At 67.8% G+C, this 55374-nt stretch carries 59 protein-coding genes (1 of these 59 only partly in view); 52 read left to right on the top strand and 7 right to left on the bottom strand.

Annotation, left to right across the window (positions count from 1 at the left end; genetic code table 11):
• Positions 1 to 28: 28 nt before the first annotated feature.
• A complete protein-coding gene (locus MEU52_RS00005) occupies positions 29 to 2341 on the bottom strand; it encodes a hypothetical protein (protein WP_238122008.1) in 2313 nt (770 codons plus the stop codon).
• A gap of 1402 nt (positions 2342 to 3743) precedes the next feature.
• On the opposite strand from MEU52_RS00005, the gene MEU52_RS00010 reads away from it, so the two are divergent.
• Complete coding sequence (locus MEU52_RS00010) at positions 3744 to 4424, top strand: acyltransferase (RefSeq protein ID WP_238122007.1); 681 nt, start codon at positions 3744 to 3746, stop codon at positions 4422 to 4424.
• A gap of 226 nt (positions 4425 to 4650) precedes the next feature.
• On the opposite strand, the gene MEU52_RS00015 is transcribed toward MEU52_RS00010, so the two are convergent.
• The 3 genes from MEU52_RS00015 to MEU52_RS00025 form a co-directional block, all read right to left on the bottom strand.
• Positions 4651 to 5520, bottom strand: a complete 870-nt coding sequence (locus MEU52_RS00015) for an ABC transporter permease (RefSeq protein WP_238122006.1) — start codon at positions 5518 to 5520, stop codon at positions 4651 to 4653.
• Entirely contained in the window at positions 5513 to 6205 is a 693-nt protein-coding gene (locus MEU52_RS00020; RefSeq protein WP_337927130.1) for an ABC transporter ATP-binding protein, read from the bottom strand. Before MEU52_RS00020 ends, MEU52_RS00015 begins: the two co-directional genes overlap by 8 nt.
• 157 nt (positions 6206 to 6362) lie before the next feature.
• A complete protein-coding gene (locus tag MEU52_RS00025; RefSeq protein WP_238122004.1) occupies positions 6363 to 7379 on the bottom strand; it encodes an ABC transporter substrate-binding protein in 1017 nt (338 codons plus the stop codon).
• 530 nt (positions 7380 to 7909) lie between these two features.
• On the opposite strand from MEU52_RS00025, the gene ssuD reads away from it, so the two are divergent.
• The 5 genes from ssuD (at position 7910) to MEU52_RS00050 (ending at position 14878) form a co-directional block, all read left to right on the top strand.
• Positions 7910 to 9109 (top strand): FMNH2-dependent alkanesulfonate monooxygenase, encoded by a 1200-nt coding sequence (gene ssuD, locus MEU52_RS00030; protein WP_238122003.1) that lies wholly within the window; start codon positions 7910 to 7912, stop codon positions 9107 to 9109.
• A gap of 213 nt (positions 9110 to 9322) precedes the next feature.
• Positions 9323 to 9820 (top strand): RNA polymerase sigma factor, encoded by a 498-nt coding sequence (locus tag MEU52_RS00035; protein ID WP_238122002.1) that lies wholly within the window; start codon positions 9323 to 9325, stop codon positions 9818 to 9820.
• A gap of 180 nt (positions 9821 to 10000) precedes the next feature.
• On the top strand, positions 10001 to 11011 hold the full coding sequence (locus tag MEU52_RS21890) for a FecR family protein (protein ID WP_238122001.1): 1011 nt from the start codon (positions 10001 to 10003) through the stop codon (positions 11009 to 11011).
• 145 nt (positions 11012 to 11156) lie between these two features.
• Positions 11157 to 13613: a TonB-dependent siderophore receptor gene (locus MEU52_RS00045; RefSeq protein WP_238122000.1), complete on the top strand. Its 2457-nt coding sequence runs from the start codon at positions 11157 to 11159 to the stop codon at positions 13611 to 13613.
• Between the two features lie 11 nt (positions 13614 to 13624).
• Complete coding sequence (locus MEU52_RS00050) at positions 13625 to 14878, top strand: hypothetical protein (RefSeq protein WP_238121999.1); 1254 nt, start codon at positions 13625 to 13627, stop codon at positions 14876 to 14878.
• 550 nt (positions 14879 to 15428) lie between these two features.
• On the opposite strand, the gene MEU52_RS00055 is transcribed toward MEU52_RS00050, so the two are convergent.
• Positions 15429 to 15935, bottom strand: coding sequence for a helix-turn-helix domain-containing protein (locus tag MEU52_RS00055; RefSeq protein WP_238121998.1), 507 nt, complete (start codon positions 15933 to 15935; stop codon positions 15429 to 15431).
• Positions 15936 to 16188: 253 nt separating this feature from the next.
• Between MEU52_RS00055 and MEU52_RS00060 the strand changes: the two genes are divergently transcribed.
• From MEU52_RS00060 to MEU52_RS00070, 3 genes are all read left to right on the top strand, one after another.
• Positions 16189 to 16494, top strand: a complete 306-nt coding sequence (locus tag MEU52_RS00060) for a helix-turn-helix domain-containing protein (RefSeq protein WP_238121997.1) — start codon at positions 16189 to 16191, stop codon at positions 16492 to 16494.
• Positions 16491 to 16667: a hypothetical protein gene (locus MEU52_RS00065; protein ID WP_238121996.1), complete on the top strand. Its 177-nt coding sequence runs from the start codon at positions 16491 to 16493 to the stop codon at positions 16665 to 16667. The genes MEU52_RS00060 and MEU52_RS00065 overlap by 4 nt, the downstream gene beginning before the upstream one ends.
• Before the next feature lie 127 nt (positions 16668 to 16794).
• Positions 16795 to 17775 carry a hypothetical protein gene (locus tag MEU52_RS00070; protein WP_238121995.1) on the top strand — a complete coding sequence of 327 codons (981 nt, stop codon included), beginning with the start codon at positions 16795 to 16797 and terminating at the stop codon, positions 17773 to 17775.
• A 243-nt stretch (positions 17776 to 18018) separates the two neighbouring features.
• On the opposite strand, the gene MEU52_RS00075 is transcribed toward MEU52_RS00070, so the two are convergent.
• Both MEU52_RS00075 and MEU52_RS00080 read right to left on the bottom strand, forming a co-directional pair.
• Positions 18019 to 18594, bottom strand: coding sequence for a hypothetical protein (locus MEU52_RS00075; protein ID WP_238121994.1), 576 nt, complete (start codon positions 18592 to 18594; stop codon positions 18019 to 18021).
• Positions 18595 to 18602: 8 nt separating this feature from the next.
• Positions 18603 to 18824, bottom strand: a complete 222-nt coding sequence (locus MEU52_RS00080; protein ID WP_238121993.1) for a hypothetical protein — start codon at positions 18822 to 18824, stop codon at positions 18603 to 18605.
• Positions 18825 to 18959: 135 nt separating this feature from the next.
• On the opposite strand from MEU52_RS00080, the gene MEU52_RS00085 reads away from it, so the two are divergent.
• The 43 genes from MEU52_RS00085 to MEU52_RS00295 all read left to right on the top strand — a co-directional run.
• Positions 18960 to 19187, top strand: a complete 228-nt coding sequence (locus MEU52_RS00085; protein WP_238121992.1) for a hypothetical protein — start codon at positions 18960 to 18962, stop codon at positions 19185 to 19187.
• Positions 19177 to 19572 (top strand): helix-turn-helix domain-containing protein, encoded by a 396-nt coding sequence (locus tag MEU52_RS00090; RefSeq protein WP_238121991.1) that lies wholly within the window; start codon positions 19177 to 19179, stop codon positions 19570 to 19572. The genes MEU52_RS00085 and MEU52_RS00090 overlap by 11 nt, the downstream gene beginning before the upstream one ends.
• Before the next feature lie 2 nt (positions 19573 to 19574).
• Positions 19575 to 20027 (top strand): hypothetical protein, encoded by a 453-nt coding sequence (locus MEU52_RS00095; protein ID WP_238121990.1) that lies wholly within the window; start codon positions 19575 to 19577, stop codon positions 20025 to 20027.
• Positions 20024 to 22117: a Mu transposase C-terminal domain-containing protein gene (locus tag MEU52_RS00100; RefSeq protein ID WP_238121989.1), complete on the top strand. Its 2094-nt coding sequence runs from the start codon at positions 20024 to 20026 to the stop codon at positions 22115 to 22117. The genes MEU52_RS00095 and MEU52_RS00100 overlap by 4 nt, the downstream gene beginning before the upstream one ends.
• Before the next feature lie 11 nt (positions 22118 to 22128).
• The gene (locus tag MEU52_RS00105; RefSeq protein WP_238121988.1) at positions 22129 to 22869 is read left to right on the top strand and encodes an AAA family ATPase; all 741 of its coding nucleotides are present in this window, start codon (positions 22129 to 22131) and stop codon (positions 22867 to 22869) included.
• A 14-nt stretch (positions 22870 to 22883) separates the two neighbouring features.
• Complete coding sequence (locus tag MEU52_RS00110; protein WP_238121987.1) at positions 22884 to 23423, top strand: MarR family transcriptional regulator; 540 nt, start codon at positions 22884 to 22886, stop codon at positions 23421 to 23423.
• A gap of 29 nt (positions 23424 to 23452) precedes the next feature.
• On the top strand, positions 23453 to 23803 hold the full coding sequence (locus MEU52_RS00115; RefSeq protein ID WP_238121986.1) for a transcriptional regulator: 351 nt from the start codon (positions 23453 to 23455) through the stop codon (positions 23801 to 23803).
• Positions 23800 to 24069: a hypothetical protein gene (locus MEU52_RS00120; protein ID WP_238121985.1), complete on the top strand. Its 270-nt coding sequence runs from the start codon at positions 23800 to 23802 to the stop codon at positions 24067 to 24069. Before MEU52_RS00115 ends, MEU52_RS00120 begins: the two co-directional genes overlap by 4 nt.
• Positions 24066 to 24401, top strand: coding sequence for a hypothetical protein (locus tag MEU52_RS00125; protein WP_238121984.1), 336 nt, complete (start codon positions 24066 to 24068; stop codon positions 24399 to 24401). The genes MEU52_RS00120 and MEU52_RS00125 overlap by 4 nt, the downstream gene beginning before the upstream one ends.
• Positions 24385 to 25056, top strand: a complete 672-nt coding sequence (locus MEU52_RS00130) for a DUF3164 family protein (RefSeq protein WP_238121983.1) — start codon at positions 24385 to 24387, stop codon at positions 25054 to 25056. Before MEU52_RS00125 ends, MEU52_RS00130 begins: the two co-directional genes overlap by 17 nt.
• A 10-nt stretch (positions 25057 to 25066) precedes the next feature.
• A complete protein-coding gene (locus MEU52_RS00135) occupies positions 25067 to 25315 on the top strand; it encodes a hypothetical protein (RefSeq protein WP_238121982.1) in 249 nt (82 codons plus the stop codon).
• Entirely contained in the window at positions 25312 to 25929 is a 618-nt protein-coding gene (locus MEU52_RS00140; protein WP_238121981.1) for an MT-A70 family methyltransferase, read from the top strand. Before MEU52_RS00135 ends, MEU52_RS00140 begins: the two co-directional genes overlap by 4 nt.
• Positions 25926 to 26612, top strand: a complete 687-nt coding sequence (locus MEU52_RS00145; protein ID WP_238121980.1) for a DUF7168 domain-containing protein — start codon at positions 25926 to 25928, stop codon at positions 26610 to 26612. The genes MEU52_RS00140 and MEU52_RS00145 overlap by 4 nt, the downstream gene beginning before the upstream one ends.
• A complete protein-coding gene (locus MEU52_RS00150; protein WP_238121979.1) occupies positions 26609 to 27214 on the top strand; it encodes a regulatory protein GemA in 606 nt (201 codons plus the stop codon). The genes MEU52_RS00145 and MEU52_RS00150 overlap by 4 nt, the downstream gene beginning before the upstream one ends.
• Positions 27215 to 27538, top strand: a complete 324-nt coding sequence (locus tag MEU52_RS00155) for a hypothetical protein (protein WP_238121978.1) — start codon at positions 27215 to 27217, stop codon at positions 27536 to 27538. It abuts the gene before it with no gap.
• Positions 27531 to 27935, top strand: a complete 405-nt coding sequence (locus tag MEU52_RS00160) for a hypothetical protein (RefSeq protein WP_238121977.1) — start codon at positions 27531 to 27533, stop codon at positions 27933 to 27935. The genes MEU52_RS00155 and MEU52_RS00160 overlap by 8 nt, the downstream gene beginning before the upstream one ends.
• Entirely contained in the window at positions 27932 to 28189 is a 258-nt protein-coding gene (locus MEU52_RS00165) for a hypothetical protein (RefSeq protein ID WP_238121976.1), read from the top strand. Before MEU52_RS00160 ends, MEU52_RS00165 begins: the two co-directional genes overlap by 4 nt.
• Complete coding sequence (locus tag MEU52_RS00170) at positions 28182 to 28562, top strand: hypothetical protein (protein WP_238121975.1); 381 nt, start codon at positions 28182 to 28184, stop codon at positions 28560 to 28562. Before MEU52_RS00165 ends, MEU52_RS00170 begins: the two co-directional genes overlap by 8 nt.
• Before the next feature lie 98 nt (positions 28563 to 28660).
• A complete protein-coding gene (locus MEU52_RS00175) occupies positions 28661 to 30040 on the top strand; it encodes a peptidoglycan-binding protein (protein WP_238121974.1) in 1380 nt (459 codons plus the stop codon).
• 58 nt (positions 30041 to 30098) lie between these two features.
• Positions 30099 to 30419, top strand: a complete 321-nt coding sequence (locus MEU52_RS00180; RefSeq protein WP_238121973.1) for a DUF2730 family protein — start codon at positions 30099 to 30101, stop codon at positions 30417 to 30419.
• Complete coding sequence (locus MEU52_RS00185) at positions 30416 to 30724, top strand: hypothetical protein (RefSeq protein WP_238121972.1); 309 nt, start codon at positions 30416 to 30418, stop codon at positions 30722 to 30724. The genes MEU52_RS00180 and MEU52_RS00185 overlap by 4 nt, the downstream gene beginning before the upstream one ends.
• A complete protein-coding gene (locus MEU52_RS00190; RefSeq protein WP_238121971.1) occupies positions 30724 to 31275 on the top strand; it encodes a phage protein Gp27 family protein in 552 nt (183 codons plus the stop codon). Before MEU52_RS00185 ends, MEU52_RS00190 begins: the two co-directional genes overlap by 1 nt.
• Positions 31272 to 32624, top strand: coding sequence for a terminase large subunit domain-containing protein (locus tag MEU52_RS00195; RefSeq protein WP_238121970.1), 1353 nt, complete (start codon positions 31272 to 31274; stop codon positions 32622 to 32624). Before MEU52_RS00190 ends, MEU52_RS00195 begins: the two co-directional genes overlap by 4 nt.
• Positions 32625 to 32626: 2 nt before the next feature.
• Entirely contained in the window at positions 32627 to 34078 is a 1452-nt protein-coding gene (locus MEU52_RS00200; RefSeq protein WP_238121969.1) for a hypothetical protein, read from the top strand.
• Positions 34078 to 35022, top strand: coding sequence for a phage head morphogenesis protein (locus MEU52_RS00205; RefSeq protein WP_238121968.1), 945 nt, complete (start codon positions 34078 to 34080; stop codon positions 35020 to 35022). The genes MEU52_RS00200 and MEU52_RS00205 overlap by 1 nt, the downstream gene beginning before the upstream one ends.
• A gap of 425 nt (positions 35023 to 35447) precedes the next feature.
• Entirely contained in the window at positions 35448 to 36026 is a 579-nt protein-coding gene (locus MEU52_RS00210; RefSeq protein WP_238121967.1) for a hypothetical protein, read from the top strand.
• Positions 36026 to 38098, top strand: a complete 2073-nt coding sequence (locus tag MEU52_RS00215; RefSeq protein ID WP_238121966.1) for a phage major capsid protein — start codon at positions 36026 to 36028, stop codon at positions 38096 to 38098. The genes MEU52_RS00210 and MEU52_RS00215 overlap by 1 nt, the downstream gene beginning before the upstream one ends.
• 2 nt (positions 38099 to 38100) lie before the next feature.
• On the top strand, positions 38101 to 38784 hold the full coding sequence (locus tag MEU52_RS00220) for a hypothetical protein (RefSeq protein WP_238121965.1): 684 nt from the start codon (positions 38101 to 38103) through the stop codon (positions 38782 to 38784).
• Positions 38781 to 39278 carry an HK97 gp10 family phage protein gene (locus tag MEU52_RS00225; RefSeq protein WP_238121964.1) on the top strand — a complete coding sequence of 166 codons (498 nt, stop codon included), beginning with the start codon at positions 38781 to 38783 and terminating at the stop codon, positions 39276 to 39278. Before MEU52_RS00220 ends, MEU52_RS00225 begins: the two co-directional genes overlap by 4 nt.
• Positions 39275 to 40216, top strand: a complete 942-nt coding sequence (locus MEU52_RS00230; protein ID WP_238121963.1) for a phage tail terminator protein — start codon at positions 39275 to 39277, stop codon at positions 40214 to 40216. The genes MEU52_RS00225 and MEU52_RS00230 overlap by 4 nt, the downstream gene beginning before the upstream one ends.
• A complete protein-coding gene (locus MEU52_RS00235) occupies positions 40216 to 40407 on the top strand; it encodes a hypothetical protein (protein WP_238121962.1) in 192 nt (63 codons plus the stop codon). The genes MEU52_RS00230 and MEU52_RS00235 overlap by 1 nt, the downstream gene beginning before the upstream one ends.
• Positions 40408 to 40410: 3 nt before the next feature.
• Positions 40411 to 41349: a phage tail tube protein gene (locus MEU52_RS00240; RefSeq protein ID WP_238121961.1), complete on the top strand. Its 939-nt coding sequence runs from the start codon at positions 40411 to 40413 to the stop codon at positions 41347 to 41349.
• Between the two features lie 28 nt (positions 41350 to 41377).
• Entirely contained in the window at positions 41378 to 41743 is a 366-nt protein-coding gene (locus tag MEU52_RS00245) for a hypothetical protein (protein WP_238121960.1), read from the top strand.
• Between the two features lie 32 nt (positions 41744 to 41775).
• Entirely contained in the window at positions 41776 to 42105 is a 330-nt protein-coding gene (locus tag MEU52_RS00250) for a DUF1799 domain-containing protein (protein ID WP_238121959.1), read from the top strand.
• A complete protein-coding gene (locus MEU52_RS00255; RefSeq protein ID WP_238121958.1) occupies positions 42105 to 46949 on the top strand; it encodes a phage tail length tape measure family protein in 4845 nt (1614 codons plus the stop codon). The genes MEU52_RS00250 and MEU52_RS00255 overlap by 1 nt, the downstream gene beginning before the upstream one ends.
• Entirely contained in the window at positions 46946 to 47380 is a 435-nt protein-coding gene (locus tag MEU52_RS00260) for a hypothetical protein (RefSeq protein WP_238121957.1), read from the top strand. The genes MEU52_RS00255 and MEU52_RS00260 overlap by 4 nt, the downstream gene beginning before the upstream one ends.
• Positions 47377 to 47895, top strand: a complete 519-nt coding sequence (locus MEU52_RS00265) for a hypothetical protein (protein WP_238121956.1) — start codon at positions 47377 to 47379, stop codon at positions 47893 to 47895. Before MEU52_RS00260 ends, MEU52_RS00265 begins: the two co-directional genes overlap by 4 nt.
• Positions 47892 to 48293 (top strand): NlpC/P60 family protein, encoded by a 402-nt coding sequence (locus MEU52_RS00270; protein ID WP_238121955.1) that lies wholly within the window; start codon positions 47892 to 47894, stop codon positions 48291 to 48293. The genes MEU52_RS00265 and MEU52_RS00270 overlap by 4 nt, the downstream gene beginning before the upstream one ends.
• Positions 48290 to 51853, top strand: a complete 3564-nt coding sequence (locus MEU52_RS00275) for a hypothetical protein (RefSeq protein ID WP_238121954.1) — start codon at positions 48290 to 48292, stop codon at positions 51851 to 51853. The genes MEU52_RS00270 and MEU52_RS00275 overlap by 4 nt, the downstream gene beginning before the upstream one ends.
• Positions 51854 to 51894: 41 nt before the next feature.
• A complete protein-coding gene (locus tag MEU52_RS00280) occupies positions 51895 to 52188 on the top strand; it encodes a hypothetical protein (protein WP_238121953.1) in 294 nt (97 codons plus the stop codon).
• The gene (locus tag MEU52_RS00285; RefSeq protein ID WP_238121952.1) at positions 52185 to 54260 is read left to right on the top strand and encodes a hypothetical protein; all 2076 of its coding nucleotides are present in this window, start codon (positions 52185 to 52187) and stop codon (positions 54258 to 54260) included. Before MEU52_RS00280 ends, MEU52_RS00285 begins: the two co-directional genes overlap by 4 nt.
• Before the next feature lie 11 nt (positions 54261 to 54271).
• Positions 54272 to 55066, top strand: coding sequence for a hypothetical protein (locus MEU52_RS00290; protein WP_238121951.1), 795 nt, complete (start codon positions 54272 to 54274; stop codon positions 55064 to 55066).
• Between the two features lie 76 nt (positions 55067 to 55142).
• On the top strand, positions 55143 to 55374 hold the 5' portion of the coding sequence (locus MEU52_RS00295) for a peptidoglycan-binding domain-containing protein (RefSeq protein WP_238121950.1). Its footprint extends 98 nt past the window's final position; 232 of the gene's 330 nt are visible here — the first part of the coding sequence; it begins with the start codon at positions 55143 to 55145; its stop codon lies off the right edge, out of view.

Genomic DNA, 55374 nt, shown 5'->3' on the forward strand with positions numbered 1-55374 from the left:
CACTGCTTCAAACAGTGAAGCGGTGCCTCTACACCGCCTCCCAGACGCGGTTCAGGATCTGTGCGGCGAGCGCTGCCTTGTCCTGCGGCAGGAAGCGCCCATAGTGCTTGGCCACCATGTCGGGCGTATCCTGGATGGCGTAGCTCGCCTGCTCATAGGAGCCGGTCTGCTTCAGGATATGGGTGGCGAGCACGTCGCGGACATTGTGTGGGCCGTGCGGCAGCAGCCCCTTGATCGCGCCGCGATCCGTATAGGGATTATGGATGCCGTAGCGCTGGATTGCGAGCCGCCAGGCCTCATAGAAGGTATTCTGGCAATAAGCGGCATCCTTGCTGGTGAGTTTCACCGTCTTCACGAACAGCGTCCCAGGATCGGCGGCATTCTTCAGCAGTGCTCTCCGGTGCCGATCGATATAGGCGTCGAGATAGTGGTAGAGCCCGCCGAGGTCCGGCAGGATCAGCCGGAACGGCTTGCTGCCGAAGAAGGACGAGTTCGCGTTCTTGAACGCGACGGAAGGAATGAACACTTCCCAGCCTCGATCGCGTTCGCACCAGCGCAGTTCGCCGCGCTTCAGTTCCGTGAGGCGACGTTCCGAGCTCGGAATGTGTCCGCGCGGGCAGACGAGGAGCTGGCGCAGGTTCTTCTGGCGTAGCCCGAGATGCAGGCCGAGCCGGAGCATCAGGAAAGCCCTCACGGCTTCAGCGGCGGCACGCGGGTAGCGCTTCTCGTCGGGTATCCGCCGCAGGATCTCCTCGGTGATCTTGCGGTACTCGCCAATGGGACTGTCAGCTTCCAGCACGACCATGATCGGCTCGAAGGGATCGCGATGGATGCGCGCGACACGTTGGACTTCCTTGGCGCGGGCAAGTCCGTGCTTGTGCATCTGCTCGCAGGCGCCGGCCCAGTCGGCGCGGATTCCAGCGATGTCCCGCTCACTGATGAGATTGGGAATGGGCTTGATCCGATCAGCGAGTTGCGGGCTCTGGCGCAGCCACCCGGTGTCGACCCGCGTCAGTGCGATGGCGATGCGCAGCATGTCGACTTCCCATGCGGTGTAGAAGCCACGCCGACGTTCGCGCCACTGGATGTACCAGTCCCAGACGATCGGAAAGACCAGAAGACCGAAGGTGAGGCTCTCCAGCGGCACGCCGAAGCCATGAACGGCCCCGCTCGGTGCCGCCGCCAGGGCGCCAAACATCAGACCCAGATGCTCGACCTTCTGCGAGGCGGTCTCCTCGCCCCAGACGCCATTGCGCTGATAGCCGAAGGCGGTCAGGGTCGTCGTCTTGAAGCGGATGAGCTCCGCCATTTCCTCGGAAAGCTCGGCAGGTGCATCGACAGCGGCGACCGCAAGCTCGGGATCGGGCAGGCTGCCATCCTCTTCCCGGCAGAAGCGATAGAGCCCGCGCGGACGCGTGGATTCGCCGAGCAGGCCGGGAAAGCGCACCGCGTAGCGCTGTCTCATCGCGGCAGCCTGGAACCGACGATATTCGGTTGATCCGGAGATGACCACGCGCTGCACCCATTCGAGGATCTCCTCCCGCTCCTTCAGCGGACGGCGATCGAAGTCGAAGGGCAGATGCCAGGCGAGGCGCCGCCGCTCGGCACGGCTTATGCCGGCAATGGTGCCGGCTGAGGTGCAGCGGTCGGTCATCGGCAGTTTCTGCCTGAAGTAGCCGAGTGGCAGGCGATAGCGCCGCTCAATGAATTCCAGCGCCGCAAGACTGCGGGCTGCACGCGGCACCTTCACGCCGCGCCGCCACATGTTGAGGGTCGTCTCGTCGACCTGGCTGGCGCTGCTCGCCAGGACGCTTGCGAGATGCTTCGAACTGTCGCCATGCCGGCGCATGTGAAGGTCCAAGGCCTCGGCGAAGGCTGCGGGATCCTCCCACGGTTTGCCGTTGCTCTGCGGAAACTCCACGATAGGCTTTGCGCGAACGCCGGGCTTCCGACGCAGCGGAGCGGGCGTCTCGGATCGCGGGTCGGCATCTGCCGACTCTGCAGGGTTACGGTGCGCGGTCGCACGAGGTGCCCGGCGAGATGCGACGCGGCTCGCCTTCCCAGAGTGGGGTCCTCCATTCTGGCGAACGTCCCGCGCCAGGGCATCGAGGCCGGGCGAGAGGACGCGTGCGGCGCGTTTGAGGTCGACATGATCGACGCCGCATGCATCCGAGATGGCGAGCCAGTCGTAGTCGTGCCCGGCCTTTGGCGGAGGCATCCGGGCGGCGAGCAGTCCGAGAAGCCAGTTCTGGAACGACGCCGCGTCGCGCGGAGACAGGATAGTGGTGACGCGCTGCTGGCAGAATTTCTCCAGCATGCGCGCGAAGGTCAGTCGGGGCATGTTTGATCAGAAGGACGCAATGGTGAGGAGGCGAATCGCCTCGGAGCGGGCAGCATTTCTCGACAACGGCGACCGCTCGCGAAAGCCCTTCCAGCCGTTGGTCCACTGATCGATTGAGCGAAGTGCTGCAGTTGGCGCAAACAGGACAGCCCCTCGTAAGGCTCACCTGAATTTATATTGCGATTTCAATCATATAATTGTTCACAGTTTCGTTCTTATCGGCACGTCGGATACCGCGAGCGGAACCCTGCTCGGTTGAGGGCGCATCTTGCAAGTTTTTTTCCGCTGCCCTTCGCTCCCCTACGATCCGCGGCCAAGTCGACATTGCAAGCCGGCCTGCCACATGACCTTCTTCACTCTCCCGGACGAACACGAAGGAGGTGTAGGACTTTGTCGATCGGTTGTGCTCCCGTGGAACCATGTCTTCGCCGTGTTCGTGATCGCGCTGATCGCGGCCCGACGCGACACATCGGACCGTGGTGGCGGGCTGGAATGGGCTCAAACGTACTTAGTGTCTCGGTGGAACCGCTACGCCGCCAACCGCGGAACAGCCCCTCCAACCAATCGCAGGAATCGGGTGTTGCAGGCCCCCGCAACCAAGATAAACCCAGCAACTCATCGAGTTCGCTGGGTTTTATTTTGCCTCAACCACCGCCGGCACCATATTCAATCCCAGGCGGTCGCCGCCTTGGGGTGCGGTTTTTGATGTCCGCATATCCGCCACCTTGGCCGTTGGAGACGTCGTCGGCCGCCTAGCCCGTGCAATACTGACAGCCCAATCGCGCACGCCCGCCGACCGGAACCAGGGGCCTCCAGCCGCCCGCATGACGCGGCGCCCACCCCAGCACGTCTGTGCCGTCTGACCTGAAGCGGATGCCCCGCTTCAGGTCAGACGGCATGTCATTCCCCCCGGCACGAAAGCAACACGGCGGCGACCACGAGGTGGCGCCGCCGCTGCGAAACGCCGATGCCTCGGCCCGCGAAACGGCACCGGTGCCCGCGCGGACGGAGAGGCCATCGGCGCGGTGTGGAGGGGCAAACAGGCTGGCCCGCACCCCCAGGCACACCATCGGAACCGCTCGCGCAATCGTCTGAGGCGGACCAATGGACACGGATCGTCCGGCCTCACGCGTGAGCACCCGGCAAGCGGCCCATCTTCGCCGATCCATCGTTGCTCACCGATGCATTACCGACACGCTCGGCTGCGATCTCTAGCCTCGAATGAAAGAGAGACGCGCCTGCGCGCAGATTCTATGCTCTTTTGGGCCGGAAGATCGCACCTTGGGAGCCGCCGGCATCCACAACCAATAAGATTATTTTTCTGTATATGTTTTCGAGAGTTGTCCATATATACCGCGATGAACGGCTCAGAGACGCCGACGCGCGCAGAGGAGTGTGCAGTATGGAGGTTCATGGTGTTGGCAACGCGGTGAGCATTGGGGGCAATGCGAAAATCGCGGGGCGAGTGATCGGCGACCACAACCATATCTTCATCCAGGATTCCAGCGCACTGAGCATGACGCTGCACGTCCGCGGCTCCCATAATCGGGTGGTCATTGGCCGTGGCTTCCGCACACGCGATCTCAACGTCAGCATTGGCAATGATGTTCCGGCGCATCGCGTTACGCTTGAAATCGGAGATCACTGCTCCACCGAGCCAAACTGCTCATTCTATCTTTACAATAGTGGAAATTCGCTCAGGATCGGCAATGCCTGCATGTTTTCAAACTCGATCATCATCCGGACTGGAGAATCCCCGCACCTGATCTTCGATGACGAGACCGGAGATTATCTGGATACGGTAGGCAACGTGACGATCGGCGACCATTCATGGATTGGCGAACGCGCCTATATCACAAAGAACGCATCCATAGCGCCTGAAACGATTGTTGCGGCATGTTCAGTGGTGACGCGACGCTTTGACGAACAGATGACGGTGCTGGCTGGCAATCCGGCCTCTGTGAAGAAGCGTGGCATCCGCTGGATTCGCAACCAGACGCTGCTTCCGAAGGACAGCAAGTTTCGGAACAGCTTCGACGCCTTCCATGCCCAGTTTTCGCCAGCGGCCTCTTCAGAATCATAAGGCCCTCCCTTCTGCAATACCCGTGTCGGGGCCTGAGAGGCTTCAAGACAGCGCCACGGCATTGCCCCGCCACCAAAGCCCGAAAGACGCGGCGCAGCAGCGCGCCTCCGATTGCCGGCTTCCATCGGCAGGACCAAGGCTGATGCTCCGCCCACCGCCACTTCACCGGCGGGCGGACGCGCGACGGACATCGGGGATGCCGCGCACCGCTGGATCTCCGGTGCCATCAGCGCTGAAGACCCCAGCGGCGCACCGTGCCGTGCTCGATGGCGCGGAACAGCACCTCCACCGCCAGCCCGATGAGGATCACCGAGACCAGGCCCGCAAACACCTTGTCCGTCAGCAGCTCATTGCGGTTACGATAGATGTACCAGCCGAGCCCGCCGGACCGGGAAGAGACGCCGAACACCAATTCAGCCGCGATCAGCGTGCGCCAGGCGAAGGCCCAGGCGATTTTCAGCCCCGACAGAAGCGAGGGCAGCGCAGCGGGAATGAGGATGAACGCGACATAGGATGGGCCCCGCAGACCGTAGTTGCGCCCCACCAGGCGCTGCGTCTCGGGCACAAGCTCAAAGCCGGTGAGGGCCGCGAGCGCGAACGGCCAAAGCACCGCGTGGACCATCACCAGCAGCAGGCTCGCCTCACCAAGGCCGAACCACAGCATGGCCAACGGCAGCAGCGCGATGGCCGGCAGCGGATTGAACATGGCCGTCAACGTCAGCAGCACCTCCTTGACGAAGGGCACTGCGATGGCGATCGAGACCAGCGCGAGCGCCAGCACGATGGCGAGAGCATAGCCCTTCAGCAGAACGCCAAGCGAAGCGACGGCGGAGGGAAACAGGTCTTCATCCCGCAGGCCGGTGATGAGTGCCCGCGCCGTGTCGGTGAAGGTGGGAAACAGCAGTGGGTTGTTCTGCCACAGCGCCGCCGCCTGCCAGAGCGCGGCCAAGGCGGCGAGGATGGCGAGGCGACGCACCAGCGTGGTTTTCCAAAGCCGATCCCACACGGTGCGGAACACCACATGGCGCGACCGCCCGCGTCCAACACCCTCGCCGGCGCGCCCGAGCGCTGCGTCGCGTGCGACCTGATCAGACATGGCGTGCTCCATCGGCGAACAGCAGATCGTGGACATGGCGGACCACGTCCTCGAAAGGTGGGGTTCCGCGTTCCGCAAGGCCGAGGCCTGAGGTGTCGAAGGTGGCGATGGTGCGCCCCGGATGCGCCGCCAGCAGATGCAGCTGGGTGCCGAGCAGCACCGCCTCGTCGATGGCGTGGGTGACGAATACCAGCGTGAAGCCCTGTTCCTGCGCCAGCGCCAGCAGGTCTTCCTGCAGGGTCCGCCGCGTGAGGGCATCGAGTGCCGCAAACGGCTCGTCCATGAGCAGAACGTCCGGCTCGGCCGCCAGAGCCCGGGCGATGGCGGCACGCTGCTTCATGCCGCCCGACAGGGTGTGTGGGTAGGCATCAAGGGCACGGCCCAGGCCCACCCGCCTCAGCGCCCGCTCGGCACGGGCCCGCGCCTCCTTCACGCCGAGCTTGCGGGCGACACGCAACGGGAAGGCCACATTGTCCCGCACGCTTTTCCAAGGCAGGAGCTGGTCGAACTCCTGGAACACCACGATGCGATCCGGTCCCGGGCCGGAAATCGCCTTGCCGCGGATCTCCACGGCGCCGCCGGCCGGCCTGAGGAAGCCGGCGAGCGCCTTGAGGATGGAGGATTTCCCGCAGCCCGACGGGCCGAGCAACACCAGCCGCTCGCCGGAGGCCACACGGAAACTCACGTCCGTCACCGCGCGCGCCGGCCCATCGGGCCCCGGGTAATCCAGGGTGAGACTGCGCGCTTCAAGGACCGGCACCTGCGCCTGCGACCAGGGGACTGCGGGAGAGGATGCGAGGGAAGATACCGGGGAGGATGCAAGGGAGATCATGGGCATCGGCTCAGGATCCGGAATCCGCATGCAGTTCCTCAAACGTATAGTCCTTGAAGCTCCCGGGCTTGGCCTTGATGGCGCCGATGCGGTGCATGAACGCGGCAAACTTGAGGGTGCCACGCGGAACGAGCGTGTATTCGGTGTCCGGGCTGGAGAGCACGTCTTCGATGAAGGCCGGCTCGAGCTTGGATTGCTCGACCTCCACATAGATCTCGGCCGCTTCCTTCTTATGGGCCGCCACCCATTCGGTCGCCTCAAGGAAGGCCGCAAGGAAGGCTTGGTAGGTTTTGGGATTTTCCTTGCGGAATGTCTCGGTGGCATAAGCAACCGTGGGCGTGATCGGCCCACCGAAAACGTCGTAGGAGGAAAACACCTTGTGAACGTTGGGGCTCTTCAACGCCTGGTTCTGGAAGGGGGCGTTGGACAGGTGCGCGGTGATTTCCGTGCTGCCGGAGATCAGCGCGGCGGTAGCGTCCGGGTGCGGCAGGGTCACCATCAATGGATCGAGCGTCTTGGCCTTGCCGGGCCCGAACGTCTGTTCGCTGGCGAGCTGGAGAATGCGCGCCTGCACCGAGACGCCCGCCACCGGCATGGCAATCTTGTCCTTGTCGGTGAAGTCCTTGATGGTCTTCACATTGGGATTGTTGGTGAGCAGATAGTTCGGCTGCGCACCGAAGGCACCGACGATCTTCACTGCGTTCGGCGTGCTGCGTGTCTTGTCCCACAAGATGAGAAACGGCCCGATTCCGGCGGAGGCGATATCAATATTTCCGGCCAGCAAGGCATCATTGACCGCAGCGCCTCCGGACAGGCGCGTCCATTGGACATCAATATCGACGCCCAAGGCCTTTCCGTGCTTCTCGATGAGCTTTCTCTGCTTCATCACGTGGAACGGCGTGTAAAGTGTGCCGAACTGCTGTGAGATGCGCAGCAGGCCTTCCGCTCGGGCGGGAACAGCGCCGAGCGCACCGCCAAGGGCGAGGCCGAGCGCAAGGAGGCGTCCGAAAGATCGGCGGGTGGGCATGTGTGTCGTCCTTCCCTTTGGCTGATGACGGCGCCCGCGCAGTGCGTTCTCTCCGGCAACTGCGGTGGGCCCTCCGGCGCGGCGGTGGTGGCCCATGGCTGCAGGCTAGGCCGATGACCCCCATCGACCTTTTCCGAGGATGCCGGTCTATTTTATATAATGTCAATTGACTTAATCAATTATATGAGGCGCTGAAGAGTGGCAGCCGTGCACAATAAACGGAAATTCAAATTTATCATTAGATTTCAGTCTATTATGAGACGCCGGTCGATATCCGACGGCGGGGCCCCATACGCGGACTGTGGGCCGAACAGGCTCGCGCGGCCTCTGTGGGCATAAGGCGCGCGGCGCCACGACACAGGGTGGCGCGCCGGCGCTGCTCAAAACACCTCCGAGCGTTCTCGAAAGCGGCGGATTGAAAAAAGACAGGTGGGACGGCTTGACTTAGTTGATATTATCCATGGATTTTATTAACTATTGAGCGACGCGCGCCACGCTTCTCGCACCGATCGCAGTCTCTGGAGCCCCCCATGTCCCTCAACACCGCCGACTCCGCCCTGCCCGCCGCCGAGCAAGCCAATGTCTTGTGGTTCCTCCCCACCCATGGCGACGGCCATCATCTGGGCACCTCGCACAAGGCGCGGGAGGTGACCCTCGCCTATCTCAGGCAGATCGCGCAGGCCACCGACCAGCTCGGCTACTATGGCGTGCTGATCCCCACCGGCCGCTCGTGCGAGGATTCCTGGATCATCGCCTCGGCCCTGGCCGCCTTCACCGAGCGGCTGCGTTTTCTGGTGGCGGTGCGGCCTGGCCTCCTGTCCCCCGCCGTCGCCGCGCGCATGACGGCGACGCTGGATCGCATCTCCGGCGGGCGGGCGCTGATCAACGTGGTCACCGGCGGCGACCCGGTCGAGAACCGCGGCGACGGCTTCTTCTCCGACCACGCGGAGCGCTACGAGATCACCGCCGAATTCCTCGAGATATACACCCGCCTCCTGAAGGGCGAGGCGGTCACCTTCTCGGGCAAGCATCTGAAGGTGGACGGCGGCAAGCTGCTCTATCCGCCGGTGCAGCAGCCCCATCCGCCGCTGTTTTTCGGCGGCTCCTCCGCCCCCGCCCACGACGTGGCGGCCCGGCAGGTGCAGAAGTATCTCAGCTGGGGCGAGCCGCCGGCGCAGGTGGCGGGCAAGATCCGCGACATCCGTACCCGCGCCGCCGCCGTGGGGCGCGAGGTGACCTTCGGCATCCGCCTGCATGTGATCGTCCGTGACACGACCGCCGAGGCGTGGGCCGCCGCCGAAGACTTGATCCGCTATGTGGACGACAAGACCATCGCCGATGCGCAACAGGTGTTCGCGCGCATGGATTCGGAGGGCCAACGGCGGATGAGCGCGCTGCATGGCGGTCGCCGCGACCGGTTGGAAGTGACCCCCAACCTGTGGGCCGGCGTCGGCCTGGTGCGCGGCGGCGCGGGCACGGCGCTGGTGGGTGATCCGCAAACGGTGGCCGCGCGCATGAAGGAATACATGGCCATCGGCATCGATACGTTCGTGCTTTCCGGCTATCCCCACCTGGAGGAAGCCTACCGCTTCGGCGAAAGCGTCCTGCCCCTTCTGCCCCGCGCCGCCGAAACCGGCGCGCCCGGCGCCGCCGCCCCCCATCACGGACCGTTCGGCGAGATCATCGGCAACGCCATCGTCCCCGAGGAACGCCGCGCCTCGGCGTCCTGAGCCCGCCCCGCGAAGGCCAGGCACGTGGAGACGGCGCGGCCGGAACAGCCCGGCGTTCGCGAGGCATCCCCTTGTAATTAAAATAATTATGATCTGATCCGACCCCTCTCTTGTCAGTGGACGCGGCCGCCCGTTGACCTGTAGGGATGATCGGGTGAGCGGCCGCCCGATGTCGATGGCTTGGCTGCAGGCATGCATTCAGGCGAGTGTCGCGTGTCCAAGACCCTTGAGCGTGCATTTCTGCTGTATGGCCCGGAGCTGCGGGGCTATCTCAAGCAGAAGATGGGAAGCGCGCATGCCGCCGCTGACATCGCTCAAGACACCTTTGTGCGGATCGCCGAGATCCCCGCGTCCCGTGCCCCGCGCGACCTGCGGGCCTACCTCTTCCAGGTGGCGCGCAATCTCCTCATCGATCACGTGCGACAGGAAAACCGGCGACAGACCTTTCCCACTCCCTCCGAGGACTTCGCGCGGATTGCCGATGAGGCCCCCTCCGCAGAAGAAATGCTGCTGGCCCGCGAGCGGATCGCCCACCTGCGCGACGCCCTTGCCGAGCTGTCTCCACGCACCCGCGACATCTTCAGCCTCAACCGCATCGAGGGGCTGAGCTATGCCCAGGTGGCCTCCAGGCTGGGCATCTCGGAAAGCTCCGTGCAGAAGCATCTGGCCCTTGCCCTGCGGCATCTCACGGCGCGGGTGGGGCCCCCGTGAGGGGCCGTGCCTCTCGCTGCGCGGCTTGCCAAGGCTGGCACGGCCTCTTAGAGCAGCGGCACGCGACCGTGGGCGCGCGCATTGTGCCATGGGCGCGTTATGCCAAGGGCGCCCCGCGCGGAACGCGGCCGAGGGGGCTCGACACCATGGGGACACTTTAGTCGATCGGGGTGGTAGAGCGTGGACGGGGATCGAAAACGCGGCCAGGACGTGGAGGCGGACGCCGCCGAGTGGGTGATCCGCAGCAACGAGCGGCCCCTCGACGAGGCCGAGCGCGCCGCGTTTGAAGCCTGGCTTCGGCGCGATCCGGCCCACCGCACCGCATTCGAGAATGCCCACGCCACCTGGATCGGCCTCGCGGTTCTCCGTCACGAAGCGGAGGCGGGCGCCTCATCCTCTCGCCATCTGGCCGAAACGCCGATGCCCGCGTCGCCTCCCCGCGTCTCCCCGCGCCTGCGGATGGCGGCGGCCCTGGCGGCCACGCTGGCGCTGGTGCTCGGCGCGGGTGTGCTCTACCGGGTGGGCGATCCCTTCGTGGCGATGACCTCGGACTATCGCACCGCACCCGCCGAGGTCCGCACCATCACCCTCGCCGATGGCAGCACCGTCGAGCTCGGCCCCGCAAGCGCAATCTCCATTCAATTCAGCGACGACGTGCGCCAGGTCACCCTGCTGGCCGGCGATGCCTTCTTCACCGCCACACCGCGCCAGGGCCCGGAGCTCCGACCGTTCGCCGTGCGGACTCAGGGCGGCGTCACCCGCGCGCTCGGCACACGGTTCGTGATCGAGAACATGGGGCCGGAAGTGCAGGTGACGGCGGTCGAACACCGGATCGAAGTCTCGGTGAGCGATGAGCGGCAGCGTGCCTCCAGCGTCGTCCTGTCGCCCGGCGAAACGGTGGCCTATGCGCCCGAAGGCCCGCTGGGGCCGGTCCGCCACACCGACGCGGCGGGCGCCGCCGCCTGGCGCCGGGGCCTATTGGTATTCGATGCCGTGCCCCTGCGCAGCGTGGTCACCAAGCTCAATCGCTATCGCCGGGGGCGCATCGTCATCATGTCCCCCGCTCTGGCCGAGCGTCGGGTGAGCGGTGTGTTCGCTGCCGATGACCTCAACGAGGTCGTGGAGACCATCGCCACCGAGCTCAATGCCCGAACCGTGGCGGCCCCCCCCTTCGTCACCCTGCTGTTCTAAGCACGGCTGCGACGGCAAACCCCGCTGACCAAAAAAATGCGACGCGGCGTTACCGGATCCGCCGGCTCGCACGTCTTCTTCCGCGACATGGCATGGCGGAGCGTGACAACGCCCGCCGCCACAGGGGACGAGGACGGGCAGAGTCATGGCACGACGGCAGCATCATCGACGGCAGCACCGGGCGCTTTCGCCCGCCTTCCTGGTCACCGCGCTGGCCGTGCTCACCTGCCAGCCGCTCCAGGCACAGGAGGCGCGCGTTTCTGCCGGCGCCGCCAGCAATGCCCGCCTCGCCTTCAACATCCCGGCCCAGGATCTCAACCAGGCCGTTCTCGCCTTCGCCCAGCACGCCGGCGTGCGCGTGTTCTATGACACCGCCCGGCTCCGGGGGCTGCGCTCGGGCGCGGTGAGCGGCGAGCTGACCCGCGGCGAGGCGCTGTCCCGACTACTGGCTGGAACCGGTCTCGCCTATCGCTTCACCGGCGCCAGCTCGGTCACCATCCTCGCCCCCGACGCCACCGCGTCGGGCAGCGCGGAGGGCGCCATTCTCCTCGACACGCTGCAGGTGGAGAGCGACGGCACCATCGGCTTCGTCGCCACCCGCACCGACGTCGGCACCAAGACCAACACGCCGCTGATCGAGACGCCGCAGTCGGTCTCCGTGGTCACGCGCGACCAGGTGGAAACCCAGGGCGCGCAGAACGTGGTGGAAGCGCTGCGCTACACGCCGGGCGTAATCGCCGAGGTCCGGGGCTCCGCCACTCGCTATGACATGCCTTACATCCGCGGCTTCGGATCCCCGACCGACCCGATCCTGTTCCTGGACGGGCTGCGGCTGTCGCGCGGCTCAGGCTACGCCATTCCCCAGATCGATCCTTATCTGCTGGAGCGCATCGAAGTTCTGAAGGGTCCGAGCTCCATGCTGTACGGGGCCAGCACGCCGGGCGGCTTCGTCAACATGGTGAGCAAGCGCCCCACCGAAGAGACCATTCGGGAGATCGTCGTCGGGATCGGCAGCTTCGACTACTACAAGACGGCGTTCGACCTGGGTGGCGCCGCCGACCCCGAAGGCAAGCTGCTCTATCGCCTCGCCGGCGTCGCCTATACGGGCAACACTCAGGTGGACTTCACCGAGGAGCAGCGGGTATCCATCGCGCCCTCCCTCGCGTGGCGCCCCAATGACGACACGACCCTTGTCGTGCTCGCCAACTATCAGCGTGATCCGGAAGGCGGCTATTACGGTGTTCTGCCCACCGTCGGCACCGTCAGCCCCAATCCGAACGGACAGATTCCGCGCAATTTCTTTGAAGGTGATCCGAACTTCTCCGAGTTCGACCGCGAGCAGGCCAGCATCGGCTACGAGTTTGCGCACCGCTTCAACGACACCTGGTCGTTCCAGCAGAACCTGCGCTACACCCATCTCGGCGTGAGCACCGAGAGCCTGTCCACCGCAAGCCTCGCCACCAACCTCTCGACCATCAACCGCTACGCCCTCGCCACCGACGAGACGCTCGACGGCCTCGCGCTCGACAACCGGCTGGAAGCGCAGTTCGCCACCGGGCCCATCGCCCACAAGATGATCTTCGGCCTCGACTACCAGTATATGGATTGGAGCCAGGTTCAGAACTACGGCGCGGCGGCGTCCATCAATTATCTTCATCCGGTTTACGGTCTGGCGCGGCCAACAAACCTCTACACCCTGAGCGACCAGAACCAGACCATCAGCCAGACCGGCCTTTATGCGCAGGACCAGCTGCGACTGGGCAATTGGCTGCTCACCGCCGGCGGCCGCTACGACTGGGTCGACATCTCCACCACCAGCCATCTCACCGGCACGGTGACGGACCAGAACGACAGCGCCTTCAGTGGTCGGGTCGGGCTGACCTATCTATGGGAGAATGGGGTGGCGCCCTATGCCACCTTCTCCACCTCGTTTCTGCCCGTTGCCGGCACCAGCAGCACCGGCGAAGCGTTCCAGCCGACCACGGGTGAGCAATATGAGCTGGGCATCAAGTATCAGCCGGCCGGCTACAATGCCATGTTCACCGCCGCGGTGTTCGAGATCACCCAGCAGAACGTCACCACTTATGCCTCGCCGACCCTGCGCTACCAGACCGGCGAGGTGCGCTCCCGCGGCTTGGAGCTGGAGGCCAAGGCCTCCCTTTCCGAAGAGCTCAACGTCGTCGCCTCGCTGACCCTGCTCGACGCCACCATCACCCGCTCGCTGTCCGCGGACCTGGGGCAAAGCCCGGTCGCGGTGCCCGATGTCATGGCCTCCCTCTGGGCCGACTACACCTTGCGCGACGGGCCGCTCCAGGGGTTCGGCATCGGCGGCGGCGTGCGCTATGTCGGCTCGTCGGTGGGCGGCTATGTGCCGGCGGTCACCAATCCCAGCGCGGTGCCGTTCGAGGTGCCGGCCTACACGCTGGTGGACGCCATGATGAAATATGATCTGAAAGGCCTCAGCCCGCGCTTCACCGGCGCCGAATTGCAGGTGAACGCCAGCAACATCTTCGACGCCACCTATTACACCTGCCAAGCCTATAATTTCTGCAATTATGGCAAGGCGCGCACCGTGCTGGCAACGCTGCGTTACCGCTGGTGACGGGCCCGCGCGTGACCGGTCAGGCAAGCCCGCCGACGAACCTCGCGCCGCCCGTCCACGGACGGCGCGAGGCGGCGCGCATCCTCATCGCGGCCTGCGGCCTCTACCTCAGTTACGGCATGATGGCGGGCCTCGCCCAGGGGGGGCTGCCCCCGGTGCTGCGGGCGGCCGGTTTCGGCATCGCCGCCAGCGCCTGGATCCTCGCGCTCTACCTGCCGTTCGGCCTCGCCTTCCTGTGGGCGCCGGCGCTCGACCGCTGGTCCCTGCCCTGGCTGTCGCCACGGGTGGGATGGATCGTCGCCATGCAGGGGCTGGTGGTCATGGGCCTCCTCGCCATCGGGCTTGGCGCCACCCTGCCGGCGCCGGTGCTGCTGGCCCTGGCGGTGGGTATCTCGGTGGCCGCCGCCACCATGGATGTCAGCCTCGATGCCCTCACGGTGGAGGTGGTACCGGCCGGCCTGAGGCCCGCCGCCGCCGCCACCAAGCTCGCCAGCCTCGCGCTCGGTGCCATCCTTGGCGGGGGGGTATTCATCGGCCTGTTCGCGCACATCGGCTGGCTCGGCACCTTCTCGGCCCTCGCCGGCGTCGCAGCGCTGGTGACGCTGCCGAGCGTGCTGCTGCCAGCCATCGACCGCAAGGTGGACCGCGCCGGCCGCGCGGCGCCGAGCCTTTTCGCCCTGTTCCACCGCCCCGGCATGGTCCGGCGACTGCTGACCCTGTGCGCCATCTCCAGCGCCACCTTCGCCTTCACCGGGCTGAACCGCATCATGCTGGTGGACTTGGGGGTGCCGCTGGAGCGGATCGGCTGGACCGTGGGTGTGCTGGCCCCCATCGGCATGCTGGCCGCATCCGCGATGGCGGCGGCGCTCATGCGCCGATGGGGCGGCGGCGCGGCGGTGATCGCCTTCACCGCCCTTTGCCTTCTGGCCGCGGTCGCCCTGCTGGCCGGATTCGTGCTGCAACACGAAGGCATCGCCATCACCGGCGCGGTGCTGGCGGGAACCGGCGGCAGTGGCATCTTCGTGGTGTTCGCGGCGCTGTTGCTGGGATGGGCGGCCGGCCCGCAGCCAGCGACGGACTACACCACCCTGTTCGGCATCGCCCGCCTCGTCAGCACCCTCGCGGCCATCGTGGCGGGCCAAGCCGTCGCCGTCATGGGCTGGACCGCCTTCTACATCGTCATGCCACTTCTTCTGCTGGGGGTGGTGCTGGCGGCGCGCGCCGGTCGCGACGACCGGCTGCTGCGCGATCCCCCCTCTCCCTGACGAGGCCAACGATCATGACCGACGCTGCCCTGGCGCCCTCCGTGTGAACCGCAAGATAGGATGGCAGAGCCGGAGTAAGTCGGATTACGGCGGGGATAGCCGGATAAGGCATTGAAACTCGCGAACATTCGAGAGTGCCCGGCAGAAGTCTCCCGAGATTGCTGATTTGGCAGTGATCGACCTCGTTCGCAGCGCTGCGCAATGTCTCTTAGCAGTCGCCCTTAACGATGCGAGCGAGATCGGTTTGACGCTCGCAGAGCGCGAATGGTGTCATCCCCGGTTACCTTAAAGGGGTGAGACTTGCTGACATCCAACGCCTGGGCGGCGCCGTTGGGGCCGGCTTTTGAAGCCGATGAGCCATGGATTTGCGCGCACGGCGGCGCGCCACCGGGCTGAACGCACTTCGACGCATCATTGATCTCGCTGGCGCTGGTTGCAGCACTGGCGGGCGTTTGCGCGCCAGTGCGTCGTCATCCCAATACCCAGAAGAGCGCCAGGGCGCCGGCCGCCTCGCGGAGCGGGAGCGGCAACAGGAGGAGCTTGACCAGGATCAGGCCGAGGATTTGCTCTTGGCCGGATTGGCGGCCGCAGCACGCAGCACCGCGCGCTCTTGCTCGATCAAGAGCTTAACGGCTCCGAGGCGCTCGGCAGCGTCCGCACTGATCCGGTATGCCTCGCCATAGAGGCGCCCGGACACCTGCACCAGCTCTCGCGCGGAGGGCCGCGCACCTTCCTGCCGATAGAGGATCTCCACCAGCTCCCCCACTTGCCCCATGAACTCGGTGTCGATGGTAGCCGGTGTCGCCGCCACGGTGGGCTCCACCGGCTCTTCAAATGCAGCAGGCTCCCGACCCGTGATGAGCCAATCGAGTGAGGCGCCAGTCAGGCCGGAAACTGCCAGAAGGAATGAAATTTTCGGCTCGTGGGTCCCGTCCAAGTAGTTCCCGACCGTGCGCCGAGCCGTACCAGTGGCGTCTGCCAGCGCACCGATGCCCCCGAATCGTTTCGCGACGATTCGCAAGCGCTCGCCAATCTTTGCCTCTGCATCCATGCTCATTTGGGTAGCCTGGATGAGATCGCAATCAGCATGGATGCGCATCCATGCTGAAAAATGCCAATTACAATCAGTGACATGCGCCGAAAGTTGCACACATCTGCGCAACGGCAGGATGGATGCGCAAAATGCAGCTTGTCTGATGTGCAGATTTCAGCCATCTTCACCACCAGCAGCACGAATATTCGCTCGATAGTTGGCGAGCGAAGCCCCGAAAAAACCGGCCTGGCAGGGCCGGTCCTCAGGAGGGTTGAGGATGACCAAGACGGCGCCCGTCCGGTGGGACAGGCACTCGATCAAGGCCGAGGTACATCGGCGCGGGGCGACCCTGCGGGCGATCTCCGTCGCGGCCGGGCTGGAGCCTGGCGCCTGCAGCGCCGCGCTCCGGTACCGGAATATTCGCGGAGAACGCGCGCTGGCCAAATTTCTCGGCGTTGCCCCCGAGCGGATCTGGCCGGACCGCTATGCGCACCCGACACCCTGGGCCAAAACTAGCCTGAACAAGATTTGTGGCACCAGCCAAAACGACACCCCCTCCACTGACAGCGGAGTGGCCGCATGACCACGCGCCTGTCAGCCCGCCGGAATGCCGCGGACAACCGCCACCCCATCCATCTGGCCGCGCACAGGCTCGCCGAGATCCGCGCGCGCTCGCTGCAGACGCTCCTCGTGGTCGCCGCGACGCTGTTCGCCGCGACGCTCTTCTGCATCGTCGTGCTGGTGGCCCGCCGATGAGCTGGACCTCGCTCATCATCGCATACGCCGCCTTCGTACTCGGCCGCAATGGGGTCCCGCTGCTCCCGGCTGGGCTCGCCCTTGTCGTCCTCCTTGTCCTCCTCCTTTCCGTCTCCGGAGCAAACGCATGAGCGCACAGATGGAATATCTGATCTGCCACACAGCCAAGGGCACCCCGGAAGGCGTGGTCTATTTCACCGGCACGCTGCAGATGACGTCGGTCGAGGGGCCGGCCGGCCTGATCCGGGTGGCGATGACAGATCCCGGCTATTTCCGGGCGGATGCCTGGGTCGGCGAGGAGTTCCTCGCCGAAGTGCTCGCGGATGCCCTGACGCGCCAGAGCCCCGCCGCCGGCCTGCCGCATGCTCCGGTGTGGCGCGCGCTGCCGGCCGAGATCCATCTGCGGCCGCAGCCGGCGGAGCGGGTCGACCTCTCCAATTATTGCTATGGCGTCGCCGGCTCGGCGGTGCCGCAGGTCTATCACGTTCGCGGCGTCGAGATGGACCGGTGGCTGGCGGATTGGGGGGAGGTTCAAGCCGCGTTCGCGGCGGCCGGTCACAGCGCCTCCATCACCCCCATCACGCTGCCGGCCAGCGCCGAAGATTTCGTCGAGATCCTCGGGGTGATCACGAAGGCCGGCCACGATCGCTGCATGCGCCTGCAGGCGGCGATGCAGTGGCTGCTCGACAGCATGCACGATGCCGGCGAAACCCACGACCCGCAGACCAGGGCCATCTATGACAGCGTCGAGGATGCCGCGGCTGCGCTGGTCGAGGCTGGCGGCCACCTGAACTGGTACAGCCCGGCCGATGCGCGGGGCTATCGGCTGCGGGAGGCCGCCGAGGGGCTGGCCAAAGCCGCGACGCCTGGCGCCACCTCGTCGGTCGCCAACATGGGCGAGTGTATGTCGGCCAAGACCGGTGGTGTGTCCACCAAGGCGCCGAAGGAGCCCACGGGCGGCCCTTATCTCTGGGATGAGGGCGAGGTGGTGCGGGCGCTGGCGTCAGAGGGCGAGAGATCCAGTGCCAGTCGCCTTGGTAAGGCGGTCGTCGACCGCATCCGCCTAGAGGTCTGCGGCCTCAGCTCTTGCCCCCACGGGGGTCAGTGATGGTGTGGAATACACCGTTCACGGTGCCGCCCGCTGATACCAGGATCGCGTCCACAAACTCGGATCGCTCCTGGAACATTGGCAGCGCGCGCCTCTCCCTGATTAAGCCGGGCCCCGCGCGCCCGCTCACTTCCGGGGGAGGGCGAGATGATGCGCGCCATTGATCTCAGCTCCTTTGAAGGAGCCTTCAAACCGGCTGAAATCAGAACTCGACTGGATCGGGTGACGACCGTAGCCACGCGATCAGCATGGCCACCAGCGCAGCAGCCATGGCCGGGCATCGCGGCGCGCCTGCCGTTCGGCTCGGGTCTCGAAGCGGTGGCTGGCGCCAGCGCCCAACAGCGCGAAAAACCGCAGCCGGAACGGGATGACCAGCGACTCGCTCGCCTCCATGCCGAGCGCATTCCCGGCCGCGTTGTAGGCGATGGCATCCGCGATGGGTTCCACCGGCGGCTCGTCGCCGTAAATCTGCGCCAGAGTGGCATTCCACTCGGCGAGCTCTGCAGTGTCGGGCGCGACGGCGCGACGCATGGCGGCGAGCAGGTCGTAGTAGCGCCGTTGCAAGGTCTCATGGATGCGGGCACGGCCAGCAAAGTCAAAGACGAGCTGGGCAACGCCGACCACGGCCGTCGCGGCGCCGATCCACACGATGTCGAGGCCGGCCTTGCCGGCAACATCCACCATGACCGCGCCACCGAGAAGCACGGAAAGGGCCGTCGCATATCGGTTCCAGCGCTCCAGGCTCCGGCGGCGGGCGGTGTGGTACTGCGCATTGCGGACAGCGTGGAAGATGAGCTCCGGCGCGGTCAACGGTTCCATGACGGCCTCTATTTTTCGCCCGCACCTCCGCTCTTCGCGGTGGGCGCCGGGCTGGCGGGGGCTGGTTTCTGCGGGTGGGCCACTGATTGCGGTGCCGGGCGTGGCCCCATCCCCTCCGTCAGGACGATGCTCTTCGGCGCGGGGCGTGGCCCCACCGAATGGATCGAGATGTCGGCCTCGGTGAGGTGCCCGGTCACCACCTGGGTACCTGGCGTTTTCTTGTCACTCATGATCGTCTCCGTGTGCTTCTTCCGCACGGTGATGGTCGGCGCCGGCCTGCTGCAACAGGCCGGCGCCAGCACTCTGCGCGTGCAAGGTTGGCATATTCGCACGCGGCCAGAAAGCGGGCCGGCTGGGGGAGAGCCATGATGGCGCAGATCTCCCTCAGCCAGCAGGTGGAAGAGGTCGCCAGCCTGCGGACGGATGTCTATCCGCGCATGGCGCGGGTGATGAAGATCCGCGCATCCGAGCATGGTTTCCGGCTGCAGCGGATCGAGGCGGCTCACCGCTCGCTGAAGTGGCTTGCCCAGCATGAGGCGGTGATCCGCGAGCGCTGCCCGGAGCTGTTCGAGGAGGCTGCCGATGGCCGCTAGCCTCTTGGACGAAATCCGCAACCTGCGCGCGGACAACGATGCCCTGCGCGCCGAGGTAGCCTACCTCCGGGAGCTGCTGTCGCCGCCGCTGCGCACGCCGCCGGCGTGGGGGCTCGCGCGCCAAGAGGAGATCGTTACGCTCGCCCTGATCCTGCGGCCCCTGATCAGCCGCGATGCCCTCATCGCGGCGATCTACACCACCCATGGCAAGGATGAGCCGGCTGAAAAAACCATCGACGTGCTGATCTGGAAGACGCGGCGCAAGCTCGCCGCCCAGGGGGCGCATGTGGGCAATCAGCCCGGCCGGGGGTGGTTCCTGGCCGATGGCGACCGCGCACGGCTTCGCGCCGAGCTGCTCCCTGCTTCCGTGCCGGAGGTGGACTGACCATGGCGCGCCGCCGCGACACATCCACGCTCGACATCTTCTCGGACTGGGCGCCGCCGCAGGTGGCGGTGGCCCCGGCGCCGGAGGATGTGCGCGGGCCGATGGATCTGGTGATCGCGCGGCTCATCAAGCGCGCCCTGGAAGGGCGGGACCGGAGCGAGATCGCCGCCGCACTGAGCGAAGTGCTCGGCCGCACCGTCAGCCTGTCCACGCTCGATGCCTGGGCGAGCCCGGCCAAGACGAGCAACCGCATTCCGCTCGATGCCTTCGCGGCGCTGATCGAGGTGACCGACGACATGAGCCTTTTAGGATGGCTGCCGGAGCAGCACGGCTATGTGGTCGTGCCGGCCAAATATGCAGACCTGATCGAGCTGCACCTCCTTGAGGAACGCGAGGCCGAGATCGCCCGCCGCAAGGCCGCGCTGACGGCCCGCTACAAGGGGGGCGGGCGATGAAGGAATGGTTCACCGCCCGCGAGATCGCGGAGCTCAAGTTGCCGGGGCTGCCGACGACCGGGCGCAACATCAGCGAAAAGGCTGGGCGCGAAGGCTGGCCCTCCCGTGAGCGCGCCGCATCAGGCGGCGGCCGGGAATACCCCATCGCCGCGCTGCCCACGGCGGCGCGCGATGAGTATGTGCGCCGGCAGATGGGCCGGGCTGTCGCCATCCGCAGCCCGGCGAGTGTCCCCGCCGTCGCGCCCGAGGCGCCCCGCCAGAGTGTTGCCGAGCTGAAGGACTGGCAGCGGCGGATCATGGATGCGCGCCTTGTGCTGGTGCGCGAAGTATTGCGGCTGGCCCGCGTGGGCGGCAAGACGCGGGCGGTTGAACTGCTGGTTGCCGAGGGCAATGCCGGCACCCTGGCGCCCGAGCTGCAGGACGCCGTGCAGGCGGCGAGCGCCAAGAAGGGCGAGCGCGCGGCGCTTTCCGCGCGCACATTGTGGCGCTGGATCAAGGATTTCGAGGCATCCGAAGGCAAGGCTTCGGCACTGGCGCCCGCCCCCAGCCCTCGCGAGCAGGTGGTGCCGCCGGCCTGGCTCTCCGACTTCATGGATTTCTACGCCCTGCCGTCGAAACCCTCGATCACGATCGCCGCCCGTGAATGCGCGAAGGCGCGGCCGGACATTGCCTTGCCGGCGGTGCGCACCATCCAATGGACCATCGCCAAGGTGCCGGCCCTGGCCCGGGAACGGGGCCGCATGGGGCCGCGCGCGCTGCGGCAGATGAAGGCCTTCGTGCGGCGCGACGTGTCGGAGCTGTGGCCGACCGCCGTCTATGTCACGGATGGGCACACGCACCACGCCATGACGGCGCATCCCCTCACGGGCAAGCCGTTCCGGCCGGAGATCACGTCCACCATCGACGTGGTGACCCGCCGCAATGTCGGCTGGTCGGTCGGCCTTGCCGAAAACACCTTCGGGACCATCGACGCGCTTCGCCATGCCTTCGCCACGTCAGGCGTGCCGGACATCTGGTATGTGGACCGTGGTTCCGGCTTCAACAACGCCGTGTTCGACGATCGCATGTCGGGCCTGCTCGCCCGCTTCGATGTGGAGAAGCACACGGGCCTGCCCTATCGCTCGCAGGCGCGCGGCGTGATTGAGCGCCACCACCAGACCTGGATCGAGGCCGCGCGCCTTCTGCCCTCTTACGTGGGCACGGACATGGACACCGAGGCGCGCAAGCGCGTCGACAAGGCCGTCGCCGCCGATCTTGAGGCCTATGGATCAAGCCGGTTGCTGCAATCCTGGCCCGATTTCATCGCCTGGATGGGCGGTGAGGTGGCCGCCTACAATGCGCGCCCGCACAGCGCGCTGCCCAAGGTCACCGATGCCCAGGGCCGCAAGCGGCATATGTCGCCCGACGAATGCTGGGCCTCCTGGGTGGCGCAAGGGTGGGCTCCCGATATCGTCGATGCGGACGATGCGGATTTCCGCCCGCAGGAAAAGCGGCGTGTCATGCGCGCTGAAATCCAGATCTTCACCAACCGTTACTTCGCCGTCGAGTTGGAAGAGTTCCACGAGCGGGATGTGCTCGTCGCCTATGACATCCATGATGCATCGAAAGTGTGGGTTTCGACGCTAAATCAACAGTTCATCTGCGTCGCGACCTATTACGGAAATTCGGTCTCCTATTTCCCGCGCACCGTGGTTGAGCAGGCCCATGAAAAGCGCGTTGAAAACCGGCTGAAACGGGTCGAGCGCAAGCGCCTCGCGGTTGCCGAGGAAGCCCAGCCGCCGACGCTGACACTCGCCGCCTCGGGGGAAGAGCCTGCCATTGCTGCGCTGCCTGCGGCTTCGCCGATCCTCACGGTGGTGGCCGAAAACGCCCCCGCCGACCCCGCAAGGCGCCCGAACTTCGGCGATGACGTCGACATGGCGAAATGGCTGATCGCGCATGCGGATCAGATCACGGGCCACGACGCGCGCCACCTGCTCGACCGCATGCGCTCATCGACCTTCCGCCTGCGGCTGCAGGCCGATGACGTCGATCCGGCCGCCCTCACCTGCCTGCTCAAGCCCCTTTCGTCCCAGGAGAAAGCCCTTTGAGAAACGATTTCGTGGTCACGTCCAACGTCCAGAAGTTCCTGTCTGGCTACGAGCGCGTGGAAAGCCGCGCCGCGATCGAGAAATGCTTCATGACGGTGGAGGGCGACCCGGGCCGCGGCAAGACCTCGACCGCCGAGTGGTTCGCCATCCAGAATGACCTGCCGATCATCCGCGCCAAGCGCGAATGGACATCGCGGTGGATGCTGGAAGATCTCCTCGACTGCATCGGCTCCGAGCCGGACCGCACGTTCAAGGAAATGTACCGCCAAGCGGTGCGGGTGCTCGCCGGGCGCTCCGAATCGGCCCGGGCCGCCGGGGTGCCCTACGCTATCGTGATCGACGAGGCAGACCACATCGTCAGCTCGCAAAAGATGATGGAGACGCTGCGCGACATCACCGACCAGGTCGAGGTCCCGGTGATCCTGGTAGGCATGGGGCGGCTCAACAAGGCGCTGACCCGCTACAAGCAGATCTCGTCCCGCGTGTCCGCCGAGGTCTCTTTCACGGCTCTGACGCAGGAGGATACCCGGCGGCTGATCGCGGCGCGCTGCGAAAGCGAGGTCGCGGATGACCTCGCCGCGCACCTGCACAAGACGTCGAACGGCTTCGCCCGCGAGGTGTTGGAAGGCATCGGCTCGATCGAGCGTGTCGGCCGGCGCCTGGGACGGATGGTGACGCTCGCCGACATGGAGGGGCAGGTCCTCCTCACCGATCGTGTGACCGGCAAGTCGGTCACGGTGAGGGCCGACTGATGGCCCCGCGACAAATGGATGTCGTCCGGCTGCTGGAGCCGGGTCCGTGCCTGACCACGGCCGAGCTTGCGGAGCGATCAGGCTGCTCGCGGCACGATATTGGCGAGGCCTGCGGAAAGCTCGTCCGGCGTGGCTGGGTCGACCGCCTGGAGCGCGGCTGCTTCACGCTGTCGTCGGAGGGGCGCCGCGCGCTTGCCGCCGGCGAGGAGATTACCGGCGGGCCGCGCGGCCCCATCGCCGTCGCAGCCCGCCGGCCGAAGCGCAGGACCATCCGCGACAAGATGTGGTCGGCCATCCGGATGGCCAGGAAATTCGACCTCGCACGGCTCGAAGCCCTGGCGGGGGCGACGAATGCCAATGCCCGCCGCTATGTGCGCGCGCTCCAACGGGCCGGATACCTTTCGGAGCTGCGCCGGCAGCCGGGCGAGGCTGCTACGTCCAATGGTTTCAAGCGCTGGCTGCTGGTCGACGATCCCGGTGCGCTGGCGCCGATTCCGAAGCTGGACGGGCGCGTGTGGGACCCCAACCGTAAGCAGTTCAGGGGGGCGTCATGAGGCCTCCCGCAGCAGATCCCCATACGCGCATGCGGAGCGGATGGGGCAATGAGCCGCCCGACTACATCGTCGCCCTCGCGGATGCCTGCGCACTGGAAAGCCAGGCCGCTGTCGGCCGGCGCATCGGCGTTTCCGGCTCCCAGGTGTGCCAGGTGCTGGGCAACAGGTACCCCGCCAGCCTCGACGGCATTGAGCAGCGCATTCGCGGCGCCTTGATGGGGGCGACGGTGGTCTGTCGCGAGCTGGGCGAGATCGGGCGGGATCGCTGCATGAGCTGGCAGACGCGCCCACTCAGCTCTTCGTCCCCCGTAGCCTTGCGCATGCACCGCGCCTGCCGCGCGGGCTGTCCCCACTTCTCGCGCGGAAAGGACCGGCCATGAAATCCTTGAGTAGCGCCCAAGTGGCCCGCATCCGTGAGTTGGCGGTGAATGGGCTCCACGTGGATGAGATCGCCGCAGCGAGCGGTCTGTCCAAAAAGTCAGTCTATGCCGCCGCCCGGCAGGCGGGGGTCGACATCAGTGGTGCGGTCATCGTGCCCAACTGGGTGCCTTTCGACCTGGAGGAGGACTGGCGGGATCTGCGTAAGTCGATGGGCCGCACATGGGCCGACCGTGCGGTGCGCCGGCTGATGGCGGGTGGCCTATGAGCGCCGCGGCCGCGCAGCCGGGCGATGCCATGGCCGTGGCGACCCACATCATGACCAGCGGCGCACCACGGCGCGCCGCCACCGGGGTGTCTGTCGACGACATCCTCGCCATGGCGGACCGGCTCCAGGCCCTCGACGCCATCGCGCTCATGGCCGCCAACCACCTCGCGGCCCTATCGCGGGACCGCGCGACCCACTTCTTCGTCGCAGCTGATGTGCTGGCCGCCCACAACGACCTCGCCAACGCGCTGGCCGCCTACGGCTACGTGACCCTTAAAGCCCCTCTTAAAGCCCCTCTCAATCAGGAGCAGACCGATGGACACGCAGAGTGACTGCATGCGGCCCGCCGCCGCTATAGAGATCGCCTCGCCGATTATCGTCGTGCACGGCGAAGAATACATGCGCGATTCCTCCCATGCTCTCGTCCCAGTTGGAAAAGTCGACGTCATCGACAAGTTGATGGATGAAGAGGTGCGCAAGATCATCGCCTATGCCCGCGATTTGTCGGCCCAGGTCGCGCGCTTCAAAAAGCATTGCGTTGAGGATGTCAGCTCGTTCCAAGCGCTGGTCGACCAGGAGTACGGCGCGAAGATCGGCGGGAAGAAAGGCAATGTGACGCTCACCAGTTTCGACGGCACGTTGAAGGTGACGCTCAAGATGGCGGACCTGCTGGAATTCGGTCCGGAGCTGCAGTCAGCTAAGAAGCTGGTGGACGAGTGCCTCACGGAATGGGCCGCCGGCTCCTCCGAGAACCTTCGCGCGATCGTGCAGCGCGCCTTCCAGGTGGATAAGGAGGGCAAGGTCAATCGCGCCGAGCTGTTCATGTTGTTGCGCGTGGCGATCGAGGACGAACGGTGGCAGCGCGCGATGGACGCTATCCGCGACAGCATCCGGGTCGTCGGCTCCAAGGCCTATTTCCACTTCCAGGAGCGCGCAACGGCAGACGACGAGTGGAGCACCATCTCGATCCATATGGCCAAGGCGTGAGGGGGGCGGCATGACATACTTCGCCCATACAGATCGTGCCGGCGCGATCGCCGTCTCCCATCGGGTACCCACGAGTCGGCTCATCATCGTCGACGAGCCGGATGAAGCGCTGCTGCGTCGCGTGATCGGCGCAGCAGCCGATCGGGATGGGGAGACCCTGTTCGTCCCCCACTTGGCCCAGGCGGACGATAGGGAGGCTCTGGGTATCCTCATGCGCTTTCGCCGCACTGTGGCGCGGGCGCTGGCGGCCGCGTCGTGATCACGCCCGCCGACCTGTCGGCAGCCGTCAATGCGGGGGGGGTGATGAGCCGCTGGCCCTTTGGATCCCTCACCCCGCTCAAATACGGCGGGCTGCTACTCGACCCGCCCTGGTCGTACGAGATGTACGGCGCAAGCGGCTACGGCAAGGCACCCGAAGCGCACTACGAGACCATGTGCGACGACGATATCGCCGCGCTGCCGATCGGCCATCTGGCATCCGGGGACTGTCTCGTCTGGTGCTGGGTGACCTGGCCGAAGCTGCCGTCGGCGCTGCGATGCTTTTCCGCCTGGGGAGTGGCCTACAAGACAGGTGGCTCGTGGACCAAAACCACCCGCTCCGGCAAGCGCGCATTCGGGACAGGATACATCCTGCGCAGCGCGACGGAGCCATTCATCCTCGGCACCATCGGCGCGCCGCGCATCGGGTCGCGCAGCATCCGCAATCTTATCGAGTCCCCGCGCCGTGCGCACAGCCAGAAGCCGGACGAAGCCCGGCAGATGCTCGCGCAGCTGAGGCCGGAGAGCTTCTGCGCCGACCTGTTCAGCGGACCCGAGCCCTGGCCCGGACACGACACCTGGAACCCCAAGCAGCATAGGAGGGACGACGTATGACCGAGGCCGACAAGATTCGCGCCCGCATCCAAAAGCTGCGGGCGAAAGTGGTGGCATCCGGCTGCTCGGAAGCCGAGGCGCTTGCCGCAGCGGAGATGGCTGCGCGCCTGATGGCTGAGGCCGGCCTCTCCGACGCGGATGTCGATATGGTGGCGGAACGCGCCACCGAGACGACGACGCGCTCCGCCTGGCGGGCCCACATCTGTGCCTCGGTGATGCGGGCCACCAACACGCACGCGGTACTTATGGTTGCCGATCGGCAGGTGGAGTTCATCGGCCGCGCGCCGGGGCCGGAGGTGGCCGCCTATCTGTACGAGGTGCTGGTGGGCGCGGTGCTGCGGGAGGCCCGGCGCTACAAAGAGGGGGAGGAATACAAGCGCCGGCGCACCACGAAGACCCGCCGCGCGGCACTCACAGACTTCGCCAGCGGCATGGTGGTGCGCCTGCGGGCGCGGCTCCTGGAGATGTTCGCGGCCACAATCAGCGATGCGGCGCAGGCTGAGGCACTTGGTGCATGCCGCACCCGGCATACCTCGACTACTGTCATGAGCTCGAAGCTGCGGAAGCCACGTTTCGATGGAGCGGCCGCCGCGGGGTACGCCGCCGGTGGCGATGTCACAATCGCACACGGCATCGCCGGCAAGGACGTCCGCCCCCTCGCCATTGAGGGAGGTCGCTCATGATCGCGATCAGCAGCGGGCAGATTGGGGCCATCCATGCGGCCAGCAAGCGGCTTGGCCTCAATGAGGCGGAGCGGCGGGACATGATCGCGGCCGTGGCCGGGGGCAAGCGCTCCTGCCGCGAGCTGACCGCCGGCGAGGCGGTCTCGGTCATCAACCGGCTCAACGACCTTCAGGGCGGGGCCGGGGCTGCGGGGCGGGCCGATGGGCCTTACCGGGCCAAGCTGCAGGTGCTGTGGCTCAGCGCCTGGAATCTCGGGGTTGTCGAGGACAAGCGCGACACGGCGCTGCACGCCTTCGTTCGGCGCCAGACCGGGCTCGACCACAGCCGATTCCTCCATGACGCCGCAGACGCCTCCCGCGCCGTCGATGCGATCAAGGCCTGGCTCGCCCGCGCAGCCGACGTGCACTGGCCCAGCAAGGGCGGCGCCCGCGCCTCGAAGATCGCGGTGCTCGCGGCCCAACAGCGCCGCCTTGCGGCCCTCGGTGTCGACGTGCCGGCGCGCTCCATCGGCGAACTCTCCGACGCCGAGATCGATGCCGCCATCCGCACCGGTGGCGCCGCGCTTCGCCGCGCCCTCAAGCGCGTGCCGAAGGAGGATTGAATGGCCCTTCAAACCGACCTTTTCAGCGCTTCCGACCCGGTGCCGAAAATCGACAAGGGGGCTTCCCCCGCGTCCTTCGCGTGGGCGAGGCCCGAGGAACGCGGGCCCTACTGGTACGCCTCCCGCATCGGGTCGGCGCCCGGTGGCGTCACCGCACGCATCTTCCAGTCGGCCATTTCCGGGCGCCTGGTGCTGGTGATCGAGTGGCCGGCGCTGTCCGGGTTCCCGGTCTCCGAATATGTGGCCTCGGTGGATGACGGCATGGCCCGCGCCGACGAATGGCTGCCGCGGATCGCGGCGCACCTGGGAGGTGCCCATGGCTGACGCTCTGCCGACCACGCTCGACGACCTCACCCGTGAGGAGCTGCTCGCCGTCGCCAGGCGCGCGGGGCTTGCCATGCGCGTGCGCCGGGCGGATCTCCTCAGCGCGCGACATGAGAGCCTGAGCGCGGAGGCGCTTCGCTGCGAGCGCGCGGCGCAGGATGCGTGGGCCGCCTGGATGGATGCCGTCGAACAGCGGTCCCTTGCGTTCGATGCCGCACAAGCCGCGTTTCATGCCCCCCCTGCGAAATGGCGGAGCGCCGAGCGCGCCTATATCGCCGCACAGGACGAGGTCCTCCGCCTCGAAGCGTCCCGGATCTACGCGGAGCGGAAGGCGAAGCGCGCCCGCGCGGCGGAGCAAACAGCGTGGGCGGCCTGGGAGAAGGAGGCCGGTCTATGAGCCGCCCGCCGTCACCCACCGTCTCGGACCATGCGGTCCTGCGCGAGCTGGAGCGGCGCTTCGGCATTGACGTGGAGGCTGTGCGGCGCGACATCGCGACACGTGTGCGCGCGGCCGTTGCCGCCGGCGCGGTCGGCGTGGTGGCGGACGGTCTCCGCTACATCCTGCGCGGCAGCCATGTCGTCACCGTCATCCGTGGAGATCGCTCAGCCGTCGCCGAGGCTCAGCAAGCAGAGGGGGTGCGCCATGAGTGATGGCGCGCCTCCGGTCCCCGCCCACGTGGCGCCCTACGTCCGGGCGCTCGGCCTCGACAGGGCCGTTGATTTCTTGCTCGCATTTGGCGGGGCGCCCATGAGCTTTTCGATGCGCGAGCGGCAGCGGTCGCGGGCGCTGGATCTGGTTGGCTTGGATGGCGTCCAGGCCCTGCAGCGCGAGGTGGGGCGTGCCACGCGGGTGCCTCTCGCCAAGCAGTGGATCGCACAGTACCTTCACACAGCGCGTGGTCTCGGCATCCACGACATTGCGCGGCGGATGCATGCATCCGATGTGTCTGTCGCCGCCTGGGTGCGCGGCCAGAAACCGAAAAGCGGCAAGACGCCGATCGGCAACCAGCTTACGCTGCTCTGAGCCAGCCAAGCGCTTGGGGTTAGATCCCGGCGCCCGCGCACGCCATGCTTTGGCACGATCGCGCGCCCGTCGGCGCGTTGCGCCGGAGTACGTGCCCCATGGCTCGCCCATCCTTTTCGTCCCTGTGGCCCGAATATGCGCGCCTCTGGATCAACATGACGGTGCGCCCGGACAAGGCTGCCCGCGTCGATGCCGTTGCCCGCAAGATCGCCAAGAACAAGAGCCGCTACGCGACCGTCGCGGCCGCGACCGGCGTGCCGTGGTACGTGGTCGGGATCATCCACGCCATGGAGGCAGGTCTCGATTTCGGGACCCATCTGCACAATGGCGACCCGCTTTCGGCGCGCACCAAGCAGGTGCCGCGCGGCCGCCCTGTGAGCGGCGCGCCCCCCTTTAGCTGGGAGGTCAGCGCGATCGACGCGATCGACTACGACGGCCTCGACGAGGTCACCAACTGGAGCGTCGAGCGCATCGCTTACGAGCTGGAGGGCTACAACGGGTGGGGGTATCGCCTCTATCACTCCAGCGTCTTGAGCCCCTACCTGTGGAGCTATTCCAACCACTACGCCCACGGGAAGTACGCGGCTGACGGGGCGTGGGACTCTAATCTCGTTAGCGGCCAGGCGGGCGCCATGGTGCTGCTGGCGCGCCTGATGGAGCTGGACGCCCTGGTGCGCCCGCCGTGCGAGCGGGCGCTGGCTCCTCGAATGACTCTCGGTGCAGCCGAGGTCAAGGCCCTGCAGAACAACCTCCTCGCTCTGCATTTCGGCCTCGGCCCCTCGGGTGCGGATGGGATCTACGGTGCCCGGACGATGAAGGCAGTGCGCGCCGCTCAGGTGCAGCTGGGGCTGGAGCCCACCGGCGAGCCCTCGGAAGACACCTGTGATGCCATCGCCAAGGCGGTCGCGGCGCTGCCGGGCAAAACGGCGATCGGCACCGATCCTCCCACGCCGTCCGCGACGGCGCCCTCGGAAGAGACGATCAAGAGCGTGCAGCGGCGGCTGCGCGAGCTGGGTTATGCGGAGGTCGGCAATGTGGATGGTGAGGCTGGCTCTCGCACGCGCGCTGGCATCCTCGCTTTTCGCGCTGACAATGATCTGCCTCTCGACCCGACCATTACCCCGGACCTCCTGGTGGCGCTCGCCGGCGCGCAGCCGCGTGAGATCGCGGCGACCCGCGCCCTTGCCACGGTGGCCGAGGTGGCGGCCAAGGTTCCGGGCGTCACGGCCGCGCGGTCGGCGCGGCTTTGGGCGAAGGGGCAAGGCTTCGTCGCCGCCGGCTTCGCCTTCTTGGTCTGGCTGGTCGACAATATCTCGGTCGCCACCGACAAGCTCTCGCCGCTCAAGGACATGCTTGGCGCCGTGCCGCTGTGGGCCTGGGCGCTGGCCGTCGTCGGCGTCTCCTATGTCGTCTGGCGCAATTCGGGGCGGGCCGAGACGGCCACCGTCGACGCCTATCGCGACGCGCGGCTGATGTGAGGGTGGCATGCCTGAGTGGCTTAAGGAGTGGTGGCCCGCACTCGCCCTCGCGGTGCCCATGGTCTACGGCTGGCTCCTATGGGCCGCGAAGAAAGGGCTGGCCTCGCAGGACGATGTCCGCGCCGAGGCCGCCGCACGCGCCAAGGACATCAAACGCCTTGAGGACGATGTCGGCGGCAAGATTGGCGAGATCGACCGCCGCACGCTGCGGATCGAGGCCGACCTGGAGCACCTGCCGACCGCGAAGGATATGGCCGACCTGCGCCAGGAAGTGGCGCGCATCGCCGGCTCCATGGAGGGCTCGCAGCGCGAGTTGACCTCAATCTCGCGCGCCCTGACCCGTGTCGAGGATCGGCTCATCAAGGGGGACGCGGCATGAGCGGATACGCCGACGACACCGCCAGATCGCGGCGGCTCGCCACCCTCAGGGTGCTCCACGAAAACGAGGGCGCGGCGAACGAAAGCCTGCTTTTGACCTGCCTGCACCAGCTCGGATTTCGCGGCCGGCATGCCTCCGTCGAGGCGGTGGCGGCGGATCATGCCGCGCTGGAGGCCGCCGGCCTCATCGCCGTCGACTATTACCAGGGCAGAGTGAAGACGCTGGTGTTGAGCAAGAGGGGCCTCGCCTATCTCGCGCGGCGCCTCGACCCCATCCCCGGCATCGAATATCCGGACGTGGCCTGATGGCCCGGCCCTCCAAGGTCGACCGCCTGCCCGCCGAGCTGCGCGACATGATCGGCCGGCTGCGGGAGCAGGGCTGCACCATTGACGAGATCTTCGGCAAGCTGCGGGAGCTTGAGGCCGACGTGGGGCGCTCCGGGCTCGGCGAGTACATCAAGAAGTTCGACGTGGTGCGCCAGCGGCTGCACAACAGCCGCGCCGCCGCCGAGCAGATCATGGCCCGTTTCGAGGACCAGGGCACGGACGATCGCGTGGCGCGCATGAACATCGCCGCGCTCCACGCCTCGGTCATGGAGCTGATGGCGGGGGCCGATGGCGACCCGGTCACCATGGACCCCAAGAGCGCCAAGCTGCTGTCCGAGACGCTGCGCAACCTGGCGACCGCCGCCAAGTCCGACCAGGACCGTCTGCTCACGCTGAAGAAGTCGCTGGCCGAGCAGGCCCGTGCGGCCGTGGAGAAGATCGCGAGCGAGATGGATGGGGCCGCGCCGCTGGATGGCGCCGAGGTGCTGCGGAAGGTTCGCGAGGACATCTATGGGATCTTCGACGAATGACGCCCGCCGTCCCGCTCCACGGTTATCAGAAGCGCTGGCTCCAGGATAAGAGCCGATTCAAGGCGGGGATGTTCTCACGCCAGAGCGGAAAGACATTCACGACGACGCTCGAAATTGTGGATGATTGCTATGCGGCGGCGGTGCAGCGGCGTCGGAAGCTATGGGTGATCCTGTCGCGAGGCGAACGGCAGGCGCGCGAGGCCATGAATGAGGGCATCAAGCGTCACGCCGCCGCCTATCGGCTCGGCTTTGAAGCTCACGATTACGAGTGGCAGGGCGACGAGGGCAAGCACAACGCGCTCGAAGTCACCTTCCCGCATGGATCGCGCGTCATCGCGCTGCCCGCCAACCCAGACACCGCCCGCGGCTTCTCCGGCAACGTCTTCCTCGACGAGTTCGCGATCCACAAGGACTCCAAAGCCATTTGGGGCGCCCTTTACCCCATCATCTCAAAAAATGGACTGCGCTTGCGCGTGACATCCACGCCCAACGGCAAGGGCAACAAGTTTTATGAGATCATGACTGCCGCTGACGATGTGTGGTCGCGGCATGTGGTCGACATCTACCAGGCCGTAGCGGATGGACTGCCACGCAACATCAATGAGCTGCGCGCCGGGCTCGCCGACGATGACCTGTGGTCCCAGGAATATGAGCTGAAGTGGCTCGACGAGGCGAGTGCCTGGCTCTCCTACGACCTCATCTCGTCGGTCGAAGAAGATGCCGCCGGTGACCCCGCGCTTTATCAGGGCGGGCCCTGCTTCGTGGGCCGCGATATCGGCCGGCGGCATGACCTGCATGTCATATGGGTGTGGGAGCAGGTGGGTGATGTGCTCTGGTGCCGGGAGATCGTCACCCAGAAGCGCGCCACCTTCCGGGCTATGGATGACGCATTCAACGACGTGATGGAGCGCTACCGCGTCGCACGGGCCTGCATCGACCAGACCGGCATGGGCGAAAACCCGGTGGAGGACGCGCAGCGCCGCTGGGGATCGCGGGTGGAAGGGGTGCTGTTCACGCCGCCCAACAAGCTGATCCTGGCGACGGCGGGTAAGGAGCGGTTTGAGGATCGCACCGTGCGCATTCCGGCCGGCGACGTGGCCCTGCGCTCGGACCTGCACAAGCTCCGCAAGATCGCCTCGGCCACCGGCGCCCCGCGGTTCGTGGCCGAGCGCGACGATGATCATGCCGATCGTACCTGGGCGGCGTTTTTGGGCATCCATGCCGCCAGCGACCTGGTGGAGCCGGCCGGCGTCACCGTCGCGCCGTCACCGCTCGTGCGGCCCGTGGGCGGTTTTGGTCGCGGGCGGCTGATCGCCGATCGGCCGATGCATTTGTTCCGCGGGAGATGATCATGTTTGGGTGGTTTAAAGGGCTTTTCACGGGGGTAGCACCTGCGGCCGGACCCGAGCCCGCCGGTTGCTCCGTAGAGGCGTCGGGCGAGCAGGGGTGGCGTCCACTCTCGACCTCCGAGCGCGATCTCAAGCCCACCACCCAGCGACGCATGCAGGAGCTGGCGCACCACGCCTGGGAGCAGCACCGCCTGGCGAACCGGTTGATCGAGCTGCCCATCGCATTCATCTTGGGGGATGGGATCCAGGTGACCTGCGAAGATGACGAGGCGCAGGCGTGGCTCGACGCCTGGTGGGGCGACCCTATCACCCGGCTCGACCTCCACCTTGAGAAGCGGGTGCGGGAGCTGGCCCTGTTTGGTGAGCAGGTCATCGTCGTCTTTACGGGGCCGGGTGGTCTCATTCGGCACGGGGCCATAGACCCCACGGCGATCACGGAGGTGATCGTCGATCCCGACAACGCCGCCCTGCCCATCGGCCTCAAGGTGCGGGACGGGAGCGGCGAGGAGCGGACCTATCGCATCATCCTCGACGGCGAGGATGTCGACCTACTGTTGTCTCCCGCGATCGCCCTACGCGCACAGATGACCGCAGGCGATTGCCATTTCTGGCGCGTGAACGACCTGCTCACGGGCCGGCGCGGCCGGTCCGACCTGTTGTCCGCAATCGACATTGCGGACGCCTACACCCAGCTCATTTTTGGTGAAGTGGAACGCGCGGCGGCGTTGCGCACGGCGATCTGGGACGTCACCCTCAACGGCGCGACGCCGGAGGAGGTCGCTAAGCGCGCCGGCGATATTGCCCCTCCGTCGCCAATGTCGGTGCGCGTGCACAACGACGCGGAAAAGTGGGAGTCGATCTCCCCCAAGCTCGAAGCCGCGGACGCCTCCGAAACCCTGCGCGTTGTACGCAATGAGGTGCTGGGTGGCGCAACCATCCCCGAGCATTGGTACGGCGGCGGCGGCGACGTCAATCGGGCGACCGCGGCTGAGATGGACGAGCCCACCTACAAAGTCTTTCGCCGCCGCCAGCTGCTGTGGCAGGCGATCATTGAGGCGGAGGCGCGACACGTCATCCGGGCGCGGCTCGCGGCCACGGGCCGGGCGACGAAGGTGCTGCCGGAATCCATGCGGCCTCGGGCGGATTTCCCGCCTATGCAATCGGTCGATGTCTCGCGCTATGCGCAGGCCCTCGCCCAGCTGGTGGCCGCGGTCGCCTCCGCTGTCGACCGCGGCCTCATGACCGAGGAGACCGCCGTCAAGCTCATTGCCGGCATCGCCGGCAAGCTCGGGGTGGAGATTGATGCGTCCGCCGAGCTGGAGGCCGCGCGCCGCGCGAAGGGGGAGCGTGAGGAGGCGGACGTGTTTCGCCAGCCACCGGCGGCCGAGGAGCGCGAGCCGGATGATGATGACGCGGCCGCGCCAGGCGCTCCGCCCACCGCATCGGGCGCGTAATGGACGACAAAGAGCGGGCCCGCCGATTCCGCCGGGAGCGTCGCGAGCAGCTGCGGCGCTCGGTGCTCATCCAGACCGACACGGTCCGCGAGGTGCTGGTGTGGCTGGAGCAGGCCCGCACCGGCATCCTTGCGGCACTGGCCGGGACTCCCTCGTCCTTCGAGAGCTGGCGCCTCGGCCATCTCTCCGTCGAGGTGCGGCGCACTATGGACCTGTTCGAGCGCGGGGCGACGGACGTGCTGACCAGGGGGCTGGACCGCGCCTGGCTGGCGGGCTCCGACCTGGTGGTGCAGCCGCTCGCGGCCGGCGGCATCGACCTGTCGGGCCAGCTGCCGGCGCTGGATGCCCGGCTGTTGATCGCCATGCGGTCGTTCCAGGCCGACCGCATCCGCGACATTTCCACCACGGCGGTCAACCGCATTAATCAAGAGATCGGACAGGCGGCGCTCGGCCTGAGGAGTCCCTTCGAGGCGGCGCGCCAGGTTGGCGAGCTGCTCGACACGTCCGCCGGCCGGGCGCGGCGGATCGTGCGCGACGAGCTGGGGACGGTCTATTCCGAGGCTGGTCAGCAGCGCATGGAGCAGGCCAAGGCAGCCGGCGTTGCCGGACTACAAAAGCAGTGGCGCCGATCCGGAAAGCTCCATGCGCGCATCACCCACGATCTTGCGGATGGGCAGATCGTGGATGTGGATCAGCCGTTTATGGTTGGCGGCCTGGAGATCCCAAAGCCGCGCGACCCCTCCATCCCGCTTGGTGAGCGGATCAACTGCGGCTGTGCCTCGCTCCCATACATGCGCCACTGGCGGGTCTCGACGCCTGGCCCGCGCCCCTACAGCGCGCAGGAGCTGGCGACCTCGCCCGCGGCGCGACAGGTGGAGGAGGTGCGCGCGGCGACACCCATCGCGTCGCAGGCGCTGTTGCCCGGCAGGAGCCGAGCATCATGAGCGCCGCCGGCATCTCCGCCGCATGGACTGCGGATCGCATCGCGTTGCGCGGGACGCCGCGGCCCTATCAACATTTCCGCGGTGCGAGTTATATTTGGGTCGGTAACCTGGTTTCGGGGCGCGCCGCTGGCGTGGGCTGCGGACGATGCACCTGAGTGCTTCGACGGTCGCCCGGCGGCGGCCTGTCCGCCTCCCCCGCGGATCGCGAGGCGAGGCCGTAGGCGGGCGTTTGATGGCGTGGGGCGGGCTAAGCACCTCACACCCTCTCTTGCCCGCCCAGCGCATTCAACGGCCCTTTAACGGCGACGCCAGCGCCCATGTGAGGGGCGGTGCCGCGTCCGCCCCTGTCTTATCGCCTCACGCCAGCTCCCCGCCAAGCGCTTGGGGACTGATCTGCCGCGTGACGCTGCCCATGATCCGGCATCATGGCGAAGGCACTCAAATCCCCGACCGCCGCCCGCTCCGCTGCGAAGCCGAGCGGCGCGGCCAGCACCACGCAGGCGACTGACGCCTCCGCTCCGACCGACGCCACGGCGCCGGTCGCCCCCATCCCTGCTGGTGACATCTCCAATCACACCCACGGGGGCGAGCCGCCGGCAGAGCGTATCGCCGGCCCCGCCGCGCAGCCCGAGCCCGACATGGGTGCGCCGGCGTCGGGTGGTTCGGAGGATGCTCCTGCCAGGCAGGGCACCCCGATCCACCGGCCGTCGGAAACGGGCGAGGCTGAGGAGGAGGCGGCTGTTGCCTCCTCCTCGGCCGATCTTGCTGCCGCCGCGCGGATGGCGCGCCGCGCTGAGATGGCTGCACGACTGGGGGAGCTGGCGGAGATTGCGGCGCGGGGCGAGGCGCCGAGCCTGTCGATCCTCGGCGGCGCTGACCAGGTGCTGAGCTGGCGGCTCGCCGAGGACGCGCTGCTCATCGTCTCCTCGGCCGGCCGTAAGTATCGGATCGACCGGGCGACCGGCGCTGTGGTGGACACCGCCACCGGCGAGGAGATGTTGTGATGGGTACCGTGGCCCATCATGTCCTGGTCGAGGGCCGATTCCTCGAGAGCGCGGCCGGCGCAGCTGCCGCGGGCGGAACCGCGGGCGCTGTGCTGGAGGCCCAGGAGGCGAACCGCTTTCGGGTTTGCATCATCCGCGCGGGCCGCAGCCTTAACGGAAACTACTATCCCGACGACGCATTGCGCGAGGGTGCTGCGCTCTTTGAGGGCGCGCGGGTGATCGTCAAGGCGGACGGCGAGCATCTGGCCTCCCGTGGCCGGGACCCGCGCGCCGTCCTGGGGCGCCTCTCCGGCGTCACCTTCGTCGCCGGCCACGAACCCGATACCGGCGCCCTCGAGGCCACCTGGGATGTGCTCGATCCGAGTGATCCCATGATCGTCCGCCTGCGTGAGGCACTCTCGCGCGGCATGGCTGACCTCTTTGGGCTCAGCATCGACGCGGGCGGCACGTTTCGCACCGTAAGTGGCGTGCGCCGCGTGGGGCGTTTTACCCGCGTCAATTCGGTCGACCTCATCGTCGAGCCCGGCGCCGGCGGGCGCGTGCTCGACGTGCTGGAGGCCGATCCCGCCCCCTCCGACCCCGTGCAGGACAAGCCGATGCGCCAGTACCTCATCGACCTTCTTCGCCGCCGCCGCCCCATGTTCTTCTCGGGGCGCGACGAGGATGCCATCACCGACGCCGAGCTGCGCGAGGCACTTGACAACGCTTTCGCCAAGGGCGGTCGCGACAATGATCAGGGTGCCGCTGGCCAGGGTGCCGCGGCGCCGGCCGGCCTCTCGCAGGCCGACCTCACCGAGGCGCTGCGCCTGGTGGAGGCGCGCCAGGCGGCGCGCGAGCAGGTCGGCCGCTCGACCTTGCCGGAGGCCGCCCGTACCCGCGTGCTGGATCTGCTGGAGGCGCGCGGCAACTATGAGCCGGAGGCGGTGACGGCCGCCATCGCGGCCGAGCAGGCGTACCTGGCTCCGTTCAGCGCGGCGGGCCGCGTGCAGGGTCTGGGCGCCGTCTCCCGTATCGAGACCGGGGAGACCCGGGCGGAGAAGACGCACGCCATGCTGGAGGCGTTTTTCGATCCCGACCACAAGGATCACCGCCATGCGCGGTCGATCAAGGCGTGTTACGTCGCCATCACCGGCGACGAGCGGGTGACCGGCCGCCTGCGCGACTGCGATCAGGCGCTGCTGCGCGAGGCTCTCGACAGCACCAGCTTCGACGCGGTGCTGGGCGACAGCATCACCCGCCGGATGGTGGCCGACTATCGCACCCCGTCCATCTATGACGTGTGGCGCCAGCTCACCGGCGCGCCGGTGCCGGTGAGCGACTTCCGGACCCAGGAGCGCACCCGCTGGGGTGGCTACGGCGACCTGCCCGCGGTCGCCGAGGGTGGCGCCTACGCGCCCGTCACCTCGCCCAGCGACGAGGTCGCCGAGTATGCCGTCTCCAAGCGTGGCGGCACCGAGTCGATCACGCTGGAGATGATCAAAAACGATGACGTCGGCGTCGTCCAGCGCATCCCCACCCGCCTCGCGCGCGCCGCAAAGCGCACGCTCGCGAAGTTCGTCCTCGATTTCCTGCGCCTGAATCCCGCCATCTACGACACCAAAGCGCTGTTCCACGTGGACCATGGCAATCTGGGGACTGCGGCGCTCTCTGCGGCGGCCCTGGCCGCCGGCCGTCTCGCCATGCTGAAACAGACCGAGGCCGGCTCCCTCGACCGTCTCGGTATCGGCCCGCGCAACCTGTGGGTGCCCTCCGACCTGGAAGAAACGGCGGCCGACCTGTTCCGCCGCAACACCAACAACGACAAGACCTTCGTCCAGAGCCTGTCACCCAACATCATCCCGGTCTGGTACTGGACGGATGCCAATGACTGGTGCCTGTCGGCCGATCCTGCCGATATCCCCACCGTGGAGCTCGGCTTCCTGGACGGGAATGAGGAGCCCGAGCTGCTTGTTCAGGACAGCCCCACCTCCGGCAGCATGTTTTCCAACGACAAGCTGACCTGGAAGATCCGCCACATCTACGGCGGCAACGTCCTCGACTTCCGCGGCCTCTATAAGTCCGTGGTGGCCTGACCATGCTCCAGGAGCTGCGGGCGCTGGTGGATGACCTGGTGCGGGACGTGGTCGGCCGCGTGGGCGAGGAGGCCCGCGACCGCGCCGTGTCCCTTGCCATCGTCCAGTACGGCAAGGATCGGCCGCGCACGCGCGTGTCCGACCTGGTCGCGCAGGATGCGCCGGTGCCCCGGCATCTGGACCTGCCCGAAGGGTGGGACGTCGAGGCCTCCATCGCCCTTACTATCGAGTATCCGGTCGGCCACGTGCCGCCACGCATCATGCCGCGTCATGCGTGGGCCGTGCTGGTCACCCCGGCCGGCCAGGTCCTTGGCCTGCCGCGGGCGATCCCGGCCGGCGCCACCTGCCGGCTGACGTGGACCTTGCCTCACGAAATCGGCGAGGACGTGGACACACTGCCGCCGGGCGACCGGGAGGCCGTGGCACAATACGCGGCCGCGGTGCTGCTCGACCAGGTGGCGGCGATGACGTCCGGCGACCACTCCAGCGTGATCCAGGCGGACGCGGTCGACCACCAGGAGGCTGGCCCGAATTACGCCGCCCGCGCGAGCACCGCCCGCCGCCGCTACCACGATCTCCTGGGGATCGACCCCAAGCGCGTCCAAGCCGCCTCCGTGACCGTCAATCCGCCGTTGCCATCCACAACGGGCGAGCATCGCCTGCTGTTCCGGAGGCGCCGCGGATGATTGAGCCTTATGTGGTCACCATCAGCGTGCGCCCGGTGGATGCCGCCCTCGCCGCCGCCCCCGATGTATTCGTCGAGGAAATGGTCCCCGCCATCGTCGAGGGTCAGATGCTCCTGGAGCGCGAGGTGCGTGAGCGCACGCCGACGTCCGGCGCCGGCACGCTGCGCGATTCCATCGGTGCGCTGCCCGTCGTCCTCGCGGCCGACAAGGTATCGGGCGCCGTTGGTACCTCGCTCGCCTATGTCCTCCCGGTCGAGCTAGGCGCGCGCCCGCACCGCCCGCCGGTCGAGCCGCTCGCCGATTGGGTCCGGCGCAAGCTCAGCAAAACAGGCAAGGAGGCCCGGGCCACCGCCTTCGCGATCGCCGCAAAGATCGCCAAGGAGGGCACGCCGGCGCACCACATGTTCGCGCAGGGCCTCGCGGCGACTCAGGGCCAGATCCAAGAGCTGCTCGCTGCTGCCGCTGATCGGGCGGTCGGGAGGATTGCTCCATGAGCGCCACCGCGATCCGTGCCGCCCTGGTGGCGCTACTGGAGGCCATCCCCGACATCGGTCGGGTGCATGCCTGGGAGCGCTTCGCCGCCACCGAAAAGGGCTTCATCGACCTCTATAGCCACGCGGGAGCGGTGCGCGGCTGGCGCGTCAATCGCGTCTCGACGCGGCGTCGCGTGCTCGCCTCCGGTCGGGTGCTGGTGACCGACCGGTGGGCGATCACGGGGATGCTTTCGCTTGTCGACGCGGCCCAGTCGGAGATCACTGCCTCGGACCTCGCCGATGCCATCATCGCCGCCGAGGTCGCGGACCCGACCCTCGGGGGTGTGGCCCGCGGCGTGGCCGTCGAGGGCGCGGCCGGCGTCCAGCTGCTCGCCATCGCGCCGGTGATGTTTGCCGGCGTGCTCTGCCATCAGGTGGCGTTGCAACTCGACACGCAGACTTTCGAGGGCGCGGCAGCAGGGGGGCTCGCGGGGGGGCTCGAAAGCATGGATGGTGCCGCAGGCCGCCTGATCGGTGCCGTGGTGGCACGCCTTCAGGGCGCGGTGCCCGCCGGCCTGCTGGCGGTGGTCGAGGGACGTCTGTCGTGGGACCGCGATGACGATCCCGCCGATCTGCCTGCCGCCATCGTGGTGCCGGTGGCGGACGAGGCGCGTCCGGAAGCGGAAACCGTCCTGTATCGCCAGCGGGTCGATCGGTCGGTGGCCGTGATCCTCATCGCGCCGGCCGGCTATTCGGCTGGCGCCGGCGCATTGGCTGCCGGTGGATTGGAAGCTCTGCGCGAGCGGGTGCGGGTGGCCTTGCTGGGCTGGGGCGACGGCCCCGACGGCCCGGTGGATATCCCGTGCCTCTATGCCGGCGGCGCACCGACCGATGCCGCGCCGGGCCTGATCGCGTGGCGCGACGTCTACACCCCCTCGCTCTACGTGGAGATGGATTGATGCCCTCCCATCCTTGGCCCGCCTCGGGCGGCTCCTACATCCGCGACCCGCAGAGCGGGCAGCTGCGGCCCAATGTCCCCGGGGTGCCCGAGGTGACCCCCGAACCCGCGCCTGCCGACGCCTCCGAGGTGCCGGCTCCCGAGCCCCAGGTCGGCAAGACCAAGACCCGCCGCCAGAACAAGGACGCCTGACCCATGGCCCTCACCGCAAAGCGCTTCGAACGCAAGCTCGCCGTCCTCGCCAAGATCGAGGCGGACTACGGCACGTCCTCGGCGCCCACCGGCGCTGCCGACGCCATGCAGATGACCGAGGTCACCCTCACTCCGCTGGCCGGCGAAGAGGAGCAGCGCGGGCTGCTGTCTCCCTATTTCGGCCACGCCGGCATCCTGTTGACGGGGGACTATGCCCAGCTGGAGGGGTCAGTCGAGGTGGCCGGCGCCGGTGCGGCGGGCACTATCCCCGCCTATGGCGCGCTGCTGCGCGCCTGCTCCATGGCGGAGGTCGTCACGCCGGATACCAGCGTGACCTATACGCCGGTCACCGCGAGCCCCGAGTCGGCGACGCTTTTCGTCAATCTGGACGGCGTCAACCACGCGCTGGTGGGTGCGCGCGGCACCTTCACCGTGGAATTCGCGACCAAGCGCATCCCGCACATCAAATTCACGTTGCGGGGGCTGCTCGGCCCCGTGGCCGATACCGCGCTGCCCGCCGCCAGCTACGCCGGCTTTATCAAGCCCGTCGTCGTCAACAAGACAAACACCGCCCTGTCGCTGTTCGGGGTGGCGCAGGTGGCGGAGAGCCTGACGCTGGACATGGCCAACACGCTGGTGACGCGCAACCTCATCGGCGAGGACTCGATCCTCATCACCGACCGGCAGAGCACTGGGACCGCCGTGGTGGAGGCGAAGCCCCTCGCGACCCAGGACTGGTTCGCCATCGCGCAGGCGCGCACTCACGGCGCGCTGGCGCTGCAGCACGGTGCCAGCGCCGGGAACATCGTCGAGATCGCCGCACCCGCGCTGGAGATTGGCCGACCCACCTATGGCGCCACCGATGGCATCCGCAATCTCTCCATCCCGCTGATGCTGTGCCGCGACAGTGGCGACGACGACTTCTCCATCGTCGTCAAGTGACCTTCCACACCGCTTAAGGACCGCTGCAATGACGAAATTCCGGATCGTTTCCGAACCCCGCTTCAGCTGGCCCGCGGTGGCCTATGTCCCGGGCGCGGCGCCCGGCCAGCCGGAGGCGCAGTCCTTCCGGTTGGACTTTGTCTATCGCGAGGACGAGGAGCTGCGCGCCGCGGAGCAGGACGCGATCGACGCGGGTGGTGACCTCGCCGCCGCGCAGAAGGCGGCCCTCCGCCTGGTGATCCGCGGCTGGGGCGACGTGGAGGGCGCCGACGGCACCGAGACCCCATACACCCCCGAGGCTCTGGAGGCCGCCCTCAAGATGCCCTGGTTCCGGAGCGCGGCGACCACGGCCTGGAATGCGGCGATGGCGACGGGCCCCAAGGCGGGAAACTGACGGCGGCGGCTCGCGCTTGGACCCTCGCAATCATGGGTCGCGAGGATCCAGGCGCGCCGGCCGCCATCGACGACGACGCCTTGCGCCAGTTCCGGGCGCTGGGCGTCCGGGTGGCTGCGGACGCGGCACCGGCGCCCGAGCTGGTGGTCGAGATCTGGCCCTGCCACGCGCGGACGTGGGCGGTCTTTGTGGCCTGCGAGCGGTGTTGGCGGGCCGTCGGCACCCTCGGTGGGCTGATCTGGCTGGGCCTCGACCTGGTCCAAGTCGCGGAGGTGGAGCGTCGGCTCGATGTCAGTGCCGACTTCCCCATGTTGCAGGCGGCCGAGACGGCCGCGCTCGTCGTGCTCAATGAGGCTCTCTGATGGCGCTCAAACTGGCGATCGACATCACTGCCGATGCAACCCGCGCCCGCAAAGGCGTTGGGGATGCCAGGGCCGCGCTCGACGATCTCGCCGCCCATGCCCAGGAGGCCGGAGCTGAGACGGCGCAGGCTATGGGCGCCGTTGATGCGGCCCTTGATGGGGTCGCCGCCACGGCACAACGGGCGGGTCGGGATGCTGCCGATGCAATGGGCGCGCAGGGGCGCGCGGCCGCCTCGGCCGCCACCTCCGTGCGGCAGCTCTCCGATGCCCTGCGCGCGGCCAACACCAACAGCCTGTCGAGCGCCAGCGCGATCAATGCGCGGCTGGGTATCGGACGTGATTTCGGCACGGCCGCCCGGGCCGCGGACATTGCGGCCTATGGCGCCGCCATGGATGACGTGCGGGCAAAGTTGGTGTCGCTCTATGCGGCCGAGCGCCAGCGCCGTCAGGCATTGGCTGAGATCTCCGATGCCGCCCGGGTCGGCGCCATCTCCGAGCGGGAGCGCGCTGCTGCGGTGCGCCTCGCGGGGGCTGCCTACGAGGCGCAGATCGCGCACATCCGGCGCATGGAGGGGGCGTTGCTCGGCCAGGCGGCCGCGGCCAAGGCGGCCACCGAAGCCATGGTCGGTCGACAGATGATCGTGCCCGACCGGGCGGCCGACATCGCCGCCTACGGGGCGGAGATGGATGCTCTGCGGCTCCGGTATAGTCCGCTTGCCGCTGCCGCCGCCGCTTACCGGGCGGAGGCGGAAAACATCAACCGCGCGCTGGCAGTCGGAGCGATCAGCCAGCAAGAGCATGCAGCGGCGATGCAGCGCACGCGAGCCGCCTACGATGCGCAGGTGGCAAGCGTCAACCGGCTCGACGCGGCCCTGAGTGCGCAGGCGGCCAATGCCAAGGCGGCCGCGCAGGCGAGCGTTGCTCGTCAGACGATCACGCCCGATCGGGCGGCCGACATTGCCGCCTATGGCGCCGCGATGGACAGCCTCAGGGCCAAGTACTCGCCCCTTTACGCGGCCCAGCGCACCTATGTGGGGCAGCTGCGCGAGATCCGCGATGCGCAGCGGGCCGGAGCGCTCTCCGCCCAGGAGGCGGCCGCCGCCATCGAGCGGACCAAGACCGCATTTGCCGCCCAGGTGCCGGTGTTGCGCGCCGCCGGCCGGTCCGGTGGTTTCAGCTGGTCGGCCCTGCGAGCCGACCAGCGCACGAACCTGTCCTACCAGGCCAATGACGTCATTGGCGGACTCCTCATGGGGCAGCCGCTCAACATGATCGCCATGCAGCAGGGACCGCAGATCGTACAGGCGCTCGGTGGTGTCGGACCCACCCTGTCCGCGATCGGCTCCGCCCTCACGCCGGTGACGTTGGGTCTCGGTGGCGTCACGGCCGCGCTCGGCCTCGGCGCCTCGGCCTGGTACAGCTACACCCGCGCCACCAAGGACGCTGCGGTCGCCGCCAGCTCCTTTGGTCGCGGCGCCGGCGTCACTGCCGGAGATATTGAGCGCAGCGCCTACACCTCCGCCGCGCCGGCCGGCCTGTCGGTGGCGGAGGCCCGCCAGGTCGCGGCCGAGCTGACCCGCACCGGACGGATCGGCTCCGATCAGTTCGCCGGTCTCATCGCGATCGCGAAGGACTTTGCCGCCACGCTTGGCTCGGACGTCACCGGTGCGGCGACCAAGCTGGGTGAGGTTTTTGCAGATCCGGCGTCCGGGGCGGACCAGCTGGCGCAGATGGCGCTGTTGGATGGAGCCACGGCCAGGCTCGCCAAGAGCCTGGCGGAACAGGGTGATGCTTCGGCGGCCTCGCAGGTGATGCTGGAGGGCCTGCGGCAGCGCCTCGCAAGCTCGGCTGATGCCACCACGGCGCTGGGCCGCGCCTGGGATGCACTTACCCGCCGGCTGAGCAATGCATGGGGCGCTGGTGGCCGCTGGATCGCCGGTGGCGACCTCCCGCTGCAACAGCAGCTGGAGCAGGCGCGCAAGGAGCTTGCCGCAACGACCCAGGGCGGCGGCGGCCTGGATCTTGGCGAGGGCTATGCGGCGCGTCTGCGCCAGCGCGTGGCGGAGCTGGAGCGCCAGCTTGCGCAGGACGCGGCGCAATCGGCCGAGCGCCAGGCTGAGGCGCGCCTGGTGCAAGCCGGCAATGCCGCTGTGGGTCTCGCGCAGCGCTCGCCCGTCAACGCGCAGCTCCAGGAGGAGGTGCGTCTGCGGGCGCAGATCCAGCGCCTGGAGGCCGGCCGCGCGGCTCCGAGTCTCTCCGCTCAGGAGCAGGGGCAGATCACCCGCGCGATCGAGGCGACTCGACATGCGCTGGACGGCCTCGCCAACGCGAAGGACCGGCAGGCGGACATTGATCGTCTCGACCTCCAGATCCAGCAGGAGCGCGACCCCGTCGAGAAATCGATCCTGGTGGCGACCCGTGAGTATCTGTCGCTGCAGGGGCAGCAGATCACGGCAGCCGATGAGGCCGCCCGCGTGGAGCGCGCGCGGCAGAAGAGCCTGTCCGACAGCGCCGCGGCCGCCAGCCTCGCAGCCCAGACGAGCCTGCGCGCCGGGCGCGACCAACTCGACCAGCTGCGCGCCGAGTTGAGCCTGATCGGGGCCACCAATGCGGAGCGCGCCCGGACCCTCGCACTGCTGCAGGCGCGCCAGCAGATCCGGGATCAGGGCATCACGGACCCCGATCAGCAGCTCGCGCTACAGCTGCAGCAACTGCAGCGCGCCGAGATGCAGTCGCGGCTGGCCAGCGGACAGGCGGCTGATCAGGCGCTCAAGGGCAGCCGCGACCAGAGCGAGCAGCTGCAAGCGGAAATCTCATTGATCGGCGCCTCCAATGCGGAGCGGGCGCGGCGCCTGGCGCTGCTCCAGGCCGAGCAGCAGATCCGTCAACAGGAGATCGATCCCAAGTCCGACCAGGCGGCCCGGATCCGCTCGGCCGCGGCGCAGAATGCCGATCTGACGACGCGCTTGGCGGCCGCCCAGGCGGCGCGGCAGCAATGGGAGGCGGGCCGCGACCAAATCGAGCAACTGCAGATGGAGGGGCAGCTGCTTGGTGCGTCGAGCGCCGCACGCGCGCAGGCCGTCGCCCTGCTCAACACCGAGCAGGCAATCCGGCGCGCGGGCATCGCCACCGGCTCGCAGGAGGCGCAGATGCTGCGCGAGCAGACCGCACGCATCGTCGAGCAGAGCCAGACCCTGGAGCGCCGCCGCGACGCCTGGCAGACCTACACCTCATCCGCCGAAAGCGCCCTCGACCGCCTCGGCGACGCGCTGGTGGAGCACGGCACCAACTGGGACGACTGGCGCGACACCATCGACGGCGTCATGGGTGACGTCGCCAAGTCGGTGGCCCGCCTTGCGATCACGAACCCCCTCAAAAATGCGCTCCTGGGCACCAATTCCGGCACCCTGGCGGACCTTGGCGGCGGCGCCTCGGGCGGCGGCCTCATCGGCTCGCTGGTGCGCGGTCTCGGTGGCGCGGCGTCTCCCGCAGCGTCGGCGGGCGGGGTTGGCGCCGCGGTCGCCGGTCTTGGCGCCGCTGGCGCCGGCGTCATCAACATCAACGCTGGCGTGGTCAACGTGGCGGGTGGCCTGCCGGGGCTCACCGGCGCCTCGGGCCTGCCGGGGATCCTGGGAGGCAGCGCCGGAGGCGGGCTCGCGTCTCTGGCGTCAATCCGCTCCGCCTACGACGCGGAGCTGGCTGACCCCGCCCTGCGCCAGCGGCTTGCCGCCATCACGCAGGCGGAGGTGGGCGGCCAGGGCGCCGAGGCTCAACTCGCCTTTGTCGAGACGCTGTTTAACCGGGGCGCCGCCCGCGGCATGAGCCTCAGCCAGGTGATCTCGGATCGCGGCTATTTCCCTTCGCAGACCTTTGCAGCGGCAGATCGGTATGCGTCGGACCCCGGCCTCGCCGATCGATATGCGGGGATTTTGGGGGCCGTGCGGGGCGGCTCCAACGTCTCGTCGTGGGCGACCGGCAATGCATCGGGGAGTGTCGGCTTCGCCGGCGGCCCGCAGACCTATGCGGCGGGCGGCGAGCGTTTTGGGGTCGAGGGGCCCGACATGTCTTGGGCCGCGCAGATGCGTCAACAGACGCAGGGCCTCTCGACGGCGCTGGGCAGCGCCACCAGCGCCACCAGCTCCTTCGGCAGCGGCCTTGGCGATGCCAGCCGCTCAGTGGCCACCTCGCTGGGCGGCGCGTCCGGACAGATCGGCACCGCGAGCACCCAGCTCGCCACCGCGACCCAGCAGACGGCTGCCTCTGCCACCGATTTCGCCGGATCGATCGGCTCGGCCATCAGCAGCCTGGTGCGCGGCATCCAGGGGGCGCTGTCCAACATCGGCGGTGGCGTCGGCAACCTGCTCAGCGGCTTCGCCGGCGGCGGCACGTCGCTCTTTGCCGCCGGCGGCATCATGACGTCGGCCGGGCCGGTGCCGCTGCGCGCCTATGCGGCCGGCGGTGTCGCCACCTCTCCGCAGTTGGCTCTTTTTGGTGAGGGGGCGACGCCGGAAGCCTATGTGCCGTTGCCCGACGGCAGGCGCATCCCTGTGCGGATGACTGGTGGCGAGGGGGCTGGGCAGGCGACGACCGTATTGGCCGGCGCCATCTCGGCGCTGGCGAGCCGTGTGGGTGGCGCCTCTGCCCCCGCCACTGCCCCTGCACAGTCGTCAGTGGCGGTGCACAACTACGGCGGCGCCCAGGTGGAGGCGCGCACGGACCCGCGCACCGGGCGCACCGATATCGTGATTGACCAGCACGTGGCCTCCTCGCTCCGGCGGACCGGATCGGCGTCTCAGCGCGCCCTGGCCGACTTTGGGGTCCATCAGGGGGTGCCCCGGCTATGAGCGTCGCTATGTGGCCAACTACCTTGCCGCAGCTGGTGCTGCTAGATGGCTACGAGGAGCAGCCGGGAGACGGGCGCCTGTTTTTCGAGCCCGAGGCTGGCCCGCCCCTGGTCCGCCCGCAAACGCAGGCCGCCGTGCAGCAGGTGGCGGCCGATCTGTGGCTCGATACGCTCGATCAGCGCGAGATCTTTCTGGACTTCTGGCGCCGCACCCTGAGTCAGGGCGCGCTGCCCTTCTGGCGGCCGGATCCGGTGCGGCACGGGGTGTCGCTGCTGGCGGCGCCTGGTGGCGCCCCGCTCCTGACGGCAGCGGGACTCCGGCTCCTGGTGAGCGCGTGGTGGCTGTGCCAGTTCGGCCGCGCCGCGCCGCGCCTGGTGCCGCTCGGCGGGACGGCATGGCGCGTCAGCACCAGCCTGCTGGTGCTGCCATGAGCCGCGAGATGACGCTCACCTTTCGCGCGGCGGCGCATGCGCAGGCTGGTGACCAGGTGCCGATCACGCTGGTGACGGTCACACACCCCTCGACCTCGGAGGTCGTGCGCTTGTCCTCTGATCCGACAGTTAATCTTCTGCGTGCCGGCCTCAGCGACACGGTGGCCTATGGCACCTTGCACAAGGGCGAGATCTACCGCAGCACCTTGATGGCGCGCGTGTGGCCCGATGACGTGGAGGGGCAACCGCCGCGCGCGCAACTGCGGTTCGCCGCTCTCACGCCAGCCTATGCGGCGGTGCTGCGCAGCATCGTGACGCCGGCTTACGTGACCGTCCGCATGGTGCTGTCGCGGACGCCCGACATCGTGCAGTGCGCTTATGACCACATGGCCACCACCTCGGCCGAGGGCGACGCCTCCACGGTCACCATCGACATGTCGCGCGAGGATTTCACCGCCGCGCCTTATCCGCCGGGGCGGATGACATCCGACCGTTTTCCGGGTCTACGCTCATGACGCGCCACTGGTCTGCTCCCTACCTGGGGCTCCCCTTCCGCCTCGGCGGCCGCGATCGCGGCGGCGTCGACTGCTATGGACTGGTGGTGCTCGCCTACACAGAGGTCCTGGGTGTCTCGCTCCCCTCTTTCACGGGGCATTACACGGACCTTGCGCGGCCCCGTGACATCCTCGCCGCACTTGATGTGGGTCGGGTCCTGTGGCGTCGCGTCGAGCGCCCGCGCGCGTGGGATGTGGCGCTGTTCGACGCGCCCTGCGGGTGTCATGTGGGCCTGATGGTCGACGCCTGGCGCATGCTGCATGTGGCGCAGCATCACGACAGTCGCATCGAGCGGGTGGATGCGCCGGCCTGGCGCGCCCGCGGACAGGGTGTCTACCGCTGGGAGGGCGCGAGGTGAGCGAGACCATCCGCGTCATCATCCTGCCCTCCATCGATCCAGCCGCGCGGCGCGTGGAAGAGGTGCCGGCCGGTCTCACGGTGGCGGCCGTGGCGGCACTGTTGTTGCCCTCCGTACCATCGGAGCTGCTGCGCGCCCACATTGTGGGGTGGCGTGATGACTATGTGCTGGAGCCGCGGGTGTGGCACCGGCTGCGGCCGTGCGCCGGCGCCACGCTCGCGCTGCAAGTGGTGCCGGGTGACAGTGGCGCGCTCCGCTCCGCCCTGCTGGTTGCCGGATCGATCGCCGCCGTCACCATCGGCGGCCCGCTGTTTGCGGGTCTCGGCGCCTTTGCGCCGATCGCGACGGCGACCCTGGGCCTCGGGATCAGTTTCGCGATCACGTCCTTGGTGCCGGTGGACACACCGTCCACCAAAAAGGATCCGGAGGTGCACGCCATTTCGGGGTTTCGCAATGAATTGCGGCCGGATGGCGTCGTGCCGGAGGTGCTGGGCACGGTGCGTTGGGCGCCGCCCTATGCGGCGACCCCAGTCACCTCGGCACGGGGCCTCAAGCGGTGGATCACCGCCGCATTTTGCTGCGGCTACGGGCCGTTGGCGATCTCCGATATCCGCATCGGTGACACCCCCATCAGCAAGTACCGCAAAGTCGAGATGGAGGTGTTGGAGGGCTATCCGACCGATGCGCCCATGAGCCTCTACTCGCGGCAGGTGGTCGAGCGGTCATTGTCCATCCAACTCACCTTTGTGGATGGGGAGGAGACCGAGTTTACCGCTCCCGACATTACGGAGTGGTCCTACGACGTCAGCTTTGCGCAGGGGCTGTACGCGGTCACGACCAAAAATGAGCCCAAGCAGATCAAAATGGGGGTGGGGATCCGCCACTGGTACCGGCCGGCCGGCTCGACCAGCGAGGAGGATTGGGTGGAGCACCTCCCCGGCGCAGCTGAACTAGTCTATGTGGCGTCCTCACTCCAGCCCGTGGTGTTCACCACGGTGGTGAGCGCGCCGGCCCGGGGGCAGTATGAGCTCAAATGGCGGCGCGCCACTCTCGATTATGACGAGATCGACTCCGAGCTCACCGGCTTTAAGGCCTGCTCCCGCTCCGATCTCACGGCCCTGCGATCCATCCGGCCCGAGTATCCCATCGCTTTTGCGGCGCCTCTCGGCCTGATCAACGTCCACATCCAGGGCACCGGGCGCCTCAACGGGATGCTGGACAGCCTCAATGCGCTCTGCTCGCGGCTGCTGCCGGATTGGGATGCGGCGACGCAGACGTGGGTGGTGCGCGCTACATCCAATCCTGCATCCATCTTCCGCCACATCTTGACCGGCCCGGTCCAGGCCTACCCGGTCGACGCGGAGACCATGCAGGCGTTGGAGGAGTGGCACGAGTGGTGTGCGGCCAAGGGGCTGACTTATGACAGGGTGCTTACCGACGAGGGCACGACGAGGGATCGGTTGCGAGAGGTGGCGGCTGCCGGCCGTGCCTCGCCGCTTGATCTTGGTGCGAGCTGGTCGGTGGCGATCGACCGCGTCCTCGATACGGTCTGCGGTCACATCACGCCGCGCAACAGCCGCGCGTTTCGCTGGCGGCGCAGCTACAGCCGGATGCCCGATGCCTGGCGGGTGAAATTCCTCGACGCGGCAAGCAATTACGAAGAGAAAGAGCGCATCGTCCCGCTGCCGCATTTCGGGGGCGGCGCCCCCGTCATCATCCAAGACCTGTCGCTGCCGGGGTACGATGACGCGGCGCTGATCTGGCGGGAGGCCCGCCGTCGCGGCTACGAGCTGCTGTTGCGCCCGGACACGTACAGCGTGGAGGTGCCGTGGGAACATCTCACCGTGACCCGTGGCGACCTGGTGGTAGTCGCCCATCCCGTGCTGCTCTCGGTCAGTGCACAGGCCCGGGTCGCTGAAACGCTTGTGATCGGCGAGCGGGTGGTGATCCGGCTTGACGAGCCTTGCTCTATGGAGGCCGACCGAAGTTATGCGGTACGCATTCGGTTGGCCGATGGGGCCAGCCTTGTGCAGCCGGTGGAGACCCATGCGGGTACCTCGGACGTGCTGCGCTGGGTCGGGGAGCTGAACGACATCGCCGTCGGCGATCTCGCCATGTTCGGCCCGGCCGGCGAGGAGGCGCTGGAGTGCGTCGTAAAATCCATAGCGGTCATCGACGATCTGGCGGCCACGCTGACGCTGGTGGACCACGCCCCCGAAATCGAGACTCTCGCCGATGCCGAAGTTGCTCCCCCGTGGTCCGGGCGGGTTGGCGAGGAGGCGGGCGCCTCGACCGTCGCGCCGGGCGTGCCGATTATCTCTGTGACCTCAGGTGACGACACCATCGTGACCGGGGGCGTGGTGGTGACCCTGGAGCCAGGCACTGGTGCCCGAGAGCCTCGCACCTATGAGGTGGATCACCGTCTGGTGGGTGGCGAGTGGGTCACACTCACCGTCGATGCATCGGCGGGCGCAGCGATCCTCACCGCTTATGGTGCCGGCGAGCAGATTGAGGTGCGCGCCCGCGCGGGCGCGGGTGACCTGTGGAGCACCTATACCGCAACCGTGACGCACACGGTGGGCGTCTATGTCACCGCAACGCTGGACGGAGTTGATCCGGTCGCCGCGGCGGACTTCGTGGTCGGCGCCTACATGCTTTCCGGCGCCACGGTGCTCCCGACCGGCATCCTGGCGCGGGAGGGCGGCGCCAAGACCGTGGTGGGCGCGACCGGCGCCGCCGAGGTGGTTGCCGCCAACGCACTTGCCTACGACTACTCGGCGGGCCGGCGGCAGCTGCGGGCAGAGGGGGCCTCCACCAACATCTTCCTTTTTTCGGCCGCGCCGACGGACCCTCAGGATATCGAGGTCGCAGCGCAGCCGTACACGATCAGCTTTTGGGGCCCGGGCTCGTTCATGCTGTCCGACGCCTATGCGGCCACGGTCACCGGCGTCGGCCTCGACGTGCGCACGATACTCACCATCACGCCCACGGCGGGCACCCTGACCTTGACCCCCGTCGGGGCGGTCAGTCGGGCGCAGATGGAGGTGGGGTCGAGCGCTACCAGCTATATCGAGACGATGGACGCTGCCGTTACGCGCGTCACCGACGTATGCCCGCTGAGTGCCGCTGCCGAGGCTCTCGTTGCCGCAGCTGGCCCAGCCACGATTGCCTTGCGGCTCACCGTTGTCGCGGGCGCCGTTAACGGCCAGATCCTCGGCTTGGATGGCGGCGGATACATCCTTTCGATCAACTCGGCCGGAGGCCTGAGCGCGTCGACACCCGTCGGAGCCGCCTCTTTCGACGCTACACCAGGCGGTTATTTCCCACGGGCGGCCGGCCTGTGCGTGGGCTGGGATGGCGATGGGACATATTGCGCCGCCAGCGGCGCGGGCGGCGCATCGAATGCCACGGCACCGTCCGGGACGATCACGGGGGTTTATCTCGGCCACGCAGCCGGGATCCCGGCCGGCGACGTCTATCTCGTTGATCAGCTGGATGTGTGGCCCATCAAGGGGTCGCCTGCCGCCATCCAGGCACAAGCTCAAGTGTACGGGTCGTGACCGCCGCCGCCGCGCGGTTGCAGTCAGAATTGGAGGGTCTCATGCGTGTCATCTACCTTGTCTTTTCAAGCCGCGCCGAAGCACTTACGGAGCTTGGTGCGCGGCTGGGGTATGTGAGTTCGGCCGAGGAGGTCGGTGGGCGCGAGCGGCTCACCGCAGGACGGTGCGACGGCGTGCGTTATGACGTCGACTTCTTGGCGGACAATGGTCGCCGCCCCGGCTCACCCGACCATGTCAATGTCCTGTGGCACGGCGCAGATGCCGCCGCGCCCGACTTCGGCGCCTACGCGGTGGATCCGGCGTCACCCTCCTGCAAGTTTGGGGGTGCGGCATGAGCGAGCCCGGCCAGTCTGTCGCCACGCTGCCGCCGGTTACGGTCGCCGTCTCGGTGCTGTGCATCGACGGTGCCCAGAGTGCCGGCCTGATCTCCATCCAGGATCTGGCGGGCCTGGTTGGGGTGGCCTCCGTAGGGGCTTACCGCGGCTATCAGACCTATGCGGAGATGGTGGGCGACCTTACCGCCCCGGCGGGCACCATCGCCGAGGTGACCAGCGGCGCGGTCGGCGATGGTGGCGCCGGACGTTATCTCAAGACCGAGGCGGGTGCAGGGGGCTGGACATATGTTGCGCCGCCTCCGTTGGTCAGCGCCGACGTCCCGGCGATCCTCGATGCCATCACTATCACCGGGAGCGGCCTGGCAAGCGGGGGAGGCTCCATCGCCGCCAACCGCACCATCGACGTGGCAGAGGCGAGTGAGGCGGACGCTGCGGCGATGATCGGCACCGGTGTCATGACCGGGCGCCGGATGGCCGCAGCCCTTGCCAACCTCGGGCGGGTGGATGTGATCCCCAATGTGGACGACTGGCGAGAGGTGGAGGTCGACGCGACGGGACGGATCGTCAAGGGGCAGATGACGGACCTCTCGTCTTGGATCGCGGTTGACGGGGATCTGGTGCGCGACCTTGACCCGACCGTGCGGCAGCACGGGGGGGATGCCCCACTGGTGGGTGATTGGCGAGAGGTGGAGGTCGATGCCACGGGACGGATCGTCACCGGCTGGCAGACTGATGGCACCTTGTGGCGCGCGGTCTCCGGCACCCTCTCCCAGGTGTCTGGGGGCAGCGCCAGCGGCGGCAGCGACAGCGTCGATTACGATTACCAATACACCACGGGCCACGCGCTCCTCAGCGCCGATGCCAACGTGGATTACATGATCATTGTGATGGGCCAGTCATGGGCGGGGGGCGCCCCCTACAGCGAGAGCGACCCCACGGTCACGACCACACCGCAGCATCCCGGCGCGGCCCTCATGTTTGATGCCGGGAGCCGTCCCCAGGGGGCACTCGTCTCGTCTTATGTGGATCTGGCGGAGTCTGTTGGTGGGTCTCCTGAGGGGCAAGAGACCGTGTGCTCTGGCATGGCCGACGTCATCATGACGACGCTGCAGGCCAATCTGGGGCGCAAGCCGCGCATCATCTGGACCACGGCGGCCCGGGATGGGACCGCCTATTACGGCGGCCCGAGCGCCTCAGACTTGGGCCTCAAGAGGGGCTCCGCGACCTACAATGAGGCCATGCGCCTGGTGCGGCGGGGATATGAGATCTCCGGCGGCTTGGGTCGCAAACTGGAGGTGCTTGCCGTCCAGCTGCACCACGGGGAGCAGGATTTTTCCGACGGACTGCCCGAGGCGCTGTACGGCCGTGCGCTGGATCAGCTCCAGATGCACCTTGAGGAGGACATCCGCAAGATTACCGGCCAGACCACCCGAGTGCGGATGTATGCGGCGCAGACCAACCGGGCCGCAAACGGGGTGATCGGCCCGCCTGGCGCCCCGGCGCTGGCGGTGCTGGCGGCGGAGGATCGCAACCCCATGATCCGCTGCGTCGGCCCGAGCTACCAGTCTCCACCGGCGTCCGACCATGCCCACCTCTTGGCGCGCGGCTATCGCTGGCTTGGGTGCCTCGACGGGCGGGCCATCGTCGATGATCTGTTTGGCCCCTACCAGCGGGCCCTGCGGGTGGTGGAGGCGTATTGGCAGACCACCACGACCATCCGCCTGCGCTACTCCAAGGCCCTGGCACTGGAGACGACGGACGATCTGGTGCTCATCTCGACCCTTGGCGCCGGCCGTGGCGTGACGTTTGCCGACGGCTCGGGGAGCCCGCCGACCGTCACCGGCATTGCGCTTGTCTCCGCCGACACAATCGAGGTCACCCTCTCCGCGGCACCGACGGGACTGCGGCCCCGGGTCTTTGTGGCGGCCTATCGCACGGAGGGGGGCTCAGGCTCCACCGAGGGGCCACGCTCGGCGATCCGATCCGCGACGGCGTTCTACACGGACACGTTGACCTCGACGGACCTCTACTACTGGGCCTGTCACGAGACCATCACCCTCCCCAACATCTGACGAGGCCCTCAATGGGTACGATCATCACGCGCCTGCCCTATGTCTCCGCCGATGCGGCGGCCCTCTCGCCGCTCGACATCACCGATGCCGAGATTGCACTCTACAACTCTGGCATGGTCTCCGCCTGGTACAGGGCGGCGGACGGCTGGGACGAGTCTGCCGGGCTCACCGATCGGATGGGGAGCACCACGCGGCTGGCCCCGGTCACGGTCGCGCCGACGCGGACGGACATGGCCGCCTATAACGGCAAGCCGGCGCTTGTCTACGGGGCGGAGGGGGCGTCATCCGGCGATATGAGGGCGGCAGGCAAGCTGCCCACCAACAGCTCGTTTACGATCGCCCTGGTGGGGCGCCACGGCCCGAGCGACAACGCCAACCTCGTGGGCAATGACAACGATGCGGGCCTCACCGTCATATCGCAGAGCAGCCTCGGGGCATTTACATTTTTGATCGGTGGCACGACGGTGCAGACCAATACGGGCACTGTCTCCAGCTACTACCGACCCTATGCGGGCGGCCCCAGCCTCGTGCTCGCGTCTTGGGACAATGACGCTAAGTCGTCATCGTTTCGGATCCAGCGTGGCGAGTATGAGCGCATCTCCACCACCGGGTTTGGCGCCGTCGTCAACACGGAGGGCACGCTGCACGTGGGTGCTGCCGGCACCGCCTCGTCGGGCCGTGTCGGGGGCGGCGACATTGCCGAGATCATGATCCTGCCTGTCGCGCTGCACGCTACCGCGCATGCGGACTTGCGTGCGACGATTGAGGACTACCTCGGCACCCGTTACGGCATCGCCGCTCCGTAACGGTTGCACTGCATCTCCGCCACAGATGGATGGCCGCCCAAGTGGCGGCCTTTTTGTTGCCTGAAAGGACACCCCAATGCAGGTTATCGAGATGCAGCGCATGTTGCAGGCGCTGGGTTATGACATCGGCCCCACCGGTGCAGACGGCGCCATCGGCCGCCGGACCACCGATGCGGTGGCGGCGTTCCAGCGAGCGGCTGGGCTTAATGTGGTCTACCCCGGCACGGTCGGCCCCAAGACCGAGGCGGCGCTCGCCGCGGCCTATGCGGCGCGGACGGGCGCCGATGTGGGCGTGAGCGCAACCCCGC

The organism is Xanthobacter sp. NM-25 (assembly GCF_022138605.1).
Taxonomy (GTDB): domain Bacteria; phylum Pseudomonadota; class Alphaproteobacteria; order Rhizobiales; family Xanthobacteraceae; genus Xanthobacter.

Excerpts from the sequence above, each read along its gene's own strand:
- MEU52_RS00070 (WP_238121995.1), top strand. The coding sequence starts at position 16,795 with ATGAGCGCACAGATGGAATATCTGATCTGCCACACAGCCAAGGGCACC.
- MEU52_RS00130 (WP_238121983.1), top strand. The coding sequence starts at position 24,385 with ATGGACACGCAGAGTGACTGCATGCGGCCCGCCGCCGCTATAGAGATC.
- MEU52_RS00120 (WP_238121985.1), top strand. The coding sequence starts at position 23,800 with ATGAAATCCTTGAGTAGCGCCCAAGTGGCCCGCATCCGTGAGTTGGCG.
- MEU52_RS00230 (WP_238121963.1), top strand. The coding sequence starts at position 39,275 with ATGAGCGCCACCGCGATCCGTGCCGCCCTGGTGGCGCTACTGGAGGCC.
- MEU52_RS00145 (WP_238121980.1), top strand. The coding sequence starts at position 25,926 with ATGACCGAGGCCGACAAGATTCGCGCCCGCATCCAAAAGCTGCGGGCG.
- MEU52_RS00250 (WP_238121959.1), top strand. The coding sequence starts at position 41,776 with ATGGGTCGCGAGGATCCAGGCGCGCCGGCCGCCATCGACGACGACGCC.
- MEU52_RS00270 (WP_238121955.1), top strand. The coding sequence starts at position 47,892 with ATGACGCGCCACTGGTCTGCTCCCTACCTGGGGCTCCCCTTCCGCCTC.
- MEU52_RS00160 (WP_238121977.1), top strand. The coding sequence starts at position 27,531 with ATGGCTGACGCTCTGCCGACCACGCTCGACGACCTCACCCGTGAGGAG.
- MEU52_RS00260 (WP_238121957.1), top strand. The coding sequence starts at position 46,946 with ATGAGCGTCGCTATGTGGCCAACTACCTTGCCGCAGCTGGTGCTGCTA.
- MEU52_RS00175 (WP_238121974.1), top strand. The coding sequence starts at position 28,661 with ATGGCTCGCCCATCCTTTTCGTCCCTGTGGCCCGAATATGCGCGCCTC.
- MEU52_RS00055 (WP_238121998.1), bottom strand. The coding sequence starts at position 15,935 with ATGAGCATGGATGCAGAGGCAAAGATTGGCGAGCGCTTGCGAATCGTC.
- MEU52_RS00185 (WP_238121972.1), top strand. The coding sequence starts at position 30,416 with ATGAGCGGATACGCCGACGACACCGCCAGATCGCGGCGGCTCGCCACC.
- MEU52_RS00065 (WP_238121996.1), top strand. The coding sequence starts at position 16,491 with ATGACCACGCGCCTGTCAGCCCGCCGGAATGCCGCGGACAACCGCCAC.
- MEU52_RS00080 (WP_238121993.1), bottom strand. The coding sequence starts at position 18,824 with ATGAGTGACAAGAAAACGCCAGGTACCCAGGTGGTGACCGGGCACCTC.
- MEU52_RS00245 (WP_238121960.1), top strand. The coding sequence starts at position 41,378 with ATGACGAAATTCCGGATCGTTTCCGAACCCCGCTTCAGCTGGCCCGCG.
- MEU52_RS00150 (WP_238121979.1), top strand. The coding sequence starts at position 26,609 with ATGATCGCGATCAGCAGCGGGCAGATTGGGGCCATCCATGCGGCCAGC.
- MEU52_RS00165 (WP_238121976.1), top strand. The coding sequence starts at position 27,932 with ATGAGCCGCCCGCCGTCACCCACCGTCTCGGACCATGCGGTCCTGCGC.
- MEU52_RS00195 (WP_238121970.1), top strand. The coding sequence starts at position 31,272 with ATGACGCCCGCCGTCCCGCTCCACGGTTATCAGAAGCGCTGGCTCCAG.
- MEU52_RS00090 (WP_238121991.1), top strand. The coding sequence starts at position 19,177 with ATGGCCGCTAGCCTCTTGGACGAAATCCGCAACCTGCGCGCGGACAAC.
- MEU52_RS00190 (WP_238121971.1), top strand. The coding sequence starts at position 30,724 with ATGGCCCGGCCCTCCAAGGTCGACCGCCTGCCCGCCGAGCTGCGCGAC.
- MEU52_RS00285 (WP_238121952.1), top strand. The coding sequence starts at position 52,185 with ATGAGCGAGCCCGGCCAGTCTGTCGCCACGCTGCCGCCGGTTACGGTC.
- MEU52_RS00240 (WP_238121961.1), top strand. The coding sequence starts at position 40,411 with ATGGCCCTCACCGCAAAGCGCTTCGAACGCAAGCTCGCCGTCCTCGCC.
- MEU52_RS00255 (WP_238121958.1), top strand. The coding sequence starts at position 42,105 with ATGGCGCTCAAACTGGCGATCGACATCACTGCCGATGCAACCCGCGCC.
- MEU52_RS00085 (WP_238121992.1), top strand. The coding sequence starts at position 18,960 with ATGATGGCGCAGATCTCCCTCAGCCAGCAGGTGGAAGAGGTCGCCAGC.
- MEU52_RS00170 (WP_238121975.1), top strand. The coding sequence starts at position 28,182 with ATGAGTGATGGCGCGCCTCCGGTCCCCGCCCACGTGGCGCCCTACGTC.
- MEU52_RS00110 (WP_238121987.1), top strand. The coding sequence starts at position 22,884 with ATGGATGTCGTCCGGCTGCTGGAGCCGGGTCCGTGCCTGACCACGGCC.
- MEU52_RS00115 (WP_238121986.1), top strand. The coding sequence starts at position 23,453 with ATGCGGAGCGGATGGGGCAATGAGCCGCCCGACTACATCGTCGCCCTC.
- MEU52_RS00135 (WP_238121982.1), top strand. The coding sequence starts at position 25,067 with ATGACATACTTCGCCCATACAGATCGTGCCGGCGCGATCGCCGTCTCC.
- MEU52_RS00290 (WP_238121951.1), top strand. The coding sequence starts at position 54,272 with ATGGGTACGATCATCACGCGCCTGCCCTATGTCTCCGCCGATGCGGCG.
- MEU52_RS00200 (WP_238121969.1), top strand. The coding sequence starts at position 32,627 with ATGTTTGGGTGGTTTAAAGGGCTTTTCACGGGGGTAGCACCTGCGGCC.
- MEU52_RS00075 (WP_238121994.1), bottom strand. The coding sequence starts at position 18,594 with ATGGAACCGTTGACCGCGCCGGAGCTCATCTTCCACGCTGTCCGCAAT.
- MEU52_RS00215 (WP_238121966.1), top strand. The coding sequence starts at position 36,026 with ATGGGTACCGTGGCCCATCATGTCCTGGTCGAGGGCCGATTCCTCGAG.
- MEU52_RS00125 (WP_238121984.1), top strand. The coding sequence starts at position 24,066 with ATGAGCGCCGCGGCCGCGCAGCCGGGCGATGCCATGGCCGTGGCGACC.
- MEU52_RS00060 (WP_238121997.1), top strand. The coding sequence starts at position 16,189 with ATGACCAAGACGGCGCCCGTCCGGTGGGACAGGCACTCGATCAAGGCC.
- MEU52_RS00235 (WP_238121962.1), top strand. The coding sequence starts at position 40,216 with ATGCCCTCCCATCCTTGGCCCGCCTCGGGCGGCTCCTACATCCGCGAC.
- MEU52_RS00095 (WP_238121990.1), top strand. The coding sequence starts at position 19,575 with ATGGCGCGCCGCCGCGACACATCCACGCTCGACATCTTCTCGGACTGG.
- MEU52_RS00210 (WP_238121967.1), top strand. The coding sequence starts at position 35,448 with ATGGCGAAGGCACTCAAATCCCCGACCGCCGCCCGCTCCGCTGCGAAG.
- ssuD (WP_238122003.1), top strand. The coding sequence starts at position 7,910 with ATGTCCCTCAACACCGCCGACTCCGCCCTGCCCGCCGCCGAGCAAGCC.
- MEU52_RS00265 (WP_238121956.1), top strand. The coding sequence starts at position 47,377 with ATGAGCCGCGAGATGACGCTCACCTTTCGCGCGGCGGCGCATGCGCAG.
- MEU52_RS00025 (WP_238122004.1), bottom strand. The coding sequence starts at position 7,379 with ATGCCCACCCGCCGATCTTTCGGACGCCTCCTTGCGCTCGGCCTCGCC.
- MEU52_RS00015 (WP_238122006.1), bottom strand. The coding sequence starts at position 5,520 with ATGTCTGATCAGGTCGCACGCGACGCAGCGCTCGGGCGCGCCGGCGAG.
- MEU52_RS00180 (WP_238121973.1), top strand. The coding sequence starts at position 30,099 with ATGGTCTACGGCTGGCTCCTATGGGCCGCGAAGAAAGGGCTGGCCTCG.
- MEU52_RS00100 (WP_238121989.1), top strand. The coding sequence starts at position 20,024 with ATGAAGGAATGGTTCACCGCCCGCGAGATCGCGGAGCTCAAGTTGCCG.
- MEU52_RS00280 (WP_238121953.1), top strand. The coding sequence starts at position 51,895 with ATGCGTGTCATCTACCTTGTCTTTTCAAGCCGCGCCGAAGCACTTACG.
- MEU52_RS00005 (WP_238122008.1), bottom strand. The coding sequence starts at position 2,341 with ATGCCCCGACTGACCTTCGCGCGCATGCTGGAGAAATTCTGCCAGCAG.
- MEU52_RS00225 (WP_238121964.1), top strand. The coding sequence starts at position 38,781 with ATGATTGAGCCTTATGTGGTCACCATCAGCGTGCGCCCGGTGGATGCC.
- MEU52_RS00220 (WP_238121965.1), top strand. The coding sequence starts at position 38,101 with ATGCTCCAGGAGCTGCGGGCGCTGGTGGATGACCTGGTGCGGGACGTG.
- MEU52_RS00205 (WP_238121968.1), top strand. The coding sequence starts at position 34,078 with ATGGACGACAAAGAGCGGGCCCGCCGATTCCGCCGGGAGCGTCGCGAG.
- MEU52_RS00010 (WP_238122007.1), top strand. The coding sequence starts at position 3,744 with ATGGAGGTTCATGGTGTTGGCAACGCGGTGAGCATTGGGGGCAATGCG.
- MEU52_RS00045 (WP_238122000.1), top strand. The coding sequence starts at position 11,157 with ATGGCACGACGGCAGCATCATCGACGGCAGCACCGGGCGCTTTCGCCC.
- MEU52_RS00155 (WP_238121978.1), top strand. The coding sequence starts at position 27,215 with ATGGCCCTTCAAACCGACCTTTTCAGCGCTTCCGACCCGGTGCCGAAA.